This is a genomic window from Methanocalculus taiwanensis, assembly GCF_024372745.1.
Taxonomy (GTDB): Archaea; Halobacteriota; Methanomicrobia; order Methanomicrobiales; family Methanocorpusculaceae; genus Methanocalculus; species Methanocalculus taiwanensis.
Window position 1 is genome coordinate 1 of record NZ_VOTZ01000008.1, and the last position, 56,653, is coordinate 56,653.

Annotated in this window: 61 protein-coding genes, 1 tRNA gene and 1 CRISPR repeat array (1 of these 63 cut by a window edge); of the genes, 24 read left to right on the forward strand and 38 right to left on the reverse strand. The window is 51.6% G+C overall.

The window, feature by feature from the left end; translation table 11 throughout:
* On the forward strand, nt 1-468 hold a 468-nt coding region (locus FTO68_RS04785; protein ID WP_255332242.1), incomplete at its 5' end, for an IS66 family transposase.
* A gap of 72 nt (nt 469-540) precedes the next feature.
* On the opposite strand, the gene sepS is transcribed toward FTO68_RS04785, so the two are convergent.
* From sepS to FTO68_RS04825, 8 genes are all read right to left on the reverse strand, one after another.
* On the reverse strand, nt 541-2,127 hold the full coding sequence (gene sepS, locus FTO68_RS04790) for an O-phosphoserine--tRNA ligase (RefSeq protein ID WP_255332243.1): 1,587 nt from the start codon (nt 2,125-2,127) through the stop codon (nt 541-543).
* Complete coding sequence (gene twy1 / locus FTO68_RS04795; protein WP_255332244.1) at nt 2,124-3,020, reverse strand: 4-demethylwyosine synthase TYW1; 897 nt, start codon at nt 3,018-3,020, stop codon at nt 2,124-2,126. The genes sepS and twy1 overlap by 4 nt, the downstream gene beginning before the upstream one ends.
* Nucleotides 3,001-4,668: an arginine--tRNA ligase gene (gene argS, locus FTO68_RS04800; RefSeq protein ID WP_255332329.1), complete on the reverse strand. Its 1,668-nt coding sequence runs from the start codon at nt 4,666-4,668 to the stop codon at nt 3,001-3,003. Before argS ends, twy1 begins: the two co-directional genes overlap by 20 nt.
* On the reverse strand, nt 4,668-5,945 hold the full coding sequence (gene prf1 / locus FTO68_RS04805) for a peptide chain release factor aRF-1 (protein WP_255332245.1): 1,278 nt from the start codon (nt 5,943-5,945) through the stop codon (nt 4,668-4,670). Before prf1 ends, argS begins: the two co-directional genes overlap by 1 nt.
* 78 nt (nt 5,946-6,023) lie before the next feature.
* Entirely contained in the window at nt 6,024-6,518 is a 495-nt protein-coding gene (locus FTO68_RS04810) for an NUDIX hydrolase (RefSeq protein WP_255332246.1), read from the reverse strand.
* A complete protein-coding gene (gene queC, locus FTO68_RS04815) occupies nt 6,515-7,186 on the reverse strand; it encodes a 7-cyano-7-deazaguanine synthase QueC (protein ID WP_255332247.1) in 672 nt (223 codons plus the stop codon). The genes FTO68_RS04810 and queC overlap by 4 nt, the downstream gene beginning before the upstream one ends.
* Nucleotides 7,187-7,801, reverse strand: coding sequence for a 7-carboxy-7-deazaguanine synthase QueE (locus tag FTO68_RS04820; protein ID WP_255332248.1), 615 nt, complete (start codon nt 7,799-7,801; stop codon nt 7,187-7,189).
* 2 nt (nt 7,802-7,803) lie between these two features.
* The gene (locus tag FTO68_RS04825; protein ID WP_255332249.1) at nt 7,804-8,208 is read right to left on the reverse strand and encodes a 6-pyruvoyl trahydropterin synthase family protein; all 405 of its coding nucleotides are present in this window, start codon (nt 8,206-8,208) and stop codon (nt 7,804-7,806) included.
* A 166-nt stretch (nt 8,209-8,374) separates the two neighbouring features.
* Here FTO68_RS04825 and FTO68_RS04830 point away from each other — a divergent pair, with 166 nt between their 5' ends.
* The 4 genes from FTO68_RS04830 (at nt 8,375) to rbcL (ending at nt 12,997) form a co-directional block, all read left to right on the forward strand.
* Nucleotides 8,375-8,803: a 30S ribosomal protein S12 gene (locus FTO68_RS04830; RefSeq protein WP_255332250.1), complete on the forward strand. Its 429-nt coding sequence runs from the start codon at nt 8,375-8,377 to the stop codon at nt 8,801-8,803.
* 5 nt (nt 8,804-8,808) lie between these two features.
* Nucleotides 8,809-9,399 carry a 30S ribosomal protein S7 gene (locus FTO68_RS04835; RefSeq protein ID WP_255332330.1) on the forward strand — a complete coding sequence of 197 codons (591 nt, stop codon included), beginning with the start codon at nt 8,809-8,811 and terminating at the stop codon, nt 9,397-9,399.
* Between the two features lie 22 nt (nt 9,400-9,421).
* Nucleotides 9,422-11,617, forward strand: coding sequence for an elongation factor EF-2 (locus FTO68_RS04840; protein WP_255332251.1), 2,196 nt, complete (start codon nt 9,422-9,424; stop codon nt 11,615-11,617).
* A gap of 87 nt (nt 11,618-11,704) precedes the next feature.
* Nucleotides 11,705-12,997: a type III ribulose-bisphosphate carboxylase gene (gene rbcL, locus FTO68_RS04845; protein ID WP_255332252.1), complete on the forward strand. Its 1,293-nt coding sequence runs from the start codon at nt 11,705-11,707 to the stop codon at nt 12,995-12,997.
* Between the two features lie 27 nt (nt 12,998-13,024).
* On the opposite strand, the gene FTO68_RS04850 is transcribed toward rbcL, so the two are convergent.
* From FTO68_RS04850 to FTO68_RS04870, 5 genes are read right to left on the reverse strand one after another with little or no spacing between them, the layout of a single operon-like run.
* The gene (locus FTO68_RS04850; RefSeq protein ID WP_255332253.1) at nt 13,025-13,918 is read right to left on the reverse strand and encodes an HdeD family acid-resistance protein; all 894 of its coding nucleotides are present in this window, start codon (nt 13,916-13,918) and stop codon (nt 13,025-13,027) included.
* Between the two features lie 57 nt (nt 13,919-13,975).
* Nucleotides 13,976-14,560, reverse strand: a complete 585-nt coding sequence (locus tag FTO68_RS04855; RefSeq protein ID WP_255332254.1) for a YIP1 family protein — start codon at nt 14,558-14,560, stop codon at nt 13,976-13,978.
* Nucleotides 14,561-14,612: 52 nt separating this feature from the next.
* A complete protein-coding gene (locus FTO68_RS04860) occupies nt 14,613-15,341 on the reverse strand; it encodes a YkgJ family cysteine cluster protein (protein ID WP_255332255.1) in 729 nt (242 codons plus the stop codon).
* A gap of 13 nt (nt 15,342-15,354) precedes the next feature.
* Entirely contained in the window at nt 15,355-15,774 is a 420-nt protein-coding gene (locus FTO68_RS04865) for a hypothetical protein (RefSeq protein WP_255332256.1), read from the reverse strand.
* Between the two features lie 50 nt (nt 15,775-15,824).
* Complete coding sequence (locus FTO68_RS04870; protein ID WP_255332257.1) at nt 15,825-17,603, reverse strand: Na(+)/H(+) antiporter subunit D; 1,779 nt, start codon at nt 17,601-17,603, stop codon at nt 15,825-15,827.
* A gap of 489 nt (nt 17,604-18,092) precedes the next feature.
* Between FTO68_RS04870 and FTO68_RS04875 the strand changes: the two genes are divergently transcribed.
* Nucleotides 18,093-19,235: a TIGR04083 family peptide-modifying radical SAM enzyme gene (locus FTO68_RS04875; protein WP_255332258.1), complete on the forward strand. Its 1,143-nt coding sequence runs from the start codon at nt 18,093-18,095 to the stop codon at nt 19,233-19,235.
* A gap of 21 nt (nt 19,236-19,256) precedes the next feature.
* Here the strand turns inward: FTO68_RS04875 and FTO68_RS04880 are convergent, their stop codons facing one another.
* Genes FTO68_RS04880 through FTO68_RS04925 form a run of 10 tightly spaced genes read right to left on the reverse strand, consistent with a single transcriptional unit; the run spans nt 19,257 to nt 26,396 of the window.
* Nucleotides 19,257-21,056: a proton-conducting transporter transmembrane domain-containing protein gene (locus FTO68_RS04880; protein WP_255332259.1), complete on the reverse strand. Its 1,800-nt coding sequence runs from the start codon at nt 21,054-21,056 to the stop codon at nt 19,257-19,259.
* On the reverse strand, nt 21,053-22,543 hold the full coding sequence (locus FTO68_RS04885; protein WP_255332260.1) for a proton-conducting transporter transmembrane domain-containing protein: 1,491 nt from the start codon (nt 22,541-22,543) through the stop codon (nt 21,053-21,055). Before FTO68_RS04885 ends, FTO68_RS04880 begins: the two co-directional genes overlap by 4 nt.
* Nucleotides 22,544-22,545: 2 nt before the next feature.
* Nucleotides 22,546-24,054 (reverse strand): monovalent cation/H+ antiporter subunit D family protein, encoded by a 1,509-nt coding sequence (locus FTO68_RS04890; RefSeq protein WP_255332261.1) that lies wholly within the window; start codon nt 24,052-24,054, stop codon nt 22,546-22,548.
* On the reverse strand, nt 24,051-24,428 hold the full coding sequence (locus FTO68_RS04895; RefSeq protein WP_255332262.1) for a cation:proton antiporter subunit C: 378 nt from the start codon (nt 24,426-24,428) through the stop codon (nt 24,051-24,053). Before FTO68_RS04895 ends, FTO68_RS04890 begins: the two co-directional genes overlap by 4 nt.
* On the reverse strand, nt 24,425-24,856 hold the full coding sequence (locus tag FTO68_RS04900; RefSeq protein WP_255332263.1) for an MnhB domain-containing protein: 432 nt from the start codon (nt 24,854-24,856) through the stop codon (nt 24,425-24,427). The genes FTO68_RS04895 and FTO68_RS04900 overlap by 4 nt, the downstream gene beginning before the upstream one ends.
* Entirely contained in the window at nt 24,853-25,128 is a 276-nt protein-coding gene (gene mbhE / locus FTO68_RS04905; RefSeq protein ID WP_255332264.1) for a hydrogen gas-evolving membrane-bound hydrogenase subunit E, read from the reverse strand. The genes FTO68_RS04900 and mbhE overlap by 4 nt, the downstream gene beginning before the upstream one ends.
* Nucleotides 25,125-25,370 carry a Na(+)/H(+) antiporter subunit B gene (locus FTO68_RS04910; protein WP_255332265.1) on the reverse strand — a complete coding sequence of 82 codons (246 nt, stop codon included), beginning with the start codon at nt 25,368-25,370 and terminating at the stop codon, nt 25,125-25,127. Before FTO68_RS04910 ends, mbhE begins: the two co-directional genes overlap by 4 nt.
* Nucleotides 25,367-25,690, reverse strand: coding sequence for a monovalent cation/H(+) antiporter subunit G (gene mnhG / locus FTO68_RS04915; protein ID WP_255332266.1), 324 nt, complete (start codon nt 25,688-25,690; stop codon nt 25,367-25,369). The genes FTO68_RS04910 and mnhG overlap by 4 nt, the downstream gene beginning before the upstream one ends.
* On the reverse strand, nt 25,678-25,941 hold the full coding sequence (locus tag FTO68_RS04920; RefSeq protein ID WP_255332267.1) for a monovalent cation/H+ antiporter complex subunit F: 264 nt from the start codon (nt 25,939-25,941) through the stop codon (nt 25,678-25,680). Before FTO68_RS04920 ends, mnhG begins: the two co-directional genes overlap by 13 nt.
* The gene (locus FTO68_RS04925; protein WP_255332268.1) at nt 25,938-26,396 is read right to left on the reverse strand and encodes a Na+/H+ antiporter subunit E; all 459 of its coding nucleotides are present in this window, start codon (nt 26,394-26,396) and stop codon (nt 25,938-25,940) included. Before FTO68_RS04925 ends, FTO68_RS04920 begins: the two co-directional genes overlap by 4 nt.
* Nucleotides 26,397-26,546: 150 nt before the next feature.
* Here FTO68_RS04925 and FTO68_RS04930 point away from each other — a divergent pair, with 150 nt between their 5' ends.
* Nucleotides 26,547-27,032: a DUF2124 family protein gene (locus FTO68_RS04930; RefSeq protein ID WP_255332269.1), complete on the forward strand. Its 486-nt coding sequence runs from the start codon at nt 26,547-26,549 to the stop codon at nt 27,030-27,032.
* A gap of 32 nt (nt 27,033-27,064) precedes the next feature.
* On the opposite strand, the gene FTO68_RS04935 is transcribed toward FTO68_RS04930, so the two are convergent.
* The 6 genes from FTO68_RS04935 to mptA form a co-directional block, all read right to left on the reverse strand.
* A complete protein-coding gene (locus FTO68_RS04935) occupies nt 27,065-27,823 on the reverse strand; it encodes a hypothetical protein (protein WP_255332270.1) in 759 nt (252 codons plus the stop codon).
* 72 nt (nt 27,824-27,895) lie between these two features.
* A complete protein-coding gene (gene frhB, locus FTO68_RS04940; RefSeq protein WP_255332271.1) occupies nt 27,896-28,762 on the reverse strand; it encodes a coenzyme F420 hydrogenase subunit beta in 867 nt (288 codons plus the stop codon).
* A 13-nt stretch (nt 28,763-28,775) separates the two neighbouring features.
* On the reverse strand, nt 28,776-29,540 hold the full coding sequence (gene frhG / locus FTO68_RS04945) for a coenzyme F420 hydrogenase subunit gamma (protein ID WP_255332331.1): 765 nt from the start codon (nt 29,538-29,540) through the stop codon (nt 28,776-28,778).
* Between the two features lie 169 nt (nt 29,541-29,709).
* Nucleotides 29,710-30,189 carry a coenzyme F420-reducing hydrogenase, FrhD protein gene (gene frhD / locus FTO68_RS04950; RefSeq protein ID WP_255332272.1) on the reverse strand — a complete coding sequence of 160 codons (480 nt, stop codon included), beginning with the start codon at nt 30,187-30,189 and terminating at the stop codon, nt 29,710-29,712.
* Between the two features lie 8 nt (nt 30,190-30,197).
* A complete protein-coding gene (frhA, locus tag FTO68_RS04955; protein ID WP_255332273.1) occupies nt 30,198-31,565 on the reverse strand; it encodes a coenzyme F420 hydrogenase subunit alpha in 1,368 nt (455 codons plus the stop codon).
* Between the two features lie 480 nt (nt 31,566-32,045).
* On the reverse strand, nt 32,046-32,981 hold the full coding sequence (gene mptA, locus FTO68_RS04960; RefSeq protein WP_255332274.1) for a GTP cyclohydrolase MptA: 936 nt from the start codon (nt 32,979-32,981) through the stop codon (nt 32,046-32,048).
* 123 nt (nt 32,982-33,104) lie between these two features.
* On the opposite strand from mptA, the gene ilvC reads away from it, so the two are divergent.
* Nucleotides 33,105-34,097, forward strand: coding sequence for a ketol-acid reductoisomerase (gene ilvC / locus FTO68_RS04965; RefSeq protein WP_255332275.1), 993 nt, complete (start codon nt 33,105-33,107; stop codon nt 34,095-34,097).
* Nucleotides 34,098-34,143: 46 nt separating this feature from the next.
* Nucleotides 34,144-34,632, forward strand: coding sequence for a flavodoxin family protein (locus FTO68_RS04970; protein ID WP_255332276.1), 489 nt, complete (start codon nt 34,144-34,146; stop codon nt 34,630-34,632).
* Here the strand turns inward: FTO68_RS04970 and purL are convergent.
* Nucleotides 34,629-36,704: a phosphoribosylformylglycinamidine synthase subunit PurL gene (purL, locus tag FTO68_RS04975; RefSeq protein WP_255332277.1), complete on the reverse strand. Its 2,076-nt coding sequence runs from the start codon at nt 36,702-36,704 to the stop codon at nt 34,629-34,631. The two genes, FTO68_RS04970 and purL, sit on opposite strands and share 4 nt — an antisense overlap.
* Before the next feature lie 89 nt (nt 36,705-36,793).
* Between purL and FTO68_RS04980 the strand changes: the two genes are divergently transcribed.
* Entirely contained in the window at nt 36,794-37,405 is a 612-nt protein-coding gene (locus tag FTO68_RS04980) for a translation initiation factor IF-2 subunit beta (protein WP_255332278.1), read from the forward strand.
* Nucleotides 37,406-37,524: 119 nt separating this feature from the next.
* Here FTO68_RS04980 and FTO68_RS04985 read toward each other — a convergent pair whose 3' ends face one another.
* The 7 genes from FTO68_RS04985 to FTO68_RS05015 form a co-directional block, all read right to left on the reverse strand.
* Entirely contained in the window at nt 37,525-37,794 is a 270-nt protein-coding gene (locus tag FTO68_RS04985; protein ID WP_255332279.1) for a DNA-directed RNA polymerase subunit L, read from the reverse strand.
* A gap of 35 nt (nt 37,795-37,829) precedes the next feature.
* Nucleotides 37,830-38,558: an MBL fold metallo-hydrolase gene (locus FTO68_RS04990; protein WP_255332280.1), complete on the reverse strand. Its 729-nt coding sequence runs from the start codon at nt 38,556-38,558 to the stop codon at nt 37,830-37,832.
* Nucleotides 38,555-39,835 (reverse strand): ATP-binding protein, encoded by a 1,281-nt coding sequence (locus FTO68_RS04995; protein ID WP_255332281.1) that lies wholly within the window; start codon nt 39,833-39,835, stop codon nt 38,555-38,557. Before FTO68_RS04995 ends, FTO68_RS04990 begins: the two co-directional genes overlap by 4 nt.
* A 50-nt stretch (nt 39,836-39,885) precedes the next feature.
* Complete coding sequence (gene map / locus FTO68_RS05000; protein WP_255332282.1) at nt 39,886-40,761, reverse strand: type II methionyl aminopeptidase; 876 nt, start codon at nt 40,759-40,761, stop codon at nt 39,886-39,888.
* A complete protein-coding gene (locus tag FTO68_RS05005) occupies nt 40,758-41,888 on the reverse strand; it encodes a M24 family metallopeptidase (RefSeq protein ID WP_255332283.1) in 1,131 nt (376 codons plus the stop codon). Before FTO68_RS05005 ends, map begins: the two co-directional genes overlap by 4 nt.
* Before the next feature lie 17 nt (nt 41,889-41,905).
* Nucleotides 41,906-42,457, reverse strand: a complete 552-nt coding sequence (locus tag FTO68_RS05010) for a hypothetical protein (protein ID WP_255332284.1) — start codon at nt 42,455-42,457, stop codon at nt 41,906-41,908.
* A 127-nt stretch (nt 42,458-42,584) separates the two neighbouring features.
* The gene (locus tag FTO68_RS05015; RefSeq protein ID WP_255332285.1) at nt 42,585-42,707 is read right to left on the reverse strand and encodes a hypothetical protein; all 123 of its coding nucleotides are present in this window, start codon (nt 42,705-42,707) and stop codon (nt 42,585-42,587) included.
* 43 nt (nt 42,708-42,750) lie between these two features.
* Here FTO68_RS05015 and FTO68_RS05020 point away from each other — a divergent pair, with 43 nt between their 5' ends.
* The 6 genes from FTO68_RS05020 to FTO68_RS05045 all read left to right on the forward strand — a co-directional run bounded on the left by FTO68_RS05020 (nt 42,751) and on the right by FTO68_RS05045 (nt 45,361).
* A complete protein-coding gene (locus FTO68_RS05020) occupies nt 42,751-43,020 on the forward strand; it encodes a hypothetical protein (protein ID WP_255332286.1) in 270 nt (89 codons plus the stop codon).
* A gap of 127 nt (nt 43,021-43,147) precedes the next feature.
* Nucleotides 43,148-43,447, forward strand: coding sequence for a hypothetical protein (locus FTO68_RS05025; RefSeq protein WP_255332287.1), 300 nt, complete (start codon nt 43,148-43,150; stop codon nt 43,445-43,447).
* A 36-nt stretch (nt 43,448-43,483) separates the two neighbouring features.
* Nucleotides 43,484-43,556: transfer RNA gene (locus tag FTO68_RS05030), tRNA-Asn, on the forward strand.
* A gap of 125 nt (nt 43,557-43,681) precedes the next feature.
* Entirely contained in the window at nt 43,682-44,422 is a 741-nt protein-coding gene (locus FTO68_RS05035) for a TIGR04255 family protein (RefSeq protein ID WP_255332288.1), read from the forward strand.
* Nucleotides 44,423-44,989, forward strand: a complete 567-nt coding sequence (locus FTO68_RS05040) for a hypothetical protein (RefSeq protein ID WP_255332290.1) — start codon at nt 44,423-44,425, stop codon at nt 44,987-44,989.
* 3 nt (nt 44,990-44,992) lie between these two features.
* The gene (locus FTO68_RS05045; protein ID WP_255332291.1) at nt 44,993-45,361 is read left to right on the forward strand and encodes a HEPN domain-containing protein; all 369 of its coding nucleotides are present in this window, start codon (nt 44,993-44,995) and stop codon (nt 45,359-45,361) included.
* A 148-nt stretch (nt 45,362-45,509) separates the two neighbouring features.
* Here the strand turns inward: FTO68_RS05045 and FTO68_RS05050 are convergent, their stop codons facing one another.
* Nucleotides 45,510-45,773, reverse strand: a complete 264-nt coding sequence (locus tag FTO68_RS05050) for a type I CRISPR-associated protein Cas7 (protein WP_368659877.1) — start codon at nt 45,771-45,773, stop codon at nt 45,510-45,512.
* Between the two features lie 305 nt (nt 45,774-46,078).
* Between FTO68_RS05050 and cas5 the strand changes: the two genes are divergently transcribed.
* The 8 genes from cas5 to FTO68_RS05090 form a co-directional block, all read left to right on the forward strand.
* Complete coding sequence (gene cas5 / locus FTO68_RS05055) at nt 46,079-46,720, forward strand: CRISPR-associated protein Cas5 (protein ID WP_255332292.1); 642 nt, start codon at nt 46,079-46,081, stop codon at nt 46,718-46,720.
* The gene (locus tag FTO68_RS05060; RefSeq protein ID WP_255332293.1) at nt 46,714-48,753 is read left to right on the forward strand and encodes a hypothetical protein; all 2,040 of its coding nucleotides are present in this window, start codon (nt 46,714-46,716) and stop codon (nt 48,751-48,753) included. Before cas5 ends, FTO68_RS05060 begins: the two co-directional genes overlap by 7 nt.
* Nucleotides 48,743-49,624: a type I CRISPR-associated protein Cas7 gene (locus FTO68_RS05065; RefSeq protein WP_255332294.1), complete on the forward strand. Its 882-nt coding sequence runs from the start codon at nt 48,743-48,745 to the stop codon at nt 49,622-49,624. The genes FTO68_RS05060 and FTO68_RS05065 overlap by 11 nt, the downstream gene beginning before the upstream one ends.
* The gene (locus FTO68_RS11950) at nt 49,621-51,801 is read left to right on the forward strand and encodes a CRISPR-associated endonuclease Cas3'' (RefSeq protein ID WP_255332295.1); all 2,181 of its coding nucleotides are present in this window, start codon (nt 49,621-49,623) and stop codon (nt 51,799-51,801) included. Before FTO68_RS05065 ends, FTO68_RS11950 begins: the two co-directional genes overlap by 4 nt.
* Before the next feature lie 142 nt (nt 51,802-51,943).
* The gene (gene cas4 / locus FTO68_RS05075) at nt 51,944-52,600 is read left to right on the forward strand and encodes a CRISPR-associated protein Cas4 (RefSeq protein WP_255332296.1); all 657 of its coding nucleotides are present in this window, start codon (nt 51,944-51,946) and stop codon (nt 52,598-52,600) included.
* 2 nt (nt 52,601-52,602) lie between these two features.
* Nucleotides 52,603-53,637, forward strand: a complete 1,035-nt coding sequence (gene cas1c, locus FTO68_RS05080; protein ID WP_255332297.1) for a type I-C CRISPR-associated endonuclease Cas1c — start codon at nt 52,603-52,605, stop codon at nt 53,635-53,637.
* A 20-nt stretch (nt 53,638-53,657) separates the two neighbouring features.
* The gene (cas2, locus tag FTO68_RS05085) at nt 53,658-53,948 is read left to right on the forward strand and encodes a CRISPR-associated endonuclease Cas2 (RefSeq protein WP_255332298.1); all 291 of its coding nucleotides are present in this window, start codon (nt 53,658-53,660) and stop codon (nt 53,946-53,948) included.
* Nucleotides 53,949-54,235: 287 nt separating this feature from the next.
* A CRISPR array of direct repeats spans nt 54,236-56,013; the repeat unit is 32 nt; unit sequence GTCGTGCCTCACGCAGGCACGTGGATTGAAAT.
* Nucleotides 56,014-56,067: 54 nt separating this feature from the next.
* Nucleotides 56,068-56,653 carry the 5' portion of a DJ-1/PfpI family protein gene (locus tag FTO68_RS05090; RefSeq protein ID WP_255332299.1) on the forward strand. It continues 47 nt past the right edge of the window, so only the first 586 of its 633 coding nucleotides appear in the window; it begins with the start codon at nt 56,068-56,070; its stop codon lies off the right edge, out of view.

Sequence of the window (56,653 nt, forward strand, 5' to 3'; positions counted from 1 at the left end):
CTGATTGAGATCCATACTGCGGTACAGGAGGCCCCTGAATCAGCAGATTCTCTCTCCCAGATCGAGATAGAGGAGTTCCAGAGACGATTTGATGAGATCATCGAGACAGGAATTGCTGAAAATCCTCCTTCCACCGAACCTGTTCCAAGGAAACGTGGGAAGAAGAAAAATACCCGGCCACAGAACCTGATTGAGCGGTGTCAGAAGTACCGGACTGAGATCCTTCGGTTCATGACAGATTTCAGAGTACCATTTACAAACAATCTCGCAGAGCGTGATATCAGGATGGTGAAGGTGCAGCAGAAGATCTCAGGATCATTCAGGAGTGTTGAAGGAGTATCGAACTTCTGCCGGGTAAGAGGGTATATCTCAACTGTGAAGAAGAATGAGGGGTCAGTACTTGCCGCCATCAAAGGAGCATTCAGGAGAGAACCCTTCATGCCCACTGTGGCTTACAGGTATAGCTGACCAGTTACTGCGTGAGTTTGAAAAAGAAGAGAGGATTTTCCTCTGGAAGATAGGCGAATGCGAAGAGAACCCTTATTCTCCCCGCACCCTGCTCTCCACGGTCATGAAGATCGGGCCACGGAGATCAATCTTCTTCTGGTTATCGGTGACAAAACGCATCGCATGATCGGCAATTTTGATATTCACGTCTGAGGGAAGTTTTGCCATCTTCACCTGCACGGCTGTCCCTTCCCCGCACCGTGCCGCCTCCTCGATCCTGGCAGCCGCAAGGAGTGCAACGGTGTCGATGAACCTGATTTCGGTTCTGGTGCCATTTGCCCTGATATTCGCAAATTTTTCGGTATCGGGAACCCCGAGGATTGCACCCTCATTGATAAAGACCTCGTTTCCGCAGGCAGGCCCAAGGAGCTTCGATTTCTCTTCAGGCTCAATAACAATGACATCAAGTGCTGTTCCTGAGATCTCTCCTGACCAGACGGGGAACGAGCAGGGAGATGGTTCTGCCGCATGCTCTGTGGCAACCGCTGCGATTGCCTGTGCAAGGACACGGCCAGCCTCTGTTGACGGCTCTTCGCGGACAGAGACCGCCCGTGCGAGATCCCGATCGGTGAGAGTCGGTGGATAGAACTGGCCGAAGCTGAGCTTTCTGACATCATCTGCCTGGTGGAGGATCATCGCAAGCCGCTCGACGCCAAGGCCGAGGTTCATCACCGGGATACCAACTCCATACTCCCCAAGTGCGGATGGCGAGTAGATCCCAAAGGTCGCCACCTCCACCCAGTCATGCACCGGGTGGCGTGCATACACCTCAGTCTGGGTACCGGGCATGTAGTACTTCGACCGCTTCTCATCTGGCCTGAACTCAAAGTCAGTGAATCCGAAGGCTGAGAGGAGCCCTTCGGCAACCGCCATCCCCTCGTCAAGGGTGACATCCTCGCCGGCTACGATACAGGATGCCGAATGGTAGCTCATCAGCCGGGTTGCACCCTCCTCCTGCTCGCGCCGGAAACAACGGTCGATCGAGAACATCCGGATCGGATGGGGATGGCGCATCCAGCATTCGCCAAGCGACATGAACCACCCGGAGGTCATGTGGGATCTGAGGGTGGACCGGGACGATTCCGGTGCAAGCTCCCGGAATTCGGGGAAGACCGCATCGAGGATATGGACAACCGTGGCATCATCGATCCCAAGCACCACCGAAAGTTCATGGGTGAGATCATCGCCATCAAAGTCACCCTTCTTATACCGGTGCAGGCAGGTGCGGAGTGCCTCTTCTGTCTGCGAATCGATCGATCTTCCGGTGATCGCTTCGATCCCCTCGATCTGCTTCCGTGCTATACCGACATTTGGCCGGGGAAGTCCGCCAAGATAGAAGACGCGATCCAGGACCGCCATCGCCTCGGGCCCGAACTGCCGGTATACCTCCTGTTCCTCGACGATCACCGGGTTCATCGCCTCATCAAAGCCCATTGAAAGGTATGCCTGCCTGAGCTTCTGGATGGTATCAAAGACCGGGTGAGGCCGGGCGCGCCGGTACATGTACCGGGGATACTGCCGGGAAACCGGCGGTGTGGAGAGCACCTTTGGCCCGTCATGCCATGCCCCTTCAAAATCCTCTTTCGAGCGTTTCCTGAACTCTTCTGCATCAAACTTCATAGATCCTCCTCAAGACAGACCACCCGGGATACCGGACTCTCGTCCCTGATCCGGTACCCTGCCGATTCCGCTATCTTCTCCGCAAAAGAGCGGACATAGGCATGTTCAGGCATCTGATCCATTGATAATCTGCTTCGACTGTATCCAAGATACATATATCCTTTAACCTCCACAAAACTCGGATGAGCATCGGCAATGATCCGCCCATATGCCTCGGGCGAATGATCATTCAATCCCTTCACAAGCGTCACCCGTACAGCCGATCTCCGGGTCGAGAGGAGTGAGAGGCTTTGAAGCACCCCTTCCCAGTAATCCCCTTTCGGGCGGCAGAGCATCGTATATGTATCCTCATCAGGCGCATCAAGGGAGATGTAGAGCTGTGTCGGATGGAGCTTCTCCACCACCTCCGGACGGGTGCCGTTTGAGACGACAAAGACGGTATACCCGTTCTCTTTAAAGAGATCGACAAGGGCGGGGAGCTGCGAATAGCAGGTCGGCTCACCTGAAAGCGAGATTGCCACCTGGTTTGGGAATTCGGAAGCCTCCTGCCACATCTCCGGGGTGACATCCCGGTGCGGCTTATATCCGGCAAGCCCCTTTTTATGGAGTTTTTGTGCACCCGAGACGATTGCTTCAGGTGTCAGTTCGATCTCATTCTCAACCTCATGTTCCATCGAACGCCAGCAGAAAAGGCACCGCTGGTTACAACGGAGCGTCGGGGTCATCTGGATGCACCGGTGGCTCTCGATCCCGTAGAACTGGTGCTTATAGCACATATCCCCGCCGCGGAGTGCCCGCTTGCTCCACATGCAGGGCTTTACTGCGGCAGATGATTCCGGAGAGAAGAAGAGGTATCCCTGCTTCCGCAGGGCATCACATGCTTTCGAGCGCATCGATACCAAGGGTCTGCAGGGCTTCCCCAAGAGTGTTCCGTGTCGCGTCAACCAGCGCAAGCCGGGCATCCCTGCTCTTCCCTTCGGCTTTTAAGACCGGAACAAACCGGTAGAAGGTATTGAAGAGATCAGCCAGATCCCGGATATAGGTGGCGAGGAGATGGGGGCGGAGATCCGTGACGACGGCATCGAGCACTGCCGGGAACCGGGCGATCGCTTTTGCGAGCGCTATCTCATGCGGGTCATCATACTCATACACCCCGGTATACTCACCAGCCTTTGCCAGGATCGAGCATGCCCGTGCATGGGCATACTGGATATAGGGGGCGCTCTGCCGTTCAAAATCAAGTGCCTGCTTCCAGTCAAAGACGGTGCTCTTCTCCGGCGAGACCCGGACGATATCATACCGGATTGCGCCGACTGCAACCGATCTCGCAATAGCCCGCCGTTCTTCTTCCGTCAGCTCCGGCCTCCGTTTTGTCACCTCATCAAATGCCCTGATGGTGACCTCCTCAATCAGCTCGTCTGCTGAGATAAACTTCCCTGCACGGGTGCTCATCGACCCTTCCGGCAGGGAGACGAACTCGAAATGCAGGATCTCAGGCGCCCGCTCACCCATCAGTTCGAGCGTTGCTGAGAGCTGGGCTCCGATCAGCTTGTGGTCAGCTCCCAGCACATCGATAATCCGGTCATAGTTGGCATTCTTCCAGACATGATATGCAAGATCGCGTGCCGCATAGACGCTTGTTCCATCGGCACGCCTGAGGATGTACTTCTTCTCAATCCCTGATGCTGAGAGGTTCACCGAGAAGAGTTCTCCATCATCCTCTCCCTCATGCATGCGCGAGAGGATATCGAGCACACGGTGCATATCCCCAATCCTGACAAAGGTGCTTTCGCGGACATACCTGTCATGCACCACATTCAGATCAGAGAGGGTCTCTTTAATCCCGTCAACACAGGTATCAACCGCCTCACGGAAGACCTTTTCAATATCCTTCCCTCCACGCTCGATCTCCTGCATCAGCCGCTCGATTTCACGGTTGATCGACTCATCCTTCTCGATCTCGCGGTTTGCCTGGATGTACACGCGGGCAATGAAGTGATCGCCTTTCTCGCCCTCATTCCTGGCAATACCAAGGGTCTGAAGGCCCCAGACCACAATTGCGATCTGGCGGCCCATATCATTCACGTAGTATTGGACTTCAAGCGGATACCCGGACTTCCGAAACGTCCGTGCGAGCGTATCTCCGAGGATCGTGTTCCTGATGTGGCCGACATGCAGGGGGCCATTTGGATTGGCACTGGTATGTTCAATCATTATCCGCTTATGCTGTTTTGGAAGCGAGCCATACGCGGGTAACCGTGCCATCTCAACCGACTTTCTGATATAGTCATTGCCAAAGGTGAAGTTCAGGTACGGCCCGACAGCAGCTACGGAGATGCCATCCATATCCGGGTGGTGTTGCAGCTTCTCCAGAAGATCTTTTGCGATGATAGCAGGTGCTTTCCTCTCTTTTTTCGCGCATGCAAACGCAATCGTGGATGCGATATCCGCATGATCGCCTCCATCAACAAGGAGAGGATCCTCCTCACCGGTGCATGCCATCAGCACGCGTCCAATCCGATCAATTGTTTCCAGGTACATCATAACCCCGTCCGGTACCGCAGGATAGCAGCAATTCCGCCGAACGCATTGTAGAGCATTGCCCCTTCCTCAAAATCATCCGAGATGATCTCGACTTTTGTGCTGCTCTGGTCGGCGAGGGTCGTCAGCTCATCGATAATATCTGTCTCATCCTCCAGGAAGAGAGGCGAAGTGCATTTCGGGCAGTTGCCGAAATCAAGACCCGAGGTCTTCTTTCCCGGCTCAATCTGGATCGTCCGCTCCTCGCTATGGTTGCATGCACCGCACCTGATCAGGAGGCGAAGTTCGCGTAGTCTGGATGAGAGGAGGAGGATATCTACAGACCCGGCTTCGAGGTTCTTCCTGATGCTCGCCTCACCATAAGCTGCAAGGCCGTCATCTTTGGTGAGCTCCTTGAAGAACTTTGACATGATATTCTTCTCCTTCATCAGGTCGACACCCTTCAGGGCATCGGCGGCGGCATCAACGAGTTCTGCAAGTCCGCTCTCGTTTGTGTAGGCAACATCAAAGAGGCCGATCATCCGCTTCTTTACCTCGTGGTGGAGATAGTCTCCATCGGCAAACTCCTCTTTCGTGGGGGTAGGCCCGCCGATCAGGAGCCCCTTGAAACGATTGAAGAAATCCTTTTCGGCAAGGAACGTCTCGCTTGCCCGTTCTCCAACTTTCTTATAGAATTCATTGATTGCGATCAGCCTGAGACGCTCAAAACGGGCTGCTGACTGGCCGCCTTTCCGCTGTTTACCCGGAACAGTCGAGGTGGTTCCATTGATTGGCTCAATCCGGTTGCCACGGAGGAAACCCCAGTAGGATTCACGGCGATCGAGGACAAGCAGGCCATAGACATACTTCTCCTCAAGCATCAGCCTGAGTGGTTCCAGCTCGAAGTTTGAGCTGCACCGGTACATATAGGTGCCAAGCGGCTCAGGCGGCTCAACGATTATTGTCTCAAACGTGCTCCTGTCACCTCCGACGTTAACGGCACCTGAGAAGACCGCCATCCCATTCGGTGGCGGGGTTTTATAACTCTTCAGGCGCGAGAGGATCGAAGAGAGGGCGCTCTGTACATTCGTCTTCGTCTGCTTGCTCTTGATGTTTGCACACTGCCCGAACTCATCGCGGAGCTGTGCAGTTACATCGTATATCTGCTTATCTGGAGGAATATAGAGGGATATCAGCTCGGTTCCACTCCCCTCTTTCTCCTCGAGGCGTTCGAGCATCTTCTTGAACTCGTACCGTCGGCGTGCCTCATCCTTCTCGGTCTGTACTGTTTCGGCCATGGGGGTATGTCACCATTATAAAATGGGTTATTATTGTTCTTCTGCTCCAATAAAGATGATTATTGACCAGTTACTCATCTATACGCACCTGAAAAGGAGAACAATCGTTTTTGCATCGATTATCCTCCCGTCATGCGCCATCTGTTCTGCTTCCTTCCGGTGGATGCGGACTACATCAATCACCTCATCATCATCAGGCTCAAAGTCGTCTGCCGGGGTGAGGCTCCTTGCCTCATACAGGCGGATCACCTCATCGGTGAAACCAGGGGAAGTCATGAGCACCCCCCGGGGGATCAGCTCATCAGATCGCATCCGGATCTCTTCAATCAGCTCCCGCGATGCCGTCTCTTCAGGAAGCTCGCCATCCTCCATCGTCCCGGCAGGCGCTTCATAGATGTAATCGCCGATTGCAGGGCGGAACTGGCGGATCAGGTAACAGTCATCGCCATCGCAGGGGAGCATCGCAACAGCACCGCCGGGACGGACGATGATCGCCTCTTTCCTCCTGCCATTTGGGAGATCAATGGTTTTCAGTTCAACCGAAAGGCGCCTTCCCTGGTAGATGATCGTCATTGAGTTCTCCGGTACGAAATCGGATCGGTTTTGCCGACGGCACGGAATGCCTCAAGCCTGTAGTGGCAGGAGGAACAGGTGCCGCATGCAAGATCATCGCTCTGATAGCAGGACCATGTCTCCTCATAGGGAACAGAGAGAGAATAGCCCACCTTCAGGATCTCCGCCTTGTTCATTCCGACAAACGGCGCCATCAGCTCAATCGGCTTCTCTGACATCGTCCCAAGGTCGATTACTGCCTGGAATGCCCCGATAAATTCCGGCCTGCAATCAGGGTACCCGATATAGTCCCCTGCCTGCACCCCGATGAAGATCGCATCGCCCCCCCTCGCCTCACAGAAGCTGGTGGCGATGGCAAGGAGGTTTGCATTCCTGAAGGGAACATAGGTATTCGGCCGCTCTTTTGGAGATTCTTCAAATGTTTCAACCTCTATTGCATAATCAGTGAGGCTGCTTGCCCCAAAGGCCTTGAAATAATCAAGGGAGATGACGACAGGAGAGTCTGCACCAAGGAGTGCTGCGAGCCGCTGCGCGCACCGGAGTTCCCGTGATTCTGTCCTCTGCCCATAGGTGATATGAAGAGGGAGGATATCATATCCCATATTCTTTGCATAGTAGGCAAGGGTGGCCGAGTCCATACCGCCTGAGAGGAGACATACTGCTTTCATTTATTTCACTCCGATCTGCTTATGAAGCTGGAGCTGGAGACGAACCGGAAGATCCCATTCCATAACCGTCTCTGCAATCTGTGCGTAATCCGATCCATACACCGGTGAGATGAAGATGGCACCCGGAACAGGGTGCGAGCGGATCTGCTCATATGCATACTCCAGATCCGCGTTATCTGCCACAACATATTTGACAGAATCTTCTGACCCGATATCAGCTAGGAGCGTGAGATCGCTCTGCTCACCAGATGACGGGCATTTTACATCCATGCTGATGGAAGCATATGGCTGAACCAGGCAAAAGGGGATCGTTCCGTTCGTCTCGATATCAATTGCATATCCTCTTGCAGATAATTCCCTGAGCAGAGGGGCCAGCTCATCCATCTGGAGGAGCGGCTCGCCTCCGGTGACGCAGAGATACCGGGTGCCCATCGCCTCTATCCGGTTCAGTATATCGGCTGAACTGAGTTCTTTGCCCGCTGCCGCTGCCCTCGCATCCGGGGTATCGCACCACCGGCAGCCGAGGTTGCATCCTGCGAGCCTGAGGAAACAACAGCGCATCCCCTGGCGCCTGCCTTCACCCTGAAAACTCGAAAAGATCTCAAAGACCTGCATATTTAGCGTTCAACCTCAGAATAACAGCCTTCAGACTCCCAGACACGCACCTTCGTAACCCGGCAGTCCAGCCCCATCGAGCGGCATGCCGAATCGATCATATCTGCAATCTCAACAGTCAGAAGTTCGCTTGTTGGATCTCCATCTGTTGTGACGACATCCTGGAACTGCGAGAGGCATTCCACCATCGGATCCCTGGCATTGAGGATCACCTGGTGATCATAACATTCCACAAGTTTTTTTATGCAATTATAATCTATCAGGATCTGCGTTCCTGCATCCACATTCCCTTCAAGCCAGACCTCGGTGCGCCAACGGTGCCCGTGGAGGCGGGCGCATTTCCCGTCATAATTGAGGAGACGGTGGCTTGCATCGAAGTGGACCTCCTTGTATATGCGGACTGACATGTTGTTATCCATTAGAGAAGAGAACGTATAAGGTTATTATTAGAGACCACGCATGAATGTAGGAACGAGTGGCTTGCGGATAGTATAATAAAACACTTCCGCGCAATATGTATTCCAGATTCTGGAGTATCCACCGGATCAAAAACCAGAATATAGAGGTCTATACATGGGACAGGGAAAATTTGCAGCGAGAAAACTCCAGCGCGACTCAAAGAAGTTCCGCTGGAGCGATTCCAGATATGCACGACGTGCACTTGAACTGAAACTGAAGGCAGACCCGTTAAAGGGCTCACCGCAGGGACGTGGTATCGTCCTCGAAAAGGTCGGTGTTGAGGCAAAACAGCCAAACTCTGCTATCAGGAAGTGCGTCCGTGTGCAGCTGATCAAGAACGGACGTCAGGTGACCGCATTTGCCGTCGGCGATGGTGCCATCAACTTCATCGATGAACACGATGAAGTGACAATTGAAGGTATCGGAGGACGTATGGGACGTTCTATGGGAGATATCCCGGGAGTTCGTTTCGTTGTAACCGCAGTGAACAATGTCTCACTCCACGAGCTTGTCATGGGACGCAAGGAGAAGGCGCGCAGGTGAGCATGATGACCGAAGAAGCACAGAATACACAGAAAGCAGTCCTTCTCTTCAACAAATGGGACCCGTCAGAAGTCGTCATCAATGATCCCGGTCTTGAGAGGTACGTGAGTTTCAAGACGATGGCTGTCCCGCACAGCTGCGGACGGCTTACCCAGCAGCAGTTCACCAAATCCTCAATGGCAATTGTTGAGCGGCTGATCAACCGCCTGATGCAGGTCGAGCACAATACCGGAAAGAAACAGCTCTGCACCAGGATTGTGATGGATGCATTCGATATCATCCACAAAAAGACAAAGCAGAACCCAATCCAGGTTCTTGTCGATGCAGTCGGCAATGCCGGGCCCCGTGAGGAGACGGTCAGGCTGAAGTACGGAGGCATTAATGTGCCAAAGTCTGTTGACACCGCTCCTATCCGGAGAGTAAACACCGCGATGAAATATATTGCAACCGGTGTCTGGAAAGGGTCCCACAAGACAAAGCGCCCAGCTTCCCAGGTGCTTGCCGATGAGCTGATCGCAGCTGCAAAGGGCGACTCGAAATGTTTCTCTGTCGGTAAGAAGGAAGAAGTCGAGCGGATTGCTAAGTCCGCCCGCTAATCAATACTTTTTTTGGTGAATTATGTCACGCGGCAAAAAGATGGTGGAGAAAGTTTCGGAGCTGATGGACAAGCCCGAATTTATCCGTAACATTGGTATCGTTGCACACATCGACCATGGAAAGACCACATTCTCTGACAACCTCCTCTCCGGAGCAGGGATGATCTCAGAGGAGCTCTCTGGAAGGCAGCTCTTCATGGATTCCGATGAGGAAGAGCAGGCTCGTGGAATTACAATCGATGCATCGAACGTCTCGATGGTTCACGAATATGGCGGGAAAGAGTACCTGATCAACATGATCGACACCCCCGGCCACGTCGACTTTGGTGGCGACGTCACCCGTGCAATGCGCGCAGTCGATGGTGCAATCGTCCTTGTCGATGCAGTCGAAGGGCCGATGCCCCAGACCGAAACGGTCCTGCGCCAGGCGCTCAAAGAAGGTGTCCGGCCGGTTCTTTTCATCAACAAGGTCGACCGTCTCATCAATGAACTGAAGGTCGACCCGCAGGAGATGATGATCCGTCTTGGCCGTGTCATCGACAAGGTCAACAAGCTGATCAAAGGGATGAACGAGAAGATGTACACCGAAGGCGGATGGAAGCTCGATGCAGCAACCGGCACCGTCGCGTTCGGATCAGCCCTCTACAACTGGGCAGTCTCAATCCCCTACATGCAGAAGAGCGGCATCTCCTTCAAGGAAGTCATCGACAAATGTAATGCCGGTGACATGAAAGCACTCGCAAAGTCCAGCCCGCTCCACGAAGTGGTACTCGATATCGTCGTCAAGCACCTGCCAAACCCGATCGATGCACAGAAACGCCGTATTCCGATCATCTGGCATGGCGACAAGGAATCCGCCGAAGGAAAAGCGATGCTCTCCTGCGACCATAAGGGTGCTGTAGCCATGATGGTCACCGACATCTCCTTTGATCCCCATGCAGGCGAGGTTGCAACCGGTCGTCTCTTCTCAGGAAAACTGAGCCGCGGGATGGAGCTGTATGTTGTCGGAACGGCAGGAAAAGCCAACCGACTCCAGCAGGTCGGTATCTTCATGGGCCCGACCCGTGTCGAGGTAGAACAGATCGTCGGTGGAAACATCGCGGCTGTGACCGGCTTAAAAGATGCCATTGTCGGTTCAACTGTCACCTCCAGCAAAGAGATGACACCCTTTGAGTCGCTGAAGCACTACTCGGAACCGGTCATGACAGTTGCAGTCGAAGCGAAGAACATGAAGGATCTTCCAAAGCTCGTTGAGGTTCTTCGCCAGGTCGCAAAGGAAGACCCGACGATTCGTGTCAACATCAATGAGGAGACCGGAGAGCACTTAATTGCAGGCATGGGAGAGCTGCACCTTGAGGTTATCACAGGTCGTATCCGCCGTGACAAGAACGTTGATATCGTCACCTCAGAGCCGATCGTCGTCTACCGTGAGACTGTCACCACAAAGGCAGGACCCGTAGAAGGGAAATCGCCAAACCGCCACAACAGGTTCTATATCGAGGTTGAGCCCCTTGACCAGGCTATCGTCGATGCAATCCAGAACGGTGATGTCTCGATGAACATGAACCAGATCGAGCGTCGTGATGTGCTCGTTGGCCTTGGCATGGATAAGGATGAGGCAAAGAATGTCAAGGACATCTACACCACCAATCTCTTCCTCGATATGACAAAGGGTATCCAGTACCTGAACGAGACGATGGAGCTCGTACTCGATGGCCTGCATGAGGCGCTCGATGGCGGCCCGCTCGCAGACGAGCAGGTGCAGAACCTCAAGATCCGGCTGATGGATGTGAAGCTCCACGAGGATGCTATCCACCGTGGCCCTGCACAGGTGATCCCGGCAGTGAGAGCTGCTGTGAAAGCTGCATGCCTGATGGCAAACGACCAGCTCCTCGAACCGGTCCAGAAGATCCAGATCACTGTTCCGCAGGATCAGATGGGAGCAGCAATCTCCCAGATCCAGGGTCGGCGCGGACAGCTCACAACAACCGATTCTGAAGGTGACCAGATTGTGGTCAACGGTACTGCGCCGGTTGCAGAACTCTTCGGGTTCGCAGGCGATCTCAGGTCGGCAACCGAAGGGCGTGCAATGTGGAGCACCGAGTTTGCCGGATTCCAGCTGGTACCTGCAAGCCTTGTCAATGAAGTTGTGATGGGCATCCGGAAGCGGAAAGGCTTGAAGGAACAGATCCCAACACCAAACGACTACCTCGCATAAGAGGGATCACCTCCACCCTGTCCTTTTTTTATCCTTCTCTTATCAACAGGGCGACATTTATCTATATCATCCGCTATAGGGATGGGTATGCCAATCGACTGGTACGACGAATTTGTTGATCTGAGCTATACCCCTGCTGGGGACGACATCGTCTGTCTCTTCTCCTGCACACCCGCATCAGGGATCAGTATGAAGGAGGCAGCAGGAAGGGTAGCTTCAGAGAGCTCCACCGGGACATGGACAACCCTCCATTCCCTTCCGCCACGGATGAGGGATCTCCAGGCTACCGCCTTTGAAATTGACGGGCAGTACCTGAAGATTGCCTATCCGATCGGTCTCTGGGAAGAGGGCAATGCCGTCCAGCTCTTAAGCGGTATCGCCGGGAATATCTTCGGGATGAAGGCAGTCGACCAGCTCAGGCTGATTGATGCAACCCTCCCGCAGGCGTACCTGAAACACTTTAAAGGACCGCATTTCGGCAATGACGGAATCAGGGAACTGACCGGCATCAGGGGCCGCCCCCTTACCGGGGCAGTGCCAAAGCCGAAGATCGGGTTCTCCGCATCCGAACATGCCGATATCGGGTTTGAAACATGGATGGGAGGGTTCGATTTTGTCAAGGATGACGAGAACCTCACCTCCACTTCCTTCAACCGGTTCGATGACCGGGTGGCCGCACTCACAGAAAAACGCGATAAGGCTGAGCAGATCACAGGTGAGAAGAAGTCAGCGTTCATCAATATCACTGCAGATACCGAGACGATGAAGCAGCGGGCGGATCTGCTGGCTGCCCATGGATGGAACTATGCGATGATCGATGTGGTTGTCACCGGATATGCCGCTGTCATGACGCTCCGTGACTACTGCTCAGACCTCGGCCTTGCGATCCATGCCCACCGGGCAATGCACGCGGCATTTGATCGCGATCCCCGGCATGGGATCACGATGCAGTTCCTTGCCAAGATGATGCGGCTGATCGGCGTTTCGCAGATCCATACCGGAACAGCAGTCGGAAAGCTTGTCGGCACCCCTCAGGAAGCAAAAGTTCTTGCCGATTTCCTGCGGGAAGAGAAGGTGCAGGCAGTCCCTGAGATGGCGCTTGACCAGAACTGGGGGCATATTAAAAGTGCCTTCCCTGTCTCCTCAGGCGGACTCCATCCCGGTCTTGTCCCCGATGTCCTTGACATCTATGGCAGCGAACTCGTGCTCCTCGTATCAGGCGGCATTCACGGCCACCCGGATGGGACACGTGCCGGGGCTGTAGCCACCATGCAGGCGATTGAAGCATGGCAGGAAGGCGTCTCACTTGAGGAGAAGGCTAAAAAGGCGCCAGAGCTCGCACGTGCACTTGAGAAATGGGGCGCCTATAAGCCGATATAATCAGAAAGGGTATACTCCTGTTCTCTCTCACAGAGGGGAGGGGGCTCTCATCCTTTTTCGGAGTGCCATTCCCTCTGCAAGCAGATAGAGACCGATGAGCAGGGCAATCCCTGCCAGAATATACATCAGGATCGCGATGATCGCCTCCGGTGCAATGACCGCCATGAATGCAACAGTGAGCGAGAGGATACCTACCACAAGTCTCAGGTAGAAACCTTCAGGAACAGCTTTTTTCCCTCTTAAAACCCTTTTCAGTGAGATCCAGGCACTTGTAAAGGTCCATATCGCCAGCACAAAAAGGAAGGTTCCTGCAAGTTCATCCGGTTCCGAGAAGAACGAGCTGATGGCCAGAAGAGCAATCCCTAGCCCGATAATGAAGCGCCCAATCGATCGCAATCGAAATGGCCTCATTACAAACGCAGACCTCAGAAAAGGATAAGAAAGAGCCAGGAAGAGGACGGGGATGATGACCCGGGTGAGGCTGTCAAATGTGATGAATGGTTCAGTCAGTATCAGGATGCCAAAGAGGAGCATGAAGATACCGCAGAAGGTAACGAGCTTCCATGCCTTCACCTGTTCCGAGAGCACTTCAGGAGTATTCTGTACAAGAGCTTTTTTTGAATCGATAAGGAGAGCTGATATGGTATCAATCACCATCAGGACGAGCGGGGCATCATCTGCAAGATGAAGAACCGGGTGCTCTTTTGGATCATAGCGATCCAGGTGCACCCTGTATTCGCTGGCGGTCTCATGCAGGTGGTACTGGCCGAACCGGTAGCTTGCGAGTGTTCCGGGGGAGGGGATATTCATGCGGGAGATGACCCATTTCTCCGAAAGTGGAGATATAACCTCGCTCTTTGGCACCACCACCTCCCAGACCCCTTCATGGAGGGGGGCAAGGAGATCTTCTAACCTCTGCATGAATTAAAGTCTCTTTATGGTATATTTCTGCGTATCTATCGAAAAAGGGATGTGGATCTAGAAGGTGACCGATGGTATCTCAGCTACCGTTACGCTTGCAGGATTCACAATAAAGAACATGAGTCCAAGTACGGCAAGGATGACAATAACAATCACAGGCAGGAGCACTGCGATAACCGCTCTAAACGTTGAAATTCCATGATAGTCCCGGACACCCATTATCATGAGGATAAAGCCCCATATGGGTGCGAGGAAGCCGATTACAGGAATCCATCCGATAGCCGCCATCGGTGTTTCCGAGAGTGAGAAGGCACGCACCGTTGCGGTATAATCGCCATTCCCCCCGACGATTCTGGCACAGATATGGATGATCGCACCCGCAATCAGAAGCGATATCGTCCCGAAGATGACAATTGCGATGATAAAGCTAATGGCAGCGGCGATATCACCGCCCGGTGAGAGGGGCATTGGGATTTGCGGGCCGATGAGGAGGGCGATTGCAGCGGAGAGCACAGAATAGATGATCACAACAAGCAGGAAATAGATGATCGAGTCGCCAAGGGTTCCCGATCTGCTTCTTTGAATCGTTTCACCCGGTGATGTGATCATCCCGCGGAATGTTTCAATTAAAGGAAGTGACATATATAATGAAATGGCAATCCTCTATAAATACCCTTTCCAGGCTCTGAATGTGTTATGGGTGCGAAAATCCCCGGTAATCCTCAATTCTTACGACATGGCAATCAAATGATCCTCCCGCATAGACCATCACCCTGACCGGCTCACCCTTCTGGAACCGCTGATATGCCTGATCATAGATCTTCCTGACATGCCTCAGGTTCTGCTCATTAAAATACCGGCTAATTGCTTCCCAGAAACCGATCTGCTGACGGATGAAGGCAAGCTCATAGGCGATTACTGCTTCTGCGATCTGTTCTGCCTCTGCCTCTTCAATGGGCAGATGGTACTCTCCATGATCGCCAACCCCCGCAATCTGCCGCCAGTCTACCACGCCTTCTGCATCAGGTTCCTGATGGAGCATATATGGATAGATCCGGCATATCGAGAAGCGATCTTCATAGATACTGCACCGGTTCTCCTTCGTCAGAAAGAGGCATCTCCCGTCTTCCTGTACCCTGAGTGCATATCCGGATACATACAGGGTGCCATTTGAATCTCCAAATTCAAAGTCAGGCGCCGGAATGAGAGCTTCGGGATGATTATTTCGGAGATAAGGGAGATCGCGATCAAGAAGGAAGACATGGCCGTTACAGGATGCGGTGCAGCACCGTCCGCACCCATCACATGCAAATCCGACATCACAGATGATCTCAATAAGCCTCTCTTCCGGATATGAGAGGAGTGATGATTCCTCCTCCCTGAGGGTAAGAATGCGGCGTGTAACAGGATCGCTTCGGCTCATTGTTCAGAATGAATTATTCATTAGGAGGGAGCAATGCCCGGATATACGGATCATAACGCACTCCTGCACAGGATGCACATTCCATTTTACCGACAGCTATTATCTCGGCTGAGACCATATCATCCTCGAGGAGAATCAGCCCCTCCTCTTCAATAACCCTGTAAAACTGTTCAATCTCAAGGTATGGGCGGGCTTTTGGAGGCAGGGCAGAAAAATCGATGATATCATCCTGCATTGTTGACGAGCGGGCTATTCTTTCATCAAAGAAGAGGTATACCGCGATTCCGTACTGTTCATGGATAGTCTTCAGCCTTGATAGCGGCACCATCTCACCAGGGATAACACCAAGGGTTTTGCACCTCTCTCCAACCGAATTCCCGGCTATCCGGCTGTATGGATTCAATGTGCCTTTATTTCCGGTGGGTTCTGTCATTGCTTTCCTGTACTTCTGTATCCGTGGTCAATAAAGGATCGCTTCAGGTATCAGATGAGAAAGACCGTCAGAAAGAGGGTAAAAGCGACCGCAGATGCTACGAAGATGCCGTATGCTGCATTGGAGGATTCCGGGACCGCCTGCGGATAGGTACGGATAAGGGTAGAGAGGCGGATTTTTCTCCTGCTCTGTGAAGCAGGGTTGAATGAGAGAGGTACCAATACCGATTGTACCAGGATATCTGCTGCCATGACCGGGTTTTTTGTAAACCATGAAGCTCCCTTCACACACCAATCAAAAAAGTCTGAGAACCTGCCCGATATAGTTGGAAGGATCGTGTGGGAGAGGGAGAGGACACCACTGCCTGCTACACGATAGAGTGCCATCATGTCCGGCGGAATATAGGTGGGCTTTTTTATCATGCTCCTCACCACCCAGAGGTTCAGCAGCACTGCGGCAAAGATGATGATCATCTCCAGGATATGCGAGATACTGAAGATATCGTGGGTGACCGGATAGGGGAGGATCGAGAAGAGGAGCCAGGGATAGACACCGTAAATGATACAGGCTGATGCTGTCATCACCATAGCAATCTGCATTGGAACCGGAGGGTCGCGGGTGACCAGATCAAGCTTCTCCTTTATGAACGCATAGTAGTTTAATTTCACAAAGGAGAGGAAGGTGCCGATCGATCCGATAAGGAGGAGGAGCTCGAGGGTTAAAAGGCCGCTTTCGGCAGCCGCTCCGACGATCATCTCCTTGCTCACATAGCCATTGAACCCCGGCACCCCGGAGATAGCAGCTGAAGCAATGAGGGAAGCAGAGAAGGTGATCGGCATCTGTTTCCCGAGTCCACCGAGTTCGGAGAGGCGGTGCCTGCCAGTCTGGAAGATGATCGCCCCCACAACCATGAAGAGGAGGGCTTTATAGAGGATATGGTTGAAGAGGTGGGCAATACCCCCATTAAGAGCAAGCGTGGTGCCGATACCAACCGCAGCGACCATGTATCCCACCTGGCTGATCACATGGTACGAGAGGAGCATACGCATATCATCCTGGAGGATGGCAAAGACAAGTCCGTAGACGACCATGATCGCTCCGATATACATTACCGCCTCAGAGCCGGGGAGGGTACGTGCCAGCAGGTACACCGCCGCTTTTGTCGTGAAGATGCAGAGGATAACCGATCCCACAATCGATGCCTTTGAATATGATTCTGGGAGCCAGGCATGGAGCGGGATAATGGCGGCATTCATCCCGATCCCGATGATGAAGAGGAGGGAAGCAGTGCCAGGGGCGGCAGGGCCGATCTGCATCGAACCGGTTTCAGCAAGCTGAACGGCGATTGCTGCAAGGAGGAAGACCCCTCCGAGGATATGCATCAGGGCATATCTATACCCGGCACCCTTCGACCCCTCATATCCATGCCATATGAGGGCAAGCGAGGATAGGGCAAGCAGTTCCCAGAAGATAAAGAGGGTGATGAAGTCGCCTGCATAGACGATCCCCATTCCTGAGGCGACCTGGACAAGGAGTGCCATCTGATGGGAAAGACGCTCCTCCTGGCTCGAATAGATGACCGCAAGGACACTGATCCCTGCGAAGATATAGCCAACTACCCGTGAGAGCCCGTCAACCGAGAGGAGGGAGAGCCCGATGCCGGGGAGAAGCTGAAGGAGAGGCACCTCCATTCCGTATTCCTGAAGGCTGATTGCAGCAAGCCCGGCTATTGTAACAAAGAGCATCCACTCATGCCGCACCCTCTTTGGGAGGAGTGGAAGGAGGGCAGCACCGATGATGTAGATGAGGAAGGGAGGGAGAGCTATCATGGGTGCTGCCTCCCGGAAAACGAGAGCCCCCGCTCGTTCTGAGGGCGTCCAGCCTTCAACAAACAAACATTCATCATAGTATCAGTCGAGTGGTTCAACCGGAGAACCGGCCTCTTTGTACATAGACCTCTCTCACCACATATGAGGAGGTTATTAATTATAACCGGATATGCAGCATCATAGATGGTAATTCAAACCAACACTACCGCACCTGCCGGTATCACCTATCATCTGGAGAGAATAGGGGCAGAAGATACTGTGTGATTATGTCTCTGTCAATTCGATGCATGATCAGCGAGAGACTCATGAGAATTATATCTACCTTACAGATAATAAGTGTAACCTGAAAGAAAAACCGTATTTCTCGCACTGATTCTCCATTAAGAACATTATTTGCCATTTAAGAAAAACCCAGGCAGTCTTTTCAGTGAAGAACCGCCCTGCATGAATGAATAGCATTAAGGGGCTGTATGGATGACCGTTTACTGAATGAAGAATCCCTTCCACGTGATGATCATCCCAACCCTCGGGTGTCCGGGCAACTGTGCCTACTGCTGGAGTTCCGAGGAAGGTTCCCCGATTATGTCCATCGATACGATCCATGATATTGTCAGGTGGCTGAAAAGTTTCAGGACCGATCCCGTCACCTTCACCTTTCATGGCGGGGAGCCGCTTCTTGCCGGTGCTGAATTTTACCGGCAGGCACTCCCGATCCTTGCAGATGAGCTGTCCGAGCTCACTCCTGACTTTGCCCTCCAGTCAAATCTCTGGCGGATGACACCGGAGATTGCTGATGCCCTTGCCGCATACCATGTCCCGATCGGATCATCAATTGACGGGCCAAAAGAGATTAACGATCCGCAGAGAGGAGATGGTTACTATGAAAAGACATTTGCAGGCTATGAGATTGCGAGATCGCATGGGTTGACGGTCCGCTTCATCTGTACCTTCACGAATAAGTCGGTCCTGCATAAGGAAGAGATCTTCAACTTCTTCATGGACCATGGTTTTCCGATGAAGCTCCACCCCGCTCTCCCCTCGCTACGGGGAGATTCCCCGCAGGAATGGGCTCTTCCACCTGAAGAGTACGGGGAGCTTCTCGTCTTCCTGCTTGACCGGTACCTCGAGAACATTGATCGATCTGAGGTTATGAACATCAACGATCTTGTCAGGTGTGTCTTCACCAGGCACGGAACGGTCTGCACCTATGTCGACTGCATGGCAAACACCTTTGCAATCGGTCCTGACGGGGGTATCTATCCCTGCTACCGGTTTGTCGGGATGCCGGAGTATGTGATGGGGAATGTGTCTGACTGCCCATCCCTCGAGGAGCTGGCTGACTCAAAGCCCTGGAAGCTGATGCAGGAATACAAAGCCTATGTCGATTCCGCATGCGGGGACTGCTCACACATCCGGTACTGCCGTGGCGGCTGCCCCTACAATGCGATTGCCCCGACTGAGGGGCGAATCGAAGGGGTTGATCCCCACTGCATCGCATACAGGCGGATCTTTGATGAGATCAATCTTCGGATGAACAGGGAGATGTTTGAAACCCCCACAGTGAGCGCACGGCGGAGGCAGCGGACAAAGCCGGGTGTCATGGCGCTCGTGCAGAAGATCGTCTCAAAATAATTGGAATGATTTCCTCTTCCGCTATTTCATCAGATCAAAGAGGAAATACAGAAAAGCGATGATGCTGATGAAGATGATCCCGTACCCGCCACCCCATATCGAGATCTGTTCGTCCGGGTACTGATCCTTCATACAGATAAGACGCTCTTCATACGCCCTTGTTTTTGATGGATCAGAGAATGCCCGGACACAGGGAAGTGCAATGCTCCTGAGTGCAATCTGGCAGGCAACCGGCGGATTTGCAGCGATGGTTCTGAGAGCAGAAATGATATGGCGAAGGCCCGCACCAATCAGATCGGCTCCATGAACAAGCGGGTTGTTTGCGACCCATGCAACGGATCTTCCCGCCCGTATATAGAGGAAGTCAATATCTCTTTCAAATCCACGCCACGGCCTTCCAAGAGGCCGGAGAATCAGCAGAATGAGTCCGGCACCAGCAAAGATCAGTGCCGACTCGAAGAGATGGGAAGCGGCAAACGGATGGGCTGCGCTCATCCCCGGCAGCAGACTTGTCAGGAGAGCCGGGTTGAGGCCGATTACGATACAGAGCAGAGCAGTAACACTCATTGCGATCATCATCGGGAGAGGGGCGTCGCGTGGTATCTGCTCGTTCCCCCTTCCGGAAGCGGATCTGAAGAAGCCGAGGTAGAGGAAGCGGACGACATAGATGGCGGTGAACACTGCTGAGATCATGAGAAGGGGAGTGAGGTATGGCACTGCTCCTGCTGCCTCGATCACCATACCCTTGCTGACTGCGCCATTGAACCCCGGCACACCGGCGAGTGCCAGGCCACCGATCACCGCACAGACTGTTGTTTTTGGCATTGTCTTTGAGAGCCCGCCGAGATCCGAGAGGCGGGAAGAGCCCGTCCTCAGGATCACCGCACCGGCTGCCATAAAGAGGAGCGACTTGAAGAGGATATCATTAACAAGATGTGCAAGCCCCGCATCAAGTCCGGCAACAGTTCCCACCCCGATTGCCGCAACCATATAGCCTCCCTGGCTGATGATCGAGTACGAGAGGAGGCGCCGGATATCATCCTGCATGAGGGCATAGACAGCACCGTACAGCGCCATCGCCCCGCCCATGTATGCAACGGCGGTTCCCCATCCACCAATCGCTGCAAGGAGGAAGACGGCTGCTTTTGTCGTGAAGATGCAGAGGGCAACTGATCCGAGGACAGATGCCCGTGGATAGGCATCCGGAACCCAGGTGTGGAGGGGAATGAATGCGGCATTCACCCCGATCCCGATGAAGAGAAGAAGGAAGCCGATGCCATCGCCAGCCTGCCCGATTGCCGCACTTCCGGTTGTGGCAATGGTATAGACGACCCCCCCGAGGAGGCAGGCGCCACCGAAGATATGGAAGAGGAGATACCTGTACCCGGCACCTGATGATTGTGAATCCTTTGAAGCCCAGATGATAGCAAGGGAGGAAAGTGCCAGAAGCTCCCAGAAGACAAAGACCGTGATCAGATCTCCTGCATAGACAATCCCAAGTGCTGCTGCAACTGAAGCGAGGATACCGACTATCTCCACTGAATTGAGATCCCGGTATGTTGCGTAGATGATGACGATGAAGCCTGCAAGCGCAAAGATGGCCCCTGCAAGCTGCCGCATGGAATCGGTTGTCAGGAGGATGGTATCAATACCAGGTATAACCGCCACAACCAGATCGGGTGATGAGGACCCGATTAAAACCACCATCGCAAGACCGGCTGCACCAAGAAGGAGTGTCCAGATCTTCTGTGCGTGTCCCTTCAGGATCGGAACGAGGAGAAGGCCGATGAGAAAGAGAAATGCTGGAGGAAGTCCGATCATGGCATCACCTGGTGAGTAATCTCGGCAATCGCGATCTCAATCAGATCCATAAACGGCATAGAGGGGAAGAAGAAGATCAATACCGATATGCCCGCCGTCAGGATGATTGGAACGAGCATTGTGAGCGGGGGCTCACTGACCAATTCGAGGGCCGCAGGATCGTCTGAAATCTCAAAGAGCATCGTGTAGATGATCGGGAAGAAATATGCAGCATTTAAGACGGCACTTGCAATGATCACAAGGAGGAGGATCGGCACCCCGCCCTCAACTGCACCGAGAGCGAGATAGATCTTGCTGATGATGCCGGATAGCGGAGGAAGCCCGCAGATGCCGATTGCAGCGACAGCAAACATGACTGCGGTCACCGGCATCTTCCTCCCGATCCCTTTCATCTCGGAGATGCTCTCTTTACCGGCAGAGACAATGACCGCACCTGCGACAAAGAAGAGGGTGATCTTCAGGAACGCATGGATCGGGATATGCGCCATCGCCCCGGTCATCCCGGCGATAGAGAGCATCGAGACGCCGAGAAGGATATAGGAGAGCTGGCTCACCGTTGAGTAGGCAAGCCTCCGCTTCAGGTTATCTTCGGCAAGTGCGAAGAGGGAGGCTACAATGATGGTAAATGAGGCGATCACTGCAAGGAGGGTGCCAAGGCTAAGCGTTGCCATCAGATCCATCCCAAAGACCCATCCGGCGATCCTGACGATCCCAAAGACGCCTGCGGTAACAACCGCAACTGCATGGAGGAACGCCGAAACCGGTGTCGGGGCGACCATCGCCGCCGGGAGCCAGCCATGCAGCGGCATCCATGCCGCCTTCACAAACCCGACCAGGAAAAGGATGAAGAGGATCTGGAGGATGAGATCTGATCCCGATCCCGCAAGGAATCCTCCAGCTACAAAGTCGGTTGTTCCGGTGAGGATATAGGTCAGGATGACCGCGGCAAGGAGGAAGATACCGCCGATGAAGAGATAGGCAAGATATTTCCTTCCTGCTTTCATCGCCTCAGGCGTCTCAACATGGACAACAAGCGGATAGGTGATGATCGTAAGGATCTCATAGAATACAAAGAGGGTCAGGAGATTTGCAGAGAACGCGATCCCGATTGCAGCGGCTATTGCAACGGCGAGGCAGAAGAAGAACCTCGTCTGGGCATGTTCTTTGAGGGATCTCATGTACCCGATTGCATAGAATGAATTCAGGAGGAAGAGAGATGCTGCAACAAGGGCAAAGACCATTCCGAAGGCATCAACCTTCAGGGCAAAGTCGCCGCCCGGGACCATCGGGAGGAGCGTCACCGTGAAACGGTTTCCGGCGAGCACCCCGGGGAGCATCAGGAGGACTGAGACGAGCATCGCAACTGTCGCTGTAATCGTGACACCCTCGCGGAGATTCTCATATTTCCCGGTCGCCAGTATCAGAACCGATGCGAGGAGCGGGATTGCTATCACTATTGCGGGGATGAGAGATGTGATATCTGCCATAATCAGGCACCTCCAAGGAGCAGGAGTGCCGCGGGACCGACTGCCCCCATCAGCACCTCGACGAAGATGCCGAAGAGGAGGCAGAGGATGGCCAGGCAGACCATCGGGGCGAGCATCGAGAGAGGGCCTTCGCGTTCTGCTGTATGTGTATGATGATCCTCGTCATGCCCTCCGTGCGGATCGCCGAAGTAGGCGATCTCAATGAAACGCCAGATATAGATGGCAGCAAGAAGGGAGCCGACCAGGAGTACCGCAGCATATGGCCAGAGCCCCGCTTCAAATGCCCCGAGCACCAGGTAGTATTTGCTCATGAACCCGATTGTCGGGGGAATGCCGATCATCGATGCTCCTGCAAGCGCAAAAGCTGCACAGGATATCGGCATCGTCTTTGAGAGTCCTTTCATGTCGCTTAAGCGGGAGGTACCCATCCGGTAGATGATCAGGCCTGCCACCATGAAGAGGCAGCCTTTCATCACCGCATGGCCGAGAATGTGCAGGAGACCGCCTTCAAGCGCAATCTCATTTGCAACGCCAAGGGCGAACATGATATACCCGATCTGGCTGACGCTTGAATATGCCAGCATCCGCTTGAGATCCTCCTGTGCAATCGCAAGGACTGCACCCGCAACGATCGCCACTGTTGCCATCAGGAGGATAAATCCGGTCACCGGGAAGCTGTCTATGATATATGCGGTCGTAAAGACCGTGAAGAGGAGCCGAAAGAGTGCATAGACGCTCACCTTCGCCATCACCGTCGAGATCAGCACCGTCACTGCTGATGGCGATTCGGCATATGCATCCGGCAGCCAGAGATGGAGCGGGAAGAATGCCACCTTGATGGAGAAGCCAATCATCAGGAAGAGGAATGCCGAATGGACTGTGGCAAGGTGGTACGATGCAGGGAGCAGTGTGGCAAGCTCTGCCATATTCAGCGTCCCGGTTACGACATAGAGGTTCCCGATACCAAGAAGGATGAAACCGGCAGCAATTGAGCCGAGGATCAGGTAATTGAAGCTTGCCAGATAGGAATGGGGTTTTCGGGATGAGGCGATCAGCGTATATGCAGCAATCGAGGAGATTTCAAGGAAGACATAGAGATTGAAGACATCCCCGGTGATCGTCATACCCACAAGCCCGGTCACAAGCAGCTGGAAAAGCACATAGAAGGAGACGATCTTATCTGGTGCAATCTCCTTCTCGACACTCCTCCGTGCATAGACAATCGTCGCAGCAGCAAGGAGCAGGATAGCTACGAGTATAAACCCGTTGAAACTGTCGATGACGAGCTCGATTCCAAGCGGGGGCGCCCAGCTTCCAAGATGGTACCTGATTGTACCTCCGTCAAGCACCCGGAGAAGTATGGCTAGTGATGCCAGGAACTGGGAGAGGATCGTGATGAGTGCTATCGGGTAGCAGAACCTCCGGTCATACCATCCGGTAGCAAGTATCAGGAGTGAGGCGAGGATTGGGATTGCTACCAGGAATACCGGAATATGATTGATGATCGTCACCTCTTCCTCACCACCTGCATCAGTTCATCCTCATCGATCACACCGTACTCTTCGTAGATACGGACGATTAAAGAGAGGGCAACGGCTGTCACACTCACCCCGACGACGATTGCAGTCAGGATCAGGACATGCGGGAGCGGGTTCACATAGAGTGCTGAAATTCCTTCAGCCGTATAGATGGGTGCCGTGCCACCCCGGACTTCGGCAAACGAGATATAGAAGAGGAATATCGCCGTCTGGAAGATGTTCAGCCCGATGATCTTCTTCACAAGGTTCTGTTTGGCAATCAGGGCATACAGCCCGATCAGCATCAGGATGATTGCCATCCAGTAATTATATCGGGATAGGAAGAGTTCAGAAAATGACTCTATCATGATGATTCCTCCCCGTTTCCTGAGATATCATAGATGATCGAGACCATCGCCGCCATGACAGCGATGCCGATTCCGGCTTCAACCAGATCGATCAGGATGCCATGGAGGTGCGGTATCCCAAGTACCGCCTCAATCGCAGCGTATTCGAGGAAGTTGCCTGCCATAAGGAGAGCCAGAAATCCTATTCCCGCATAGATGGTAATTCCAATCACCGAGAGCCACATGATGCCCCTGTTGTCTATCCGGCGGCGTACATTCGCTGTTCCAAAAGCGATGATCATCAGGATGAATGAAGCTGCAAAGACAACACCGCCCTGGAAACCGCCGCCTGCCCCGGATGCGCCATGTACGATCACATAGAGGGCAAAGATCTGGATGAAAGGTACCGCAAGCCGGGACACCGTCCTGATGACCACATTCTCCATCATAGCCGCCCACCCCTTCGGAGCAGGAGTGCTACCGAAATCCCTGCGGTGAAGATCACAACGACTTCCCCGAGCGTATCAAAGCCACGATAGCTTGCAAGTATCGCCGTGACAATATTATCAATCCCGATATCAGGAAGGACGGCATCCACATACAGCTGTCCGGTATATTGTGTTGCGGGAGCATCCGGATCGCCAAACGCAGGCATATCCTCAACTGCCCAGAAGAGGATGATTCCGATGAAAAGGACCGCGATGAGTGCTTTTACCTTCAATCTGATGAACTCCTTCTGGTTCGTGCGATTGCTGCAATAAAGAGCACAGTCGTAATTCCGGCGCCGACGGTAGCTTCTGTGAATGCAACATCAACGGCATTCATCTCTGCCCATAGTACCGTCATAATCAGCGAATATGCGGCAAGTACAATCGTCGCATGGAGGAGATCCTTCACTGTGATCGCCGCGATTGCACAGATGGTCATGAAGAGGAGGAGAGCAAAATCAAGTTCCCAGATCATTGCCGTTCATCCCCCTTCTTCCACGGTGTAACCCCCCTCGAATGGGCGACATTCACAAGTGCATGTACAGCTGTCGGGGAGGAGATAAAGATAAAGATTGCAAGGAGGAGCAGCTTCACCGAGATCAGCGTCATGCCTTCGTAGAGGATGAAGCCGATCAGCATCATCCCTTCCCCGAGCGTATCGCACTTGCCGCTTGCATGTGCACGTGTATAGAAATCCGGAAGCCTGATCAGCCCGACTGCACCGACGACCATGAAAAAGAGGCCGATTCCGATACAGACAAGAGCAAGGATATTTAGAGGACTCAGGATATACACCCCCTCTTCAGGTACTTTGCAATAGCGAGCGTTGCGATGAAGTTGATCATGGCATAGACGATAGAGATGTCGATGAAGAGCGGGCGCTCGTAGATAAAACCGATGATCACAAGGAGGATGATCGTCTTTGTACCGACTGTGTTTACCGCAATCAACCTGTTCTCAACACCAGGTCCAAAGATCACACGGTAGAGGCAGAGGAAGATCGTAAGGATCAGGATGATCCCGCTTGCGAGGAAGATATCGATCATGGCCCTTCACCAAATATGTCCGCGAGTCTCTTCTGGATGCTCCGCTTCCGGAGGAGATCCTCTTCTGCTGATTCCCTGACCAGTGCATGTACAGTGAAGGTTCCTCTCCTGACATCAACGGTGATTGTGCCTGGTGTGAGAGTCATTGCATTTGCAAATGCAGTTCTCGGAACATCACCTGAAAATCCGGTATCAATGGTAAGAATCTCCGGATCGATGGGCATCTTCGGGTGCAGGACACGGTAGGCAACATCAAGGTTCGCAATGAGGATCTCCACCATCAGCTGTGGCAGGAAGAGGATAAACCGGATGAATATGCGTCCTGACTGGATGAGGCTCCGATCAGATCGCAGGATCAGATCCCCGGATATGAGCGTCACAATCCCACAACAGATGATCCCGGCCCCGATGTGAAAGAGATCGAAGTATCCTGACAGGATATACCAGAAGATCATCAGAATCGTAAAGGTAGCGATCAGTTTTCCGGGTGAAGATCGCCTGTTCTCTGAAGATATCTCAAACCCTCCGCAAGAATCGTCTCTTCTAGATTGGAGAGTGTTATTTATAAACCTGTGTTTCATATGGTTCTATCGGAGAAAAAAACTATGACCACTGTAACCACATTAACAGGTGTTCCGGGTATACTCAGGCCCTTCAAGGAATTTCTGAAAGAGAAGGGTCTCCCTGAAGGCTCGCAGATCGTCTACTATGGCTGTGCCGGAACCTGCACCCCGTTTGTCGAGCTACTCGCCTATGCAACGCGCGATCTGAACCTGACACACCTCTTTGTTCCGCTCTTTGATGAGGCAAATGCCCATGTACTGAAGTCTGTTCCTGCTGTCGGCATGCAGGCGAAAGAGGGGGCGGCAGTGAAACCCGCATTAATTGTCCTGATGGGCGGCCTTGCCATGCCGGGAGTTCCGGTGACGATCGAAGAGGTAAAAGCCGTAGTATCAAAACACGGCGTTCCGGTAGCAGGAGTCTGTTTCATGAGCATGTTTGAAAAGTCAGGGTGGCTTTTAGAGATCTCTTTTGAGCTTCTGATCGACGCGAAGATCGACCCGGTGACAATTACCAGAAAAGCGAAATAAAAGTGATTGCAGGAGAAGGGACCTGATCCCTCTCACGCATATCCGGGGGGGGTGCCATCATCGGTGCGGAGAGAGAACCGTTTTGCAAACGACTGGATATCATCCCCGTACCGCCCGACCATCTCCTGATCAAATGCTTCTGCGGGGAGTTTCTTCACCTCGTTCATCATAATCAGCGTCAGCTGGAAGAGTGACTCCGGCGTCATCTTCAGGTGCGCAATTGTTCCATTATAAAGGGCAAGGCGGAGTTCAATCATCCAGTTCTGCTCGCCTTCCCGCCTGAAGGTATTGATATCCGCTGTGAACCAGTCTTCATCAAGGGATCCGACGGATAAGGCGTATGCTTCCTGAACCCGGTTTCCATACAGGGCGGTGAGATGCTGGAGAACGGCAATTACCTCTGCCTCCTCCTCTTCGCCGACCTGCTTTTGAATATCGGTAAAGAAGGGCGCTGCATTGATATGGCAGGCTGTTGCCACAACCATCGTTGAACTATGGCCGAGGATCATCGTTAGGGCGTTGACGATCCTGGAGAATGTCCGGCGATCGGTCATATCAACGAGATGATACTCAAAGACATCCCTGATCTGCTCGACCAGTCCGGGGTTCTTCCGTATACTCTCCCCAAATGCCTTCAGATCGCGGATGAATGCATCGGGAACCATGCTCCCGTTCTCAGGTGTTGGGAGAGCCTCTTCTCCACCTGTAGCTGCCCCATCCTCTGAAACCGGTATATCAGGAACCGGATCGCCTGGAAGAGCGGCATCTTCTTCAACGATATCATCTGCCATTGCTGATATGTAGATGCAGTATCTTTAAACCCCTTTTCTTCTGTTCCTGAGAAACAGGCGGGAAAAAAAAGATTAGATGTATGGGTTCCGCAGTTCTTTTCCGACTGTGAACTTAGTCTTACGGTCTTCAATGTACTGCTGGTTCTTTGTGATCTTCTCGGTTGCGAGCTTGGTTACGAGTTCGATGCCAGGCTTGACAGAGTCAATCGGCTTTGTCTCGAATGCGCCTGCTGCGATCGCCTTTGCCCAGATGTCATCACCGTTTGCTGACCGTACAAAGACCGTCGACCAGCCGTCGGGGGTTCCGACTGAACCGGTTGAGATGTCAGCTAAGTTTGAGACATAGTCGAGGCAGACGTGGCAGCCTGGCTGCTCGTACTTGTGGGTGACCTTCAGCGGGATCTGAACGGTTGCACCGCGCTCGGTGTAGATCCAGAACTTGCCCTTTCCAATGTCGAGCTTGGAGACATTTTCAAGAGCGGTCGCACCGTGGTCTTCCACGAGCTGGATAATGCTCTGGTAGGGGAAATTCTCCATGCAGAAGATACCGATTGCAAGTGCGATCTTGTCAGGAACATCGCGGAGCCCTACAGGATAGAGCTGTCCCTTCCTGAGTGCCTGGATCTGGCAGGGAGTGCCGACGACACCAACCTTGTCAAGTCCATAGCTCCGGGTCACCTCTTTGATGAGGGACATGTTCGGGGAGATGGAATAGCGGGTTCCACGTGATGCAAGGAGCTCCTCGCGTGTGGTCGCAACCATCGGTTCGGGCTTGAACGGCTCATCGCTTGGACCTGCAACGATCGCACCGTCAATGATACCCGCATCAAGCGCGTATGCAAAGAGCTGGGTTACGATGCCGCCATCCTGAGACCCGCGGAGGATCTCAGCGTCTGTGCTGCGTGCCGCAATAACCTGTTTGTAGTTACCTAGTACCATTTCTTCTCCCTCCTCAGGGCTGCAGAGCAGCGTCTATTGCATCAATGATGCCCTCATACTGGTTAACCACATCGAAGCTGAAGAAGCTCCGCGGGCACTGTGCATAGCATGCGCCGCATTTGATACAGAGGTCACGCTCGACCTGGGGCTTTCCATAGACCATTGTGATTGCACGGACCGGGCAGGCTGCTGCACATGAGCCACAGCCCATGCAAAGACCCTGGTTGATCACATTATACATGACATCACAACCACAGGCTTCAGTGCCTGCCTTTGCAAGGTTCATCAATGGTGTCAGGTATGCACCCGCAAGTGCCTTCTGCTCGTCGTTTCCTTTCAGCAGCAGGTATGCCATCACGCAGACATTTCTGATCTGCTGCGGGGTCGGTGCACATCCGGGGATGTAGACATCCACATCGATCAGGTCACCGATTGGCAGGTATGACTCATGCTGGGGCTGGTTCTGCTGGCCACCACGAGCGAACCGTGTGATGTTTCCATAGCAGGCACAGGCACCGAGCGCGACGACGATCTTCGCGTTCTTTCTCGTCTCGATGATCTCCTCGACTGCGATGTGATCCTGGATGCAGACAGATCCCTCAACGAGGGCTACATCCATCTCTGGGATATGCCGGACATCAGCTAATGTGAGACAATAGACGAGGTCCGCATATTTGTCAAGAATTGTTAACAATCCTTCATAGTTATCTGCAAAGGACACCAGGCACCCGGTACAACCGCTCATGTGCACGTGTCCTACAGTAATCTTGTCAGCCACTGGCTTCTCCTCCTTTGGTTCTTTTATGATTGACGCCTTCTTTTCGACAATTACGTCAGCTGGTTTACCTGCTTCCTTGACAGCGTCTGTCTTTCTGGCAGGTTCAGGCTTCACGTCCTGCTTTTCCCCACCGACGTCATGTTTACCGAATAACAGGGCCTTCAGGGATTCAAGAATTCCCATTGTTCACCCCAATTTCCTTCAATACAACCTGAATCGTCAGGGGTATAGCATCCTCAACCTCAGTTGAAATGCCTATTTCAACATCAGGGGCGGGTACGTTCTTTGGCTGGCACCCTATTATCGAAATATCCATCTTGTCCTTAAGATAGGTGAGCGGTTCGGTCAAAGCCCATGAATGGGCATCCCGGTAACTGCCCGGCGGCAGATCCTCAACCCGGAGCTTAGTAAGCGTTCCGGGCTCAGCGCCAAAATCGATAATATCGATAATAATAAGCTTTTTGGTAACTCCGTTATCGAGCATGTTAAAGCAGAAGTAGGGCCCTCCAAGGCCCACATCAACCGCTTTCACATTGTCGGGGAGAGTATGCTCCTTCAACCGCTCAACAACTTCGGGTCCATAGCCGTCATCACCAAACAGCATGTTGCCGCAGCCGGCGATGACTATCTCGGGGTACAGCTCGTCCATGAACGCACTCACTCGAGGAGTTTCTCTGCTACGAGCCTCTTATCCTCATCGAGGACGATCATGTGGGTCGCACAGGAGACACAGGGGTCATAGGCACGCATGATGACCTCGGTAAGCTGCCAGGGAGCACCAACGAGTGCACGGCTGCAGGTGGGGAAGTTCCAGGTGGTCGGGACAAGCATCGAGAAGTATTCGACTTTGCCGTTCCTGACCTTTGCCAGGTGAACGTCACAACCTCTGGGGGCTTCGTTTGCCGCCCATCCGATGGAGCCGTCACCCTGTGGAATCTCATCTGCAATAACCGGCGCCGAACAGTCGAGTGCGTCTGCTGCCTCGATGATCTTATAGAAGCAGTCCATGTACTCCATCTGCCGTGCGATCTGCAGGCCGATTGCACCCTTCTCGTCGTAGTTCTTGAACTGAACCAGACGGGCACGGGGACCGACCTCGACGGGCTGGCCGTCATAGAGCGGAACACCGGTGCAGGCTTCCATCTGTGGCCAGGCCTTGGTGCCTGCCTTGGTGGTGCCGCCAACCGGATATGATGGGTCTTCGAGTGTGATCTCTTCCTCGCCCATGTACCAGTCCCATGGCCGGACTTCAGTCCAGCGCTCGGGGAACCAGCCCGGGATCTCATCAAGTGAGCTGCTGCCGTAGACAGGGTCAGCTGCCATGTAGCCCTGGTTGTGGTATCCGAGATCCTTTGGAATCGGAATCTCTTTGCCGCCGACTTCTGCCCAGTCACGCTTCTGGTAGTTCCTGAGGATTGCAATCATGAACTCCATGTGTTCACGTGCAAGTGGAAGCCCCATCTTTGCGAGATCGAGGACTTTTGCCCTTGCCCGGGGTGTGAGGTTCTTGTACATACCGCCGACACGGGGGTTTGAGGGGTGGATCGCTTCGCCGCCGACGATCTCACCTATCGTCTGGCCGACCATACGGAGGGTCTGGATACGCTTTGCAACGCTTCTGACCGGCTCTTCTGGTGTGAAGGGGTTGATCTTTGAGTCTGTTCCGGGTAAGTACATATCCGGCAGGGTCAGGATGTTATGCAGTGCATGGCTGTGTATCCTGTTTGCACACTGGAGCATCATCCTGAGAAGATATGCATCCTCTGGGATCTCACATCCGATCGATGCTTCCATCGCTTCTGTTGCAGCGAGTGTGTGGGCAATCGGACAGATACCACAGACACGTGATGCGATCTTTGGAACCTGCTCCATCGTCTTACCGATGGCAAGCTTTTCAATACCCCTGACTGGAGTAATGGAGAGCCAGTCTCCCCGCTCGACAATACCGTCATCATTGACTTTTAAGACGAGCTTGGAATGGCCTTCATGCCTTGTGGTTGGGGAAATTTCTACTACTTTCGACAATGTTATCGCCTCATCCAAAATGTGGTGGTCGATCTGCTATACGTCAATATTTATCCTGTGCGGTTAATGACACGTACCAAAGTACGCTAAAGTGAATTAGAACGATATCGTTAATTATAGTTTGTGATAGTACCCTTCAATCAAGGTTATCATCACATTCAAAAATATTAATTGGTATTACGAAATTAGATATTTTTAATATTATCGGGAGCCACACACAAATAACAGCATTATTTCTTCTTTTTGGTCAAAAAGTGCCTATGCGCTTTGTTTGGGGCATAAGAACGTAATATTACCCTTTTCAAGGAAAACAGCACCATATAATAGGGTAGTGGATTACCTTTTAATATAAGGCCAAAGAGTATTTAAATAATATATGTATCCCGTTTGCATTTTTTTATGAGGGGTGCCCCTATTCCCGGCATAGTATCAGGCAAAAAGACGGGGTGGGGATCCAGACCCCCCCATACAAGCATTTAATTATTCGTAGTTTAATTCTGCATAGAGTTCGGCAAGTGTTGCATGCCGTTCTGCATATGCATCATGCTGGTGGATACTCTCCTCATTTGTCTGGCGGATGGTGATATAGGCATCACCAGGCAGATGCCCGAAGGCTCCGACGACCTTCTTTGCCATCTCGCGAACACAGTCCTCGACAAATCTCGGATTTTTGTGGGCTTCCATAACCACATAGCTCTCGTCGCCCCGTTTGAGGAGCTCATAGATCTTTCCACTCATGGATTCCTTTAAGACATTGATCACATCTTCAAGCGGCACATGCTGATCGTCATCGGTCTCAATGCAGAGGAAACCCTTGCCTCGCTGGTTATGGGTTGCCATCGGTACCTCGTCAAAGAAGGTCTCAATCTTACCCTTATCCACATCAAGTGACTCAAGTACCATCATAGCATGATCCTTCATGATATTCTGGGCACAGGGGCAGGCGGTCATGCCGGTAACCTCGGCACCGATACTCTTCCTGATGATCGGCTCCCGGCTCGTCCGCTGGGCAATGGCACGTGCATGTACTGTTACCACCTCATGGCATTGTGTCTGGGTGACCGGGGTCTCCCTCTTCACCATGTACGCACTTTCCATCCGAACCTCGGTTCTCTCGGCATATTCATGGCGGTCGAGGAGTTTCCGTGCAACCCTGCTACAGACCTCCTCAATCTCCCCTACTTCGCCACCGATGGCTTCCTGAAGCACATCATCGATCACTTCAAAGTTCCTTGAGAGATTTGCACCCTTCAGTGAACCGGGGAGATCGACAAAGATATCAAATTTTGATATGAAGATCGCCGGGCGTTTACCGACACGTGCTACTTCCACAAGTTTTCGTACATTCCTGACACCCACCCGGCTCAGGTTGATCCGGATATCGGGGATAGTGGACTGAATATCTGACAGTTCCATGCGAAAAAACCTCTATTATCATATCTTCTTCACAGAAGATCAGGCTATAAAAGTACAGTCAGGTATGACCCTCTGTATAATATATTTATGTAGGCTCGCACCGCATTACGTAGTGGTATAGCTATGGTCCAGAAGTACTATGACGCAGACGCCGATCTCTCTCATTTAAAAGGAAAGACGATCGCCGTGATCGGCTACGGCTCACAGGGCCGCGGCCAGGCTTTGAATCTTCGTGACAGCGGACTCGATGTTATCATCGGCCTCCGCCCCGGCAAGAGCTGGGATGAGGCGAAGAAAGACGGCTTTTCCGTCCTCGCAGTTGCTGAGGCGGTAAAGAAGGCAGATCTGGTCCAGATTCTCCTCCCTGACGAGAGCCAGGCGGCTGTCTTCAGGTCAGAGATTGCACAGAATCTCAGGAAGGATGCATCCCTTGTCTTTTCACATGGATTCAATATCCACTTCGGGCAGATTGTCCCGCCGGAGACGGTAAATGTCTTCATGGTCGCCCCGAAAGGGCCCGGATTCATGGTCCGGAGAACCTACACCGAGGGCATGGGCGTCCCCGCACTGATCGCGGTGTACCAGGATGTCTCAGGCAATGCCCGCGCACTGGCGCTTGCCTATGCAAAAGGTATCGGCGCCACCCGTGCAATGGTGCTTGAGACGACATTCCGCGAGGAGACCGAGACCGATCTCTTTGGAGAACAGGCAGTACTCTGCGGCGGTATCACCTCGCTGATCAGGGCCGGGTACGAGACCCTCGTCGATGCAGGATACAGCCCCGAGATGGCGTACCTTGAGGTGCTCCATGAGACGAAACTGATCATCGATCTCATCTATGAGGGCGGATTTACCAAGATGCGCAAGTACATCAGTAACACCGCCCAGTACGGGGATATCACCCGCGGACCCCGTGTCATTGGGCCCGAGAGCAGGATGGAGATGGAAGAGATTCTTTCCGAGATCCAGAACGGCACCTTTGCCAAAGAGTGGATCCTTGAGAACATGGTGGGCAGGCCCGTCTTCAATGCACTCACCCGTGCCGATGAAGAGCACGAGATCGAGCTTGTCGGCGCAGAACTGAGAAAGGATATGCCCCAGTTTAAGAATCTTTAATCTTTTTTCATATTTTTATATAGTACCAGATCTCATAGCGCACAGTATGAAGATCCTCTGCATCTATCATAGCGAGACCGGCAACACACATTCTGTGATGGAGGAGATCTCCAGAGCAACAGGGGCAGAAATGCTCAGGGTTCGTGATCGTGCCGGATACGGGAAGGTGACGATGTATATCAGGGGTATCCCCCGTGCCCTGAGGGGAACCCATGCCGCAATCGAGCCGGATGCAATCGATCTGTCCGGCTATGACCTCGTCATCCTCGGATCCCCCGTCTGGGCATCCCGCCCGACACCTGCAGCAAACGCAATGATACAGGCGCTGAAGAACTGTTTAGGAAAGAAGGCTCTGCTCGTCTGCACCTCCGGAGGTGGGCCGGGTGAGACGCTCACGCTCATGGAGAACCATGCAAAGGAACGCGGAATGGAAGTCGCTGGCAGTTTCCATGTTCGCTTTTCAATGAGGGGCGACAGAAATCAAGAAGAGATGGCCGCCCTTATACAGGCGGTCACCAAATTGGCGGAAGCCTAATCGATCCGCATCAGATCCGTGATGGTACGCGATGCCTCCCGCAGGTCGGCTGGCGTGAGGACGACCTCCTCATCACCTGATCTGATCCGAAGTGCATCGCCGCCGACGGTTCCAAGCACTGTATGCGGGATGCCTTTTAAGATGGAGCGATCATCAACTACCACCAGGAACCGGGCATAGGATTCCGAGAAGAGAGCTACAACCGGATCACCCTCTATTGATACCGACGAGCGGGGGGCGATCTTTGCGAGTGCGGTAAGAAGCCCGCCACGGGAGAGATCGGTTACTGCAGCAAGCCCACCGTTCCTGACGAGATCCCGGACTGTTTGGACCGTTTCTACACTACCTACAGCAGGAGCTGGGCCACCGCATCCGGTGACACAATCCAGGATTGATCCACCGAGATCGGGCTCAGTTCTTCCAATTAACGCAAGGGTTGCACCCTCCTGTGGCGGGGCGAAGGTCCGGAGATCGCCCTTCCCGATCACACCGAGCATCGGTGTGGGCTTGATCCGGGTTTCAAATTCATCACTCTCATTATAGAGGGAGACGTTCCCCCCGACGATCGGGACATTCAGGCGGCGGCACATCTCTCCCATACCCAGAATCGACTCTTCAATCTGCCAGGCAATCTCCGGGTGAACCGGGCTTGCAAAGTTTAAGCAGTCAACAATACAGAGCGGATCGGCTCCATAGCAGGCGAGGTTTGAGGCATTCTCAAGAACGGCATTCGCTGTCCCTTCGCGTGGACGAAGATAGATATGCCGCGGATTGCAGCCGCAGGTGAAGTGGAGGGCAAGCCCGTCAAGCCGGAGCACCCCCGCATCGGGACCGAGGGAGACAGTCCTGAGCTGGACATCATGATCATACTGGGAGAAGACCCAGTCCTTTGCCGCACATTCGGGGTGGGAGAGCACTTTTTTGCAAAGGGTGCGGATATCCTCCTCAGGGCGGCGGAAAGGTTCTTCTGCACTGTATGGCTTCGTTTCCCAGCGGCAGGCGGGAGTCCCGCCGACGAGGAGATCAATCGGGAGATCGCAGACGATCTTTTCATTGAACTCAACGATATACCTGGGCTCTGCTATAACCTCTCCGACATCGGCCCATGAGAGATCGTATTTCTCTGCGATTGCCCCGATTGCTGCCAGATCTTCTGGTGCAACCTCGGCGAGCATCCGCTCCTGCGATTCAGCGAGCATGATCTCGATCTCATTCATCCCTGTTTCACGGAGAGGGACGCGATCCGCAATGATCCGGGCGCCAAATGTACTGGACATCTCGCTTGATGCACCTGCAAATCCGGCTGCGCCGAGATCGCGGCAGGCAAGCACTTTACCGGTTGCGCACATCTCCATCGTTGCCTCGATGAGGAGTTTCTCGGTATAGGGATCACCGACCTGCACGCTCGGGCGATCCTCGGCTTCAGAATCCTCGCTGAGATCACGCGATGCAAAGGATGCCCCTCCAAGGCCGTCGCGGCCGGTTCGGGAGCCATAGAGGACGAGACGGTTGCCAGGTTTTTGTACCCTGCCGGTGATGACAGAATCCGGATCAACGACACCAACAGCGACAACATTGACGAGCGGATTGCCCTGGTAACTTTCGTCAAAGATGAGATCGCCCCTGACAACGGGCACCCCGATACAGTTTCCATAATCCCCGATGCCAGAGACGACATGCTCAAAGAGGTGCCTCGTCTTCTCAGAATCGAGAGTTCCGAAACAGAGGGGATCCATCAGGGCAATAGGGCGGGCGCCCATCGAGATGATATCCCTGACAATCCCCCCGACACCGGTTGCAGCACCGTCATAGGGATCGACATAGCTTGGATGATTATGGCTCTCCATCCCGATTGCCAGAGCAGTTGTATCAGTAAACCGGACGATTGCAGCATCATCTCCCGGCCCGATGACGACATTCTCCCCATCAGTCGGGAGGGTCCTCAGGAGGGCTTTTGTCGAGCGATAGCTACAGTGTTCACTCCAGAGGTTCTCAAAAGCGACCGCCTCAAGGGGGGTGATATCCCGCCCGAGGCGTGAGCGGATGATCGTGAGATCTTCGGCGGACAGCATTCCATAGAGGTCATCTTAGGAGGAGAAATAAGGATCTCTCTCCTGGCCCATACTACACTTTTTAGCACTATGACCACCATATACTCTGCATGGTCGATAGTTACGAGGAACTGCTGAAGAAGGCATATACCGGTATCAGCGAGCCGACAGATACGGGAGAGCGGTTCGTCGTGCCGCCGGTCAAGTCTTACCCTGAAGGAAAGACGACGATCCTTGAGAATTTCATGGAGATTGCCGGGACACTGAACCGGGAGTCCGATCACCTGATGAAGTTCATGCTCGGCGAGCTCGGGACTGCGGGAAAGATCGATGGAAACCGTGCAATCTTCAATGGAAAGTTCGAGACCGATGTCCTTGAGGCGATCGTGAAGAACTATATCGATGATTATGTCATCTGCTCGGAATGCGGGCGGCCCGACACACGGCTTGTCAAGGACGACCGAATCCAGATGCTCAGGTGCGATGCCTGCGGCAGCCACCGCCCGGTGAGGAAGCGGCGTGCCCGGACAGAAGTAAAAGGAACCAGCCTCGAAGAGGGCATGGAAGTTGACGTGGAGATCGAATCTGTCAGCAGGCGTGGAGACGGTGTTGCAAAGGTTGGAAAATATATCCTCTACGTCACCGGCGGAAAACCCGGACAGAAGATAAAAGTCAAGATCACAAAAATATCAGGCCAGGTTGCATTCACCCAGCGGGTGTGAGTGCACCTTTTGTTTTTTTTAATAGCGAAAAGAGTGTGCCTGTACGGGATGCAGATGATGTCCCGGAAGCATCAGGCACCCCTGATATTGTATTGGAGTGTTCTCCTGAAAAACCCGACTTAGACGGATCCGACCTGTGTCAGCAGTTCGTCACAGGAGCGTCCGATCTGATCGCATGCTTCCCTGATGATCGTGATCGCATCCTTGCTGCCGTCTGTCGAAACGAGGAGTTCTGGATCCGAGAACTGGTATTCGATCACATATTTTGCGACATTCACCGCCGGGTCACGGAGGATCGTATCGGTTAGAAGGTTCATAAAGGTGTGTTTCTCGGAAACAAATACCATTCTGACCTTATTTTTCTCAAGCTCAAGAATTTTTATGTTCATACTGTATATCAATTGGCGGGGAGACTATATAGGCATTAGCGGAGACCGAGATCAAAGGTCTCCCTATCATATGCCGAATGCGGCTGATCCCAGGAGACCATATGGCTTAAGTGCACCATCCTGAGGTTTTTTGGCTTCAGTTCATCTGCAAGGTCGAGCGCATCGGTATAATTCATATGTTTTGAGATCGTGAGATGCGATGGCGCCATCGCATCAAGAATGAGAAGATCTGCACCACGCATGCAGTCAATACTTTTTCTGGGGATCTCCCTCAGTGTATCTGAGGAGTATACAAGAACAGAATCATCGGATTCTATCCTGAGGCCATAGGTAGGGGCACCCGGGTGAGTGACCGGGAAGAGAGTTATTGTGAGATCGAAGAGGGGAAATGGCTGGTAGGGCAAAACAGGAATCCTTGGCGAGGGGAGGAACGAGAAGACTTCAGTACAATATTCGAGCACTTCAGGTGCGGCATACATGGCAGGCGGTTTCTGGACACGGTAGAAGTCGCCATAGCCCATGAAATGATCATAATGTCCATGTGTCCAGATCCCGGCATCAATATGTGGGGATCCGGCATCCAGAAGCTGCCTGCGGAGATCGGGGGTGGTGTCGATCAGCAGGTGGCGTGAACCTGTCTCGATCAGAAGCGATGTCCTGAGACGCTCTTTGCGCTCCTTCCATGCCTGCATGCAGTGATCGCAGTTGCACCCGATCTTGGGTGTGCCGATTGCATCTCCGGTCCCAAGAAAGGTGACCCTCATGCCCCTATCCATCCGGTCTTCCGAAGCGCATTCCTCCGGTCAACTAGGAGCATCCCCTGTTCTACATCGACCTCTGTGATCTCATCCCGCCCTTCAATAAGAGCGGCCATGATAGCTTCCTTCACCATCAGACGGAGATCGGCGCCGGTGAAGCCTTCGGTTCTTGCAGCCAGAATCGAAAGATCGGGAATTATCCGGAGTGTCCGGGTGATTGATTCGAGGATTGCCTGCCTCATTGCGATATCCGGGACGGTGAATGGGACAGCTTCATCAAACCGCCTCCATGCTGCCTCGTCAAGGATTCCAGGATGGTTCGTCGCCCCGATGAAGAGGACATCCGATTTGATAAGGCTTATCTGGTCGATGCTCTTTAGAAGCGTATTGACAGCCCGCTTCATGGCACCATGATCATCCGAGTCCCGTGTGCGTGCCACATAATCGAACTCATCGATGAAGAGGATGCACGGGGCGAGCCGCTTTGCTATCTCAAAGATCCTGTCGATATTCTTTGATGTTTCTCCAAGGTACTGGGAGGTGATCATCGAGAGGCGTGCTTCAAGGATCGGCATATGCAGCTCGCGTGCAAGCGAGAGCGCAAATGAGGTCTTGCCGGTACCGGGAGGGCCGACAAAGAGGAGCCTTCCAACCTGGTAGATCTGATGATTTTTTAGGAATTCCCGGTTTGCTACGGCAACCTTGATCTTTCCGATCATCTCCAGTTGATCGGGGGTGGCAACGAAGGACTCAAATGATTCTTCGATCTCCTCAGGCGCAAGGATCGTCACCAGGCCGAGTGCATCGCGGATATCCTCAGATACAATCTTCAGAGCTTCGATCTTCGGCTCCAGAAATGCGCGGCTGTCCTCGTACCGGGGGTTTGCCTCGACTGCTGCTTTATAGGCGATGCCATCTGCACCGATCTTCTCGTAATAGAATGCAAGAACGGGGTTTGCGGATGCCTGTACCCTGCCGCCCCGTTCAAGGAACCATCTGGCTGCCGGATCGAGGGCGGTGATCGAGAGGCGCTGGCCAAAATCGTCAAAACCAATGAACGGGTTTGATTTAACAAGATTATGTGCCTCATCTATTCCAAGGGCGCGTTTTGCAACGCTGTTGCTCACAATGAACGGGCGTTTTAGATCCGGACCGTTCTTGCCGATGCTAAACGCCTTGCGGCAGGCAGGAGTAAGATCTGCGATACCGAGCGTTTCCTCACGGTTGACGATCTCTGCGGTGAGAAGGAGCTCCATGAGCCGGAGGGTGGTGTGATCAGCCATCTCCATGTCTTAACCTTGTATATTGTCCGGGAATCCGAATAAGAGTATCTCTATTCTGTGGTGACAATGCATCCATCTTCAGTGACGATGATCGTGTGCTCTGCCTGGGATACGAGCGATCCCGGAACATCCTGGAGAACAGGATAGGATCGGAGAACCCCCTGCCTGATCAGGGCGGTGAGGGCAAGATCTGCACGATCGGTTGAAAGCCATCGCCGGGCAAAGGGGAGGCCCCGCCGATCCCGGACCTCTTCAAGGATCTTCCGCCCGGCAGGCGTTCTGACTGGCTTGACTGCAATCTGGGAAAAAATCTCAACCCTCCCTCCCTCGTTGACCCTGCCGGATCCGGTTGATGCAAACGGCTCAATGGCTATAGCCATTCCTTCCTTAAGCAGTGTTCCACCGCCTGATCCGATATTCGGGACAGATGGAGAGGCATGCAGCGAGTAGAGATCAAGACCGTGTCCGGTGAGGTTGGAAACCGGCCGGAATCCGCGTGAAACGATCGCCTCCTGGATCGCAGCCCCTAATTCACCTGCACGAATACCGGGTTTTGCCATTGAGAGGGCTGAATCCAGTGCTGCACGTGATGCCTCGACCAGCAGGGCATTATCCCCGAGATCGACGGTGAGGGCGGTGTCTGCTATATACCCCTCGATATGAATGCCGATATCAAGCTTGACGAGATCGCCTGCTGCAAAAGTGCGATCATCGGAGGGGGCGGCCGTATCATGTGCGGCTGCTTCATTCAGGGAGATGTTTGGAGGAAAGGCAATTCCTGCACCTTCATCATGGATCATCGTGCAGACGCAATCGGCAACCTCGGCGAGTGATACGCCAGGGGCGATCATTCGTGCACCCTTATGCAGGATTTTTTTCGCAAGCCGGCCTGATTGTTTATACTGATCAATCATCTCGTCATTCATATGCAAAATACCTCCCTAAACCGGGTAATCCGATCATAGCCCCCATCTGTGACAAGGGCCATATCCTCGATCCGCACCCCGCCGATGCCGGGATAGTATAAGCCGGGTTCAATGGTGACGACATTACCAGCAGCAAGCGGCCCCCCCCTGGTACTGAGTGATGGAGCTTCATGCACCTCGATCCCTACCCCATGTCCGAGGCTGTGGACAAAACCATGCGGTTCTGTCCCATATCCGGCATCTTCAAAGAATGAGACGACAGCCTGATAAAGGGCAGAGCCATCTGCACCTGCACGGAGGAGCGAAAAAGCAAGTGTTTTTGCATCTGATACCGCGGCATACATCTCCAGGATCTCAGGAGACGCCTCTCCCCGGACAACTGTTCGTGTCATATCGGCGAAGTACCCGGTCTCTTCATGCTGGGGGAATATATCAATGATGATTGGAGCGTTGGCTGCAAGCGAGCCTCTGCCCCTGAGATGTACCATTGAGGTCTCTTTACCGGAGGCCACTATTGTATCAATGCCCCTGCATCCGTGTTTCTGGAGGGTCGCGTGGATTGCGTACCTGACATCTTCGGAGGTGAGGATCCTGCCCTCCGGAGTCACCAGGAGTTCTCCGGTGGGTTTTGCCCGCTTAATCATGGTAAGCGCCGTTTCAAGCGCATCTTCTGCTGCTGCCTGCGACTCCCGCATCATCCCGATCTCAGAAGCCGTCTTCTTCGACCGCATGGCAGAGAGTGTGTCCATATCAACCTGAATCGGCTGATGGGGAGCTATCGCCTGCGCAAGGCCAAAGGGGAACTCGGGCGAAACGAGGATCGGGCCACCTGAGAGATCCGCAATCATCCGCCCGGTTGCCTTCAGAGGATCGGGCTCTTCCCTGAGGATATCAAAGAATCCTGCATCTGCCCGGCTCATGACGGTGCATGGCGACTCGATGGCGGCGCGTTCCACCTCCATCGCCGGAACGATGATGATCCCTTCTTCGCCATACCGTTTCAGGTAGATGACCGGATCGCTCGTCCGAAATGATGTGAGGTAGCGGATATTGGCATCTGAGGAGGTGCCGTATGCTGCATAAGCCTTGAAATTGGCATTCAGGAGGGCGTTATCAAGAGCATTCATCGGGTACTAATGTACCATCAGAGAAGATGTACCTTCGGAAAGGGGGCATCGGCATAGAGCGATTCGGCACTGGCACGGGCGGCATCCGCCCTCGCAATGGCATTTCCGGCATCTGCTGATAGCCTGTTGGCACTCTCGAGGTAGGAGAGGGCTTCTGCGGTCTTTCCATTTCCGCTCTCGACGAGATCAACATACTGGGCGAGAGAGCCAAGGCGGCCTTTGAAAGTATTCTGTACATTCCACATCTCTTCGTCATAGACGCGGAGATCCCGTGCTATTCCGGATGCCCATTCACCCCTGCTTCCCTCGAGGTTTTTTGAGTAGTCGGAGAACCTGCCGACCGAAAGGGTGAGTCCCCAGTGCTTATCCGACAGTTCAGTAAGAAACGCCTCTTCACGCGCAATCTGTGTCCTGAGCGTCCGTGGGTTTGGAGTATCCCCCGCAAGCTCGACATTCCAGAGATCGATTCCTATGGTGTAGACGAGGAGGTAGTTGTCAAGGGATGCACGATGAGCAGAGAGTGCCTGTGTGCAGTCGTTAAAGAGGGGGTCGATATCATCTCCTCCCATGCACCCTGCGGTACTTGTAGACATAAGTACGATAATGAACAGGCCGGCTGCCAGCCAGGCAGAAGAATGTCCCCGCATATCCTGACAGAACAATAGTAATTATCACTATAAATCAATATCTTCTCAATTAAACCGGTTTCCCGGCATCACACCGGAGAAGGCTTTTCTCAGGAAGGGATATGCAGCTCCCTGAAATGATTGTGAGGCAGGCAGCAGATCGATTGTCAATGCCCGGGGGTGTGCATGACATAGCGTGGCAGGGCATATATTATGTGAAATACATATACCATCATATGGAAGAATCGGCAAAGCAGGTCTTTAAGATAAAATATATTACTGTTGTCATACTCCTCAACATCTTCTTATTTGCCGCTGCAGCCGCGGTTGCTATCTTCTTCATTGTTCCGGCGGAGGCAGGATACAAAAATCCTGTGCTTGTCATCCTTGCCCTTATCACAATCCTATCCGGGCTGCTCACGCGGAAACACTATATCGCAACAAAGGAATGGCTTGAGATTCATGCAAAACCAGAAGAGCCATCTGAACAGAATGAGAGTGCCTGATCCTAACGAATCTTCTGAACACAGAAATGAACCGGAATGGAAGAGGTGAAACAGATAGACGATGTGTGCGGTATCTGAATGAGTTTGGGATTATAAGAGAGATGGAAAGAGAGAAGGAGGGATGCATATGCTTGAAAAGCTCCGTGACGAAATTGAACTGATTGAGAGGCACCTTTCAATTGCCCGTGCTGTTGTCGAGCATGAGCCGATTGGGATCATCAAGCTCGCCGAGGTGCTGAACCAGCCGCAGCACCGGGTGCGGTATTCCCTCCGCATCCTCGAGCAGATGGGCTATATCCGCGCGTCTTCCACGGGTGCATATGCAACTCCGGAGATGCGGGAGATGCTGAAGGGAATCCCTGATGAGCTTGATGCATTCATCCGTGCTCTCAAGGAGATGAAGCGGGGATTACTTAACAATCTTTAAGTTCTGGCACAGGCAATGTAATTAGGCAACTTGAGTGCCGCCATAACTCAGTTGGTAGAGTGGCTGGCTGTTAACCAGCATGTCACAGGTTCGAGTCCTGTTGGCGGCGTTGATTCGTCTTGAGGAATCCCTCATACTTCTTTTCAAAAGGTTCATTATCCATCCCATCGATAATCCAAATCAGGTACAGGTCAAGACCACCACCTAAAACTACACTTAGTCACGAGAATTGAAATGGTTTCATATCGCAACCCCCCTGTTATCGAAGCGGTCTGTGAGTTTCGATTCCCACAAGATACGCAATGGCCAAAGGACATTGCGGATCAACTTTATGAGAAAGTGAAAGATGCATTCCCTCACAAAGTAATACATAAGGTCCAGGAACTTGAGATAACAGCAAAAGAAGATAAGATTGGGCATAAAATTATACCAATAGAGCGTGTTACACTCCAATCTGAAAAACCCAGAATCCAGCTTCATATAGGAAACCGTATTCTCTCTATCCACTGTTTGCAGCCATATCCATCATGGGCAGTATTTCTCCCCAGTATTCAAATGGCATTCAATACAATCCAGAAGATCACAACCATTACGGGAATAGACCGGATTGGCCTGTTATACCTTGATAAAATCGAAATTCCTCAAGATGGAGGTTCACTTAGTGAATACTTTAATTTTCATCCATTTCTGGGAGAGAAACTCCCAAAAGATTTTGTCAATTTTATCGTTGGATGCGAATTTCCCTATGCCAATATGCGCGATATCTGCCGACTCCAACTTACACGTGGAATTCAGGAGAGACATGGGCACTCAACATTTATTCTCTCAACAGATTACTATCTGGCAAAACGGCAGATGATTTCTCATGAGGAAGTGGATGAATGGCTCGAAAATGCACACCGAGAGGTGCGAGAGATATTCGAAGGGAGTATTACCGATAAAATGAGAACATGCTTTGAGCTGGAGGGCAATTAGATGGAGAGTGGTTGGTTAATCAATCAATATCATGCACCGCGAACAATATGGCATAGCACAAGTGATTCTTACCTGAATAAAGATGGATACTCATGGAGAATTCACCTTCAACAGCTTTTAGAAAAATACATTGGCCATACCTGTATGAGCTTCTGTGAAATATTCAATCAAGACCAGTTTTTATCATCCTATCCCGGGGAAAGTACAACCTTCCCTTTTGATATTGAGCAATCGCTCCTATCATTGCAACAGTACCTTGAATTTATCATCCCAAACCCCGGAGAGGTAGCCAGCTATCTCCGTCAAAATATCGGGCTTTATGACGTGGTGCTCTATGCATGCATGCTGACAGAAGAGACTTTTGGCAACACTGCCCAGGTTACACTTGAACTCTACTCCGATCCCGAAATATATGACGAATATTTGACCCTTTTTATTCGCCAATCCCACTATGATGCTGACGTAATGGAAAAAATCGACAGCATATGCAACATGTATGAAAAGGCCTTAATCGATCAGACGGGCTGGTTTATCGTCACAACAGATTTCCGACCTCCAACGGTGTAATCAATGCAGTTTCAGTGGTCTCATTATATCGAAGTGGCTAAATATTTGTTTGAAAGTGCAATTGACCAGAAAATACCCCAGGAAGCTGGCTACCGAAGTTCAATCAGCAGGGCATATTATGCTGCCTTCTGCCATGCAAAATACTACGCCAAAGATAATTTTTCATTTTCACCGGCTGACAATGATGATGATCATCGTGAACTCCGTGAATTCCTTAAACAAAACGGTAGGAATGAGATCGCCCGACATCTCACATCCCTCAGACTATGGAGAAACCAAAGTGACTATGATGATCCAGCATATGATGTAAACCCACAGAAGGTTAAGTCTGCTTTAGATCTCGCTGAAAAGGTTGTAATTTTGCTCAAGTGAGAGGGCAATACGAAACTAATCTCACGTTACAATCCTGCACTCATGGCACTTGAAGATATGATGAAAGGCATTGCCAGGGTAGAGATGCCCGGCACCAGCTGATACTTCATCGTGGGAGCCTACCAATTATGTCAGTGTCGGAGCTTTTTTACATCCCATCAAAGATTACTGGTTCAAGACCCTCCAGAGGATCCACCGTGATCTCGTAATCCTCTACTGACTTGGGTGTATCGGTCTTTGGTTGTACATGCAATGTCCGGTGAACCTTCGCTGAAGAATACTGTCCGCTCCTGGAGTTATGTTTCCACCAGAACACCTTGCATACCTCCATACTGCCCTCCGGACGGGCTGATGAGCTGAATTTTGGACGTAAAGCTGAAGATTCGATCCCTATAACGAGCAGCCACCCCAGTTAATTGAATTCATCCAGATGAGCATACATAAGTAGTGTATCAGCGGCAAAAGGTATTTGGCCATTGAGAAGGAATTATCAAATAAAGGGATAGGGTTCAGACAAATTACATAAAAATAGAAGGATACCAATCATCCATTGAATGTTTTTGGTGATTAAAAGGGTGCAGAAAGATGGGTATCAGAGATCCTTGATGTAGTAGTCATAAATAAGGAAGTAGGTACTATTTCAGGAATGTTCGAAGATATCGGAAATCTACCTGTTTAAACAGCTAAGAGGTGAAAACGATAACATATATCGTTCAGATGGAAATTGCTGGCGACACTGCTATGTGGACAAGACCGGATACGGGTGACAACCCCGTCAGCTATCCGGCACCTACATACTCGGCTGTTAAAGCTATTTTTGAGTCTGTGATGTGGGGACCTGCGATTGAAATTATTCCACTTAAGGTGGAAATATGTGCGCCGATACAGTTTCATAATTATTACACAAATTATGGCGGCCCGCTACGAAAAAATGAAAACATAAAAAAAGGTAACTGCTATCAGCTTTCCGCCACCGTCCTTATTGATGTCTGCTATCGCTTGTACGCCGAAGTTGTGCCGTATAAAATAAAAGACAAGCTACCTCAAGCGGCAAAGAACTGGGATAAGGCGACCACTTCGCCGGGGCACGCATATCAGGAAATGTTCACCAGAAGGCTGAAACGTGGACAGTGCTTTTCTGTACCATACTTAGGATGGCGGGAGTTCACGCCATCCTATTTCGGCGAGTTTCGCGATGACACACAAATCATGTCCGATATGGAGGCAACAGTTATTCCTTCCATGCTACGGCAGGTGTTTTCAGAGGGCTATCAATCCGAAGTTGCATATCAGTATGATACGGATGTTGAGATTACAGGAGGTGTACTGATGTACTTGAAAGGAGATAGGTCATGCTGAACGAGCTACACCATCTGTCTGTAACCCTTGCAAACAACAATATCAAGCCACAGGGGTGGCACCCCCATTACAATCTATTGCCAAATGGAACCTGCTATCGCATATGGCTTAGCGATGATGGCCTTGTATCAGACGTTGAACTGATGAGTAAGGATCTGGTTAGGGTCTGCAGAAAATTTGGCAATAATCAGGGGACATTTCCCGCTTTCAATATTGCACCGTTTTATCGTGTTACCTCGAAGGAGGATAAAGACTATTATAAATCGATTTATGAGGGTAAAATAGAGCTGGATGTAGGCTATTTGAAATCAATATGCACTGCCGATAATTGGATTCCAAAATTTCGTAAAAAGATATTGCGCTGCCTGCGCACTCAAATACCAAATGCACCTGAAAAAAGTGCAATCACCGCGCTGATGAAGATCACCGCATCGCTTGACATTGATACGCTGCGTAGCACCCTTGAGAAGCATGTTTGGAAGAAATTATCAAGCGATATTAAAGCATATCTGCCGCTGCTTATTCATAATGGAAATGAAAAGAAGCAGCCAGAAGACGATTTCGGGTCGATTTCAATTATATTTGATTTGACAAATTGGGAGAGATTCGAATATCCAATAGCCAATGAGAACACCACTAAGCAAGTGAATGATTGGCTTTTTGCCAATGAAAGTGATCTTCAGCCTGAAAGAAGCGATCAACTAGACGCTTTTGGAGCCCCATATGCAGATCTTGGCGAACCCATGCCATCTGTTCGACTCACACCGGGATTTGAGGTGGCGTTACGTTCCATGTTCCATGAACAAGTGTGCCAGTTTCGCTATGGGAAGGCTGATGACAAATCTTTTCCGATTAACAAGGCGAATCGTGACACCCTAAAAACCTCGCTAGAATGGATTGTGAAACCTGACAATGAAAATATTACATGGCGCAGAATTGACAAGGATGCAATGCTGTTTATCTATCCTAACAAGGTTCCAGAAGTCCTCCCAAAATTTGCGGCTCTTTTCGGCAATACAGAAAATAAGAGTGATATCACAACCAGATTTGAAAAGGTTGCAGAAGAGTTTAGTAAAACACTCAAAGGGCTTGAAACAAAGCAGAAGCCGGAAAATATCCATGTGTTTGCATTACAGCAAATACCACCAGCCCTATCTAAACGAGCAAAGGTGATTTTTTCACGCAATCTGACCCCAGGCGGGCTGATAAACGCAGCTACCGAGTGGCAACAAGGGTGCCACAATCTTCCCCCTATTACAAAAATTGACCCCATAACGCCTTTTCCTTTAAGTATCGCAAAAATCGCAAACAAAGTTTGGAAACAAAATGGCGAACGAGCAGATGGCAAGAGAGGAGTTATGTTAATTCGTTACTATCAAGGCATGGAGCTACTCTTGGACAAATCAATGGCGTCACAAATAGTGCGATTTGCTGGAGGCGTAACCGCGAACTCATTAGGTTTGATGTTGTTTATCGGTAATAACCTGCCAAGAGGCAAGCATCTTGTCAGTGATAAGCAAAAAGAAAAAATGGTTAATGAGCGAAAACCGGAAATTGGCAATTTATTTCCCTTACTCGGACTGCTCCTTTACAAGAGCGGCATAAACAAGGAGGCTTACATGCAAGACACGGCATATTTAATCGGGCAGCTACTGAAAATATCCGACGAGCTGCACGCGCTGTATTGTGAGATCAAGCGCGAAGGCGAAGTGCCGCCGCAACTGGCAGGAAACTCTGTGTTCATAACAGCGTCAGAAACACCGGCACAAGCCTTGGCTCTGCTGAGTACACGAATGAATCCGTACATAGCGTGGGCTGATCAGTACAGACGTCAGGGTAAGGATAAAAGCGGCTTGGCGGCGTGGTACAAGCGCCAGTATGGCTTACTCATGCCACAGCTGCACCAAAAAATGACAGAGGATATCCGTTTTGGGGACTTGGAAAAAGCTCAGTTGTTTATCGGCTACCTTGCGGATCTTCCCAAATTGACGAACAAACAATCTACTGAGGAGGTATGCTCAGATGACAAATGAAATCAAACGCGCAACAGGACTTTTGGTAATTGAAGCTGTGAACTCAAACCCTAACGGCGACCCCGATCGTGAGAGCGAACCTCGCCAGCGCCCGAATGGTCGTGGCGAAATATCTCCAGTATCCTTCAAACGTAAGCTACGCGATTTGCTTGAGGATGAAGAGAGTCCATTATTTCGAAGCCTGCCAGAGAGGTTTAGAGATAATCCAGACCACTATCGCATACTTGAATCACGCGGGCGTGAACGTACTGCAATTCAAAAAGAGATGGGGGATATAAAAAAATTTGACCAACAGTCCTTCTTAAACAGCACATTCGTAAAAAAATATTGGGATGCCCGTATATTCGGAAACACATTCCTTGAAGAAGGCGCGGCAAAAGGCTTCATAAAAACTGGTGTGGTTCAGTTTGGAGTTGGAGTTTCCATATCACCGATAGCTATTGTACGCCATACAAACACAAATAAAGCAGGTGTACAAGAGGGTAAAAATGCCGGAATGGCACCGCTTGCGTTCCGGATCGTACAGCATGGCGTGTATTGCATGCCTTTCTTTATCAATCCGAATTATGCAGGAAAGAGCGGCTGTACCGCTGACGATATTGAACTGCTAAAACTGCTAATCCCAAAGGCGTACGATTTGAACCGCTCAGCCATACGTCCTGATGTACGAATCCGACATGCCTGGTATATCGAGCATACAAACGCACTTGGAAGCTGTCCGGACTATCTGTTGCTTGAAGCGTTGACGCCCATTCGCATTGGTAATGTTTCCGATCCCTCAAATGAATGGTCTGACTACGAGGACAGGACATCGTTGCCTCCGGATCTTACATCTCGTGTCTCCAGTTTAGTCGATTTGATGACATTGTGAAGGAATATTTCGCTCATAGTCCGAAGGATGGGTATCCTGCCCAGACATATACGCAGCATATCAACGGAGTATTAGAACAAGCCCGGTGTCATGCGTCTTACGCTGCCCGATACTCCCTTACAGATGGAGAATTGCTTGAAAATACAGCGGAAGTTGCAGCAATTTTCCACGATTTAGGTAAACTCGATAAGGAAAATCAGCTCATTTTATCTGGACAGATAAAGGCAAAACGTCTGCCACTTAATCATGCGGATGCAGGTGCGGCTTTTTTACTTGATGACATATCACCCTCTCTTCTTGCTGCTGTTTCTATCGCAGCGCACCATATTGGGCTTCCGGATTTTTCCAGAGAAAGTACCCGCGGGGATTCGGCATTCCGCGATGATAGCATTAAGACATGTATTGATACATCCTTGTCGGAATATTCGCAAATACACACCAGCAACATTAGCGCAAGACCGGTAATAGAAAATGACATGCCATCAGGCGATTTATCGGTATTCCTGCGCATGCTGCTGTCATGCCTGGTGGATGCCGATCATACTGATACCGCTTCGCATTACGGCAAACATCCTGAGTCATCGTATCCTATTCCGCTTCGTCCGGAAGAGCGTCTTACGTTATTGGATAGTTATGTTGAAACACTGGGTAAAACCGGAGAAGATCACGAACGAAATCGGCTGCGCTCTGAAATGTATACGGTGTTCAGGGACTCGTCAATATGCGAAAACATCGCCTCCTGTGATGCTCCCGTTGGTTCAGGCAAAACAACCGCGGTCATGGCGCATCTGTTGGCGCAAGCGAGTAAGCGTGGATTGCGCCGAATAATTGTGGTGTTGCCGTTTACAAATATCATTCAGCAGTCGGTCGAGAGATACCGTGAAGCACTGGTTTTCCCAGACGAAAATGGCGAAGAGGTTGTGGCTGAACTGCACCATCGCGCCGAATTTGAAAGTGAGGATACGCGGCATCTCACAGCGCTATGGCGTGCGCCGATTATCGTCACAACAGCGGTTGCGTTCTTTGAAACCCTTGCGGCGAAAACTCCATCTGCACTTAGGCGGCTTCATGAGTTGGCAGGCAGCGCAGTATTTGTGGATGAGGCACATGCCGCTCTGCCTGCGCACTTATTACCATTAGCATGGCGGTGGATGAATATTTACGCGAACGAATGGTCATGCTACTGGATGCTGGCTTCAGGTTCGCTCAATCAATTCTGGGAAATCAAAGAGATATCCGAAGAGAAGTTGGAGGTCCCAAATATTGCAAATCCATCCTTACGAGCTTCGCTCAGTGCATTCGAAGACAGGCGCATAGAATATCGGGCTAATCTGACGCCACAGCCGCTGGAGGAGTTTGTTGAAGTTGTAGCGCAATCGCAAGGGCCAAGGCTTGTTATACTCAATACAGTGCAAAACGCAGCATTAGTCGCAGATTATATATGCAAAAAATACGGGCGCGAACGTGTAGAGCATATGTCAACCTCACTTACGGCGAACGACAGGGAGAAAACACTTGAGCGGGTGAAGTCGCGGCTTAAAAGTCCCGATGATGACGACTGGATGCTTGTCGCCACATCCTGCGTGGAGGCGGGTGTTGACTTTTCGTTTAGAACCGGTTTCCGTGAGCTTGCATCCCTAACCTCATTGTTGCAAGCGGCGGGGCGTGTCAACCGAAATGGTGAGTATGGTGTTTCTGAAATGCACACATTTTGTCTTTCAGAGAGCAATATGTTAAATTCAAATCCCGTATTAAAAAATTCCGCCTCTGTCTTGCGTAACCTCATTGAAAGAGGAGTTGACATTTCCCCGTCTCTCGTGACCGAGGCTATCGAGCGAGAACTTAAAATATATGGCAGCAAACCGATACATAAAGAATTGCTCAAATTTGAAGATATAAAGGATTTTCCGTGTGTTGAAAAGAATTTCAAGGTAATTGAAAAAGTTTCACGTATTGCTGTGGCGGACAAGAAAATCGTCAATAGAATACAGAATGGGTATTGCGACTGGCGTGAATTACAGAGGCATTCGCTGCAAATAGCCTCCTATAAACTGCAAGAGCTGAATATACCGCCAATCACAGAAGAGATTTACCACTGGAATCTCGCATATGATGATTTCCTGGGATATATGGCAGGGATTATTCAAAAATCTGAGCCCGAAATTCTCATATATTAAGGAATATATCGATATTGATCTTCCGGATAATCTCCCAAAACTGCTTTTAACATCGACCATCCCTTCCCCAGAGTCAGCTCTCTCCATTGATAGATTCTTATAATCCGGCTTATAATAATGCTTCATTGGAGAGCAAATCCTTATGAATCCCGATGATTATCTCCTGCTCAGCGGCATCCAGCATTTTGCATTCTGCAGGCGGCAGTGGGCGCTTATCCATATCGAGCAGTTGTGGAAAGAGAACGTGCTCACCTTCGGAGGCAGACAGATGCACAGGAATGCAGATGATCCTTTCTTTACAGAGAGCCGGGGCGATCTTTTGATCTCGCGGAGCGTGCCTCTGGTTTCACATTCATTGAAGGTGTACGGAATTGCGGACGTGGTTGAGTATCATCGTTCGGATACGGGGGTTGCGATCTCCGGACGAGAGGGATATTGGACCGTTGTGCCGGTGGAGTATAAGGCGGGCAGGAAGAAGCCGGACGACCGCGACGAGGTGCAACTGTGCGCTCAGGCGATCTGCCTTGAGGAGATGTACAGAACCCGGATTGAAAAGGGATATTTATATTATGGCAAGACCAGGCGGCGAACGGAGGTACTCTTTGATGATGAAATTCGCCGCAGAGTGGCGGAATTAGTCGCCGGGATGTATGAACTCTATGATGCAGGCATCACCCCTCCGGCACTTCTGCTACCACACTGCAAGAATTGCTCTCTTATCGATCTCTGCATGCCAAATGTCTCCTCACGCAGGCGTTCGGTAGACCGCTACCTTGCCGACAGTATCAGAGGAGATTAATCATGAGAAAACTGCTGAACACTCTGTATGTCACGAATCCCGACTCCTACCTTAAAAAAGACGGGGAGAACCTTGTCATTTCTGTTGAGCAGAAGGAGGTGGGACGATTACCGATCCACAACCTGGAGAGCGTCATCTGTTTTGGGTTTATGGGAGCAAGTCCGGGTGCTATGGAGCTGTGCACATCCCGCAATGTTGGTCTTGCATTTGTTTCACCATATGGTAAGTTTCTCGGACGGGTTTCGGGATGGGTGTCCGGGAATGTCCTGCTTCGCAAGAGGCAGTATCTTCTTTCGGATGAGGAGGCGGCGGCAACCCGGATTGCAATCAATTGTGTTCTCGGGAAACTACTGAATTGCCGTAGTGTTTTGCAGCGGTTTGGTCGTGATTACCCCGATATGACTTCACCAACGTTAAAAGAGAATCTTCAGCGGCTGACAGAAGGTGTTCGCCTGTTGAAGGAGTCGCCACCCGTGACGCTGAATGAGCTGAGGGGTCGAGAGGGAATTCTGTCGAAGTATTATTTTGACTGTTTTGAGGATCTGATTCTGTCGCAGGATCCGACATTCATGTTTGAGTTCCGGAGCAGGAGGCCTCCGCTGAATCGGGTGAACGCTTTATTGTCATTTATTTATACGATGATAGCGGTTGACTGTGCATCAGCTCTTGAATCTGTTGGACTGGATCCCCAGGTTGGGTTTCTGCATCGCGCCCGACCGGGGAGAATGAGCCTTGCACTGGATTTGATGGAAGAGTTCAGGCCATATATTGGAGATCGTTTTGTGCTAAGTCTGATCAATAATCGGGTTGTTTCGACAGATGATTTCATGGTGAAGGAGAATGGGGCGGTGATCCTGACAGATACAGCGCGGAAGACGGTCCTTGCAGCATGGCAGAGGAGGAAGGCGGAAGAGGTTATGCATGGATATCTCAACGAGAGGATTCCGCTTGGCCTATTGCCCTATGCGCAGGCGATGCTGCTGGCACGGCATCTTCGGGGTGATATTGACGGATATCCACCATTTTTGATGAGATGAATCTTTGATGAGGTGAATATGTGTTTGTTCTGGTCACGTACGATGTAAATACGGAGACTCCTGAAGGACGGCGCAGGCTGCGCAGGGTTGCGAAAATATGTATGAATTATGGTACTCGCGTGCAGAATTCAGTGTTTGAGTGTGTGGTGGATTCCGTTCAGCTGATGGAGATGAAAGCAAAGATCGGTGATATTATTGATCCTGCGATTGATAGCGTACGGTACTATAATCTGGGCAAGCATGGTCGGGCTCATGTCGAGCATGTCGGAGCAAAGCCGGGGTTGAATGTTGAGGATGTATTGATCTTTTAGTGATGCCTTCAGCAAGTGATGCTTTCTGCAAGTATTGCGAAGGTGAAGTGCCCATGGTTTCCCGGGGAGGTTCGCGATCGGGCATAAAATAGCTTTTTTGTTATATGCAGCTTTTTCCGGACATTTCTGGAATCTACCACGCAGTGATGTATACTACAAGTCACATCAAAGATAGTTCTTTATTCAGAAATGTTATTCTGCGTTATTTTGGATATTGTTTTAATTTTGGTGCCTATAATTGCGGCACAAGGAAAATAAGATATCTAACTTCCTATAAATAGTTTAGAGTCGTGCCTCACGCAGGCACGTGGATTGAAATTTAAACTCCATTACCCTCTGCGCTTTGGTCCCGGTCGTGCCTCACGCAGGCACGTGGATTGAAATCAGAACGCACAACCAGCGACCAAGCAGGCACAGTCGTGCCTCACGCAGGCACGTGGATTGAAATTCCTAGTAACCCTCTAGGTTACTATATGATCATGTCGTGCCTCACGCAGGCACGTGGATTGAAATCAACCATGATTCCGGGACTGCGAAATCATAGGTGTCGTGCCTCACGCAGGCACGTGGATTGAAATACTCCAGAAGAATTGTTACAATATATGATCTCGTCGTGCCTCACGCAGGCACGTGGATTGAAATCACGAAAATTGCGTGATGGGGATGCAGTGTGAGTCGTGCCTCACGCAGGCACGTGGATTGAAATATTGAAGCATACAACGAATGGTTCGATGTTTTGTCGTGCCTCACGCAGGCACGTGGATTGAAATGCTGTCCAGACACATTGAAAATTTCCACGGTCGGGTCGTGCCTCACGCAGGCACGTGGATTGAAATAAACGTTACTCCTCTCCAATATCCGTTGAACCGAGTCGTGCCTCACGCAGGCACGTGGATTGAAATAAACAATCTTGAAACACCACCCCCATCATCAACGTCGTGCCTCACGCAGGCACGTGGATTGAAATTAATGGCTGATATGAGGGTGTTTTAAAGGAAGTGGTCGTGCCTCACGCAGGCACGTGGATTGAAATAAAGGACTAACTGATCGCATCCAGGCCGAAATAGTCGTGCCTCACGCAGGCACGTGGATTGAAATTTCTCCGGCAACCTCTAGGTTACCACATGATCATTGTCGTGCCTCACGCAGGCACGTGGATTGAAATCAACAACCATCTCCAACCAATCCAGAAAGCGGGCGTCGTGCCTCACGCAGGCACGTGGATTGAAATATAAATACCGGGTGTTGTACGCCAATAGGCTGATGTCGTGCCTCACGCAGGCACGTGGATTGAAATCGGTACGCTTTTAAAGTTACGTCTAATACTTCAGTCGTGCCTCACGCAGGCACGTGGATTGAAATACACCACATACTATACTCGCCAGGCAGATCACGTCGTGCCTCACGCAGGCACGTGGATTGAAATTTTGTAGAGGTTGAAGAGTAAGACATATTGACGTCGTGCCTCACGCAGGCACGTGGATTGAAATTACCCATAGCAGCCTTAGACCCCGGAGATAGAGTCGTGCCTCACGCAGGCACGTGGATTGAAATAGACGGTAGTATCAGTAGTTACCGCCACCGCGTCGTGCCTCACGCAGGCACGTGGATTGAAATAAGCATGGTAAACGCTATTGCACCATCTGACCCGTCGTGCCTCACGCAGGCACGTGGATTGAAATTCACATGGATACATTTTACCTCACCCCGAACCGGTCGTGCCTCACGCAGGCACGTGGATTGAAATGGTTATATCCGCATCAATATCATTGATAACGGGTCGTGCCTCACGCAGGCACGTGGATTGAAATTGTTGCACCGATAAGTGGTCTATCCTGAAGAATCGTCGTGCCTCACGCAGGCACGTGGATTGAAATATATCTTTTGAACCACTACTTCACGACCCCGGTCGTGCCTCACGCAGGCACGTGGATTGAAATCGATATGGTTTGTCTACAAGGGCAACGAGAAGTCGTGCCTCACGCAGGCACGTGGATTGAAATTGCTCCTCTCCCTATCCATCGGCTATCTCGGTCGTGCCTCACGCAGGCACGTGGATTGAAAATCCCACATTTGGAGAAGAGTAAACTCATCATGCGAGAGAGATAATGAGATACCAATGCCTTCAATCTATCTCTATATCACAGACACACTCGCGGACTGGGAGTGTGGACACGTTCTTGCCGAACTCCATTCCGGGCGTTTCTTAAAGGATCCATCCTGCAGACACGATCTTGTCCTCTGCGGCAGGACAATGGATCCGCAGACCACGATGGGCGGAGTGTTGATGGTGCCGAAGGTCCTTTTTACGGATATCCATCCCAAAACCGGGGATCTGGTGCTCCTACCCGGTGCGGACACCTGGCTTGACCCTGCCCAGGGCCCGGTAATTGAAAAGATCCGGATGCTGCTCGATGAAGGCGTGGTTGTTGCCGCAATCTGCGGGGCTACAATGGCCCTTGCCAATGCCGGGCTGCTGGATAAACGCCCGCACACCAGCAATGATCTGGCGGCACTCAAAATGTTCTGCCCCGGCTATCATGGCGAAGAGTATTATTCAGACGACCCTGCGGCAACAGACGGCAACCTGATCACAGCAGGCAGCTTTGCACCAGTGGAATTTGCAACCCACATATTCAGGAGACTGGATGTGATGAGCCCGGAAACCCTTGCCGCATGGCACGGTCTCTTCACGACACGAAAAC

Bases quoted from the DNA above. Each gene is read 5' to 3' on its own strand.
- sepS (WP_255332243.1), bottom strand. From the start codon at position 2,127: ATGAAGTTTGATGCAGAAGAGTTCAGGAAACGCTCGAAAGAGGATTTT.
- twy1 (WP_255332244.1), bottom strand. From the start codon at position 3,020: ATGCGCTCGAAAGCATGTGATGCCCTGCGGAAGCAGGGATACCTCTTC.
- argS (WP_255332329.1), bottom strand. From the start codon at position 4,668: ATGTACCTGGAAACAATTGATCGGATTGGACGCGTGCTGATGGCATGC.
- prf1 (WP_255332245.1), bottom strand. From the start codon at position 5,945: ATGGCCGAAACAGTACAGACCGAGAAGGATGAGGCACGCCGACGGTAC.
- FTO68_RS04810 (WP_255332246.1), bottom strand. From the start codon at position 6,518: ATGACGATCATCTACCAGGGAAGGCGCCTTTCGGTTGAACTGAAAACC.
- queC (WP_255332247.1), bottom strand. From the start codon at position 7,186: ATGAAAGCAGTATGTCTCCTCTCAGGCGGTATGGACTCGGCCACCCTT.
- FTO68_RS04820 (WP_255332248.1), bottom strand. From the start codon at position 7,801: ATGCAGGTCTTTGAGATCTTTTCGAGTTTTCAGGGTGAAGGCAGGCGC.
- FTO68_RS04825 (WP_255332249.1), bottom strand. From the start codon at position 8,208: ATGTCAGTCCGCATATACAAGGAGGTCCACTTCGATGCAAGCCACCGT.
- FTO68_RS04830 (WP_255332250.1), top strand. From the start codon at position 8,375: ATGGGACAGGGAAAATTTGCAGCGAGAAAACTCCAGCGCGACTCAAAG.
- FTO68_RS04835 (WP_255332330.1), top strand. From the start codon at position 8,809: ATGACCGAAGAAGCACAGAATACACAGAAAGCAGTCCTTCTCTTCAAC.
- FTO68_RS04840 (WP_255332251.1), top strand. From the start codon at position 9,422: ATGTCACGCGGCAAAAAGATGGTGGAGAAAGTTTCGGAGCTGATGGAC.
- rbcL (WP_255332252.1), top strand. From the start codon at position 11,705: ATGCCAATCGACTGGTACGACGAATTTGTTGATCTGAGCTATACCCCT.
- FTO68_RS04850 (WP_255332253.1), bottom strand. From the start codon at position 13,918: ATGCAGAGGTTAGAAGATCTCCTTGCCCCCCTCCATGAAGGGGTCTGG.
- FTO68_RS04855 (WP_255332254.1), bottom strand. From the start codon at position 14,560: ATGTCACTTCCTTTAATTGAAACATTCCGCGGGATGATCACATCACCG.
- FTO68_RS04860 (WP_255332255.1), bottom strand. From the start codon at position 15,341: ATGAGCCGAAGCGATCCTGTTACACGCCGCATTCTTACCCTCAGGGAG.
- FTO68_RS04865 (WP_255332256.1), bottom strand. From the start codon at position 15,774: ATGACAGAACCCACCGGAAATAAAGGCACATTGAATCCATACAGCCGG.
- FTO68_RS04870 (WP_255332257.1), bottom strand. From the start codon at position 17,603: ATGATAGCTCTCCCTCCCTTCCTCATCTACATCATCGGTGCTGCCCTC.
- FTO68_RS04875 (WP_255332258.1), top strand. From the start codon at position 18,093: ATGAAGAATCCCTTCCACGTGATGATCATCCCAACCCTCGGGTGTCCG.
- FTO68_RS04880 (WP_255332259.1), bottom strand. From the start codon at position 21,056: ATGATCGGACTTCCTCCAGCATTTCTCTTTCTCATCGGCCTTCTCCTC.
- FTO68_RS04885 (WP_255332260.1), bottom strand. From the start codon at position 22,543: ATGGCAGATATCACATCTCTCATCCCCGCAATAGTGATAGCAATCCCG.
- FTO68_RS04895 (WP_255332262.1), bottom strand. From the start codon at position 24,428: ATGATAGAGTCATTTTCTGAACTCTTCCTATCCCGATATAATTACTGG.
- FTO68_RS04900 (WP_255332263.1), bottom strand. From the start codon at position 24,856: ATGATGGAGAATGTGGTCATCAGGACGGTGTCCCGGCTTGCGGTACCT.
- FTO68_RS04910 (WP_255332265.1), bottom strand. From the start codon at position 25,370: ATGATCTGGGAACTTGATTTTGCTCTCCTCCTCTTCATGACCATCTGT.
- FTO68_RS04920 (WP_255332267.1), bottom strand. From the start codon at position 25,941: ATGATCGATATCTTCCTCGCAAGCGGGATCATCCTGATCCTTACGATC.
- FTO68_RS04925 (WP_255332268.1), bottom strand. From the start codon at position 26,396: ATGATCTTCTGGTATATCCTGTCAGGATACTTCGATCTCTTTCACATC.
- FTO68_RS04930 (WP_255332269.1), top strand. From the start codon at position 26,547: ATGACCACTGTAACCACATTAACAGGTGTTCCGGGTATACTCAGGCCC.
- FTO68_RS04935 (WP_255332270.1), bottom strand. From the start codon at position 27,823: ATGGCAGATGATATCGTTGAAGAAGATGCCGCTCTTCCAGGCGATCCG.
- frhB (WP_255332271.1), bottom strand. From the start codon at position 28,762: ATGGTACTAGGTAACTACAAACAGGTTATTGCGGCACGCAGCACAGAC.
- frhD (WP_255332272.1), bottom strand. From the start codon at position 30,189: ATGGACGAGCTGTACCCCGAGATAGTCATCGCCGGCTGCGGCAACATG.
- mptA (WP_255332274.1), bottom strand. From the start codon at position 32,981: ATGGAACTGTCAGATATTCAGTCCACTATCCCCGATATCCGGATCAAC.
- ilvC (WP_255332275.1), top strand. From the start codon at position 33,105: ATGGTCCAGAAGTACTATGACGCAGACGCCGATCTCTCTCATTTAAAA.
- FTO68_RS04970 (WP_255332276.1), top strand. From the start codon at position 34,144: ATGAAGATCCTCTGCATCTATCATAGCGAGACCGGCAACACACATTCT.
- purL (WP_255332277.1), bottom strand. From the start codon at position 36,704: ATGCTGTCCGCCGAAGATCTCACGATCATCCGCTCACGCCTCGGGCGG.
- FTO68_RS04980 (WP_255332278.1), top strand. From the start codon at position 36,794: ATGGTCGATAGTTACGAGGAACTGCTGAAGAAGGCATATACCGGTATC.
- FTO68_RS04985 (WP_255332279.1), bottom strand. From the start codon at position 37,794: ATGAACATAAAAATTCTTGAGCTTGAGAAAAATAAGGTCAGAATGGTA.
- FTO68_RS04990 (WP_255332280.1), bottom strand. From the start codon at position 38,558: ATGAGGGTCACCTTTCTTGGGACCGGAGATGCAATCGGCACACCCAAG.
- FTO68_RS04995 (WP_255332281.1), bottom strand. From the start codon at position 39,835: ATGGCTGATCACACCACCCTCCGGCTCATGGAGCTCCTTCTCACCGCA.
- map (WP_255332282.1), bottom strand. From the start codon at position 40,761: ATGAATGACGAGATGATTGATCAGTATAAACAATCAGGCCGGCTTGCG.
- FTO68_RS05005 (WP_255332283.1), bottom strand. From the start codon at position 41,888: ATGAATGCTCTTGATAACGCCCTCCTGAATGCCAATTTCAAGGCTTAT.
- FTO68_RS05010 (WP_255332284.1), bottom strand. From the start codon at position 42,457: ATGGGAGGAGATGATATCGACCCCCTCTTTAACGACTGCACACAGGCA.
- FTO68_RS05015 (WP_255332285.1), bottom strand. From the start codon at position 42,707: ATGTCATGCACACCCCCGGGCATTGACAATCGATCTGCTGCCTGCCTC.
- FTO68_RS05020 (WP_255332286.1), top strand. From the start codon at position 42,751: ATGGAAGAATCGGCAAAGCAGGTCTTTAAGATAAAATATATTACTGTT.
- FTO68_RS05025 (WP_255332287.1), top strand. From the start codon at position 43,148: ATGCTTGAAAAGCTCCGTGACGAAATTGAACTGATTGAGAGGCACCTT.
- FTO68_RS05035 (WP_255332288.1), top strand. From the start codon at position 43,682: ATGGTTTCATATCGCAACCCCCCTGTTATCGAAGCGGTCTGTGAGTTT.
- FTO68_RS05040 (WP_255332290.1), top strand. From the start codon at position 44,423: ATGGAGAGTGGTTGGTTAATCAATCAATATCATGCACCGCGAACAATA.
- FTO68_RS05045 (WP_255332291.1), top strand. From the start codon at position 44,993: ATGCAGTTTCAGTGGTCTCATTATATCGAAGTGGCTAAATATTTGTTT.
- cas5 (WP_255332292.1), top strand. From the start codon at position 46,079: ATGGAAATTGCTGGCGACACTGCTATGTGGACAAGACCGGATACGGGT.
- FTO68_RS05060 (WP_255332293.1), top strand. From the start codon at position 46,714: ATGCTGAACGAGCTACACCATCTGTCTGTAACCCTTGCAAACAACAAT.
- FTO68_RS05065 (WP_255332294.1), top strand. From the start codon at position 48,743: ATGACAAATGAAATCAAACGCGCAACAGGACTTTTGGTAATTGAAGCT.
- cas4 (WP_255332296.1), top strand. From the start codon at position 51,944: ATGAATCCCGATGATTATCTCCTGCTCAGCGGCATCCAGCATTTTGCA.
- cas1c (WP_255332297.1), top strand. From the start codon at position 52,603: ATGAGAAAACTGCTGAACACTCTGTATGTCACGAATCCCGACTCCTAC.